Raw genomic sequence first — 56,024 nt, forward strand, 5'->3', positions numbered from 1 at the left:
GTTTTCTCGCCCCACCAGGGTGAAGATGATGGTCAGTCCAAGCAGCAGCAGGCTGCTCAAGGCGATAACGCGCCATGTCAGTCCAAGCTTGGGTCGGGTCTGCGGTGCACTGTCCATATGGGGGCAATGTTATCCTTGCGGCATCAGGCCACGATCACATGGAAGATGGTGCTAGAAGCGCAACGAAAGCTGCGTCAGGAGCATGTTCCAGTACCGATCAGTATCTGCGGGGTCAGGATTATCTTGAACAGGTAGCCACCCGGTGCCATCGACGTAGTGATATTCTGCGGATACCAGCACCCTTGGGTGGGGTTGCCACTGCAGACCCAGGGTCCAATCCTTGGCAAACTGTGAGTGGGCAGGCCCTGCCCCTCTGGTTTCGAAACCCTCGCCTGACGGGTCATCACGGTTGTTGATCAGACTGTCGTAGCGGACAAGCCACTGCCAGTCTTTCTGCAATCGGTAGAGGTACTGGATGTACCAGCTGGTGCCAGTAATCGAGAAATTTCTTGGTTCATTAAAGCCGCTGAGTTCGTTCTTTCTTATGGCGTACTCTCCGGTGAGACTCCAGTCTTCGGCATTGTATTGAAGCGAAAAGATCCATGGCTGGAAATCCAGCTTGCCGTTATCGAGGTTTTCGTCGGTCGAGTCGTAATTGGCCTTGGCACGACCGTAGCTGATCGCCGAGACGATGCGCCCTCCGTCATGCTCGTATCGGACCTGGGCGATCAGCGAAGACTCTGAATCGAATGTGCCCGGCCTGTCGCTAAAGCCCAGCGCCCTGTCGACATCCTCACCCGATTGAGCCTCGCCGAGCCCGAGCTGGGCTCTAATGCTTCCGCTACTGATGCGTTCTTCGGCGTAGACAGTGGCACCATCTCCGGCCAGGCCAAGCGTGCGCGTCCTGTCGAAGTAGATCGGTTGTGGTAGCAGGATACTGGGCCGCGTGAAGGCCACATCACGCGTCTGGTTGTAAAAACCAAAGGGGTTCTTGAAGCGGCCTAGCTGTAGGCCAATAGTTCTCTTCTGGTTCGAAAACGCCTGATAATCGATCACGCCATAGTCCAGCTCGGGCTGCGCCTCGCTGCCATCGCCACCGGCCCGACGGCTTAGCACCTGTGCGGCGACCAGCACATCCTCGTGGGGACGCACGGAGAAGTTCACGCCGACTTCGGTGAACTTGGTGCTGCCACCACTTTCGCTGCTGGGGCCGAAGAAATTGTTGTCATCGGTCACTATCAGGGCCTGGCTCAGGAAGCCATGCACCTGCAGCGTATCGCTCATGTCCTGAGCGGCGGCAGTAGTTGTGCCGAAGGCCCCTACCAAGCCTAAAAGGCCAAGGAACCGTGTCCCGGCTTCACTCCATTGATATGGCTTGGACACGATCATCCAGATACTCCCTGTCTAGATACCCCAAGCTCCCCGGGGTAGTGGCGATGCGTTCCAGCATTTCTGATTGTGTTCTGACGTTGATCGGTGCCTGGCCGGTACCTGAGAACACGACACGATCCCAGGAAAGTTGCAGCTGGTGTGGATAGACCGACAGGCTATGCTTGGCGAAGCGCTCATGCGCTGGGTGGTCATTAGGTAGTACGAAGACGCTGAGGGCCTGGCCATCCGGCCAGGTGCGCTGCCGCATGGCGAACATGGCACGGGCGGTATCGCGGTTCACTGAGGCTGTGCCGACACCATTATTGGCAATCATGACGATGTCGGACCGATCTTCCGCGGCCGAGGATAGTGTGGTCAACGTCATGACCAGTCCCGCTATCAGCCAGCGTATCGGGCGGAATAATGAGCCAAGCCCTATTCTTGGCATGGTCCACCTGCGATGCCGGCCCGGTCGCCAAAACCGCAGCCAATCATGGCAAGGGGCGTCGTGGCGTCGACGGCTGTGCCGCTATCGCACTGGCCACATCGTACGCCGAGAGGGAGGCACGAAAAGAACACGAGATTCAACGTCGAGCGTTTGATAAACCGTTCCTCCTCTTGCCTCGGTGATCAAACCAGGGTGACCCATTAATAGTTACAATGTGAAACATTAATGTATTTAGATATTTAGCTTATCGGAAGCACTCTAAAACAGGCTTTATGAATAAGCCACACTGGCTTTCGCCTAATTCCAAGAGTGTCAGCCGAGAGCAGGCCGGCATGAAAAACGCAGGGTGCAGCGGAGAGAGCAACGGAAGGAGCAGCAGCAAGTCAGCAGGCCGGCGGCGAAGGCCGCCGGCGCTGGTGAATATCAGTGGATGGCGAAGCTGTCGGCGTTCAGCCACAGGTGAACGAGGATGCTGGCGATGTAGCCCAGTAGAATGATGGGCGACCACTTGAGGTGCCCCATGAAGGTATAGGAGCCGCGGGCCTGCCCCATCAGGGCGACGCCTGCCGCCGACCCCACCGACAGCAGGCTGCCGCCGACACCCGCCGTCAGGGTGATCAGCAGCCAGTGGCCGTGGGACATGTCCGGCTCCATGGTCAGTACCGCGAACATCACCGGGATGTTGTCGACCACCGCAGAGATCAGCCCCAGCGCCACGTTGGCCCAGGTGGCATCCCACTGGGTGTAGAGCAGCTCGGAGAGCATTGCCAGATACCCCATGAAGCCGAGGCCACCCACGCACATCACCACGCCGTAGAAGAACAGCAGGGTATCCCACTCGGCACGGGCGATACGGTTGAACACATCGAAGGGCACCACGCTGCCCAGGCGTTCCAGGGCGCGCTGATCGCCTCGCTGCAGGTAATGATTGCGCTTGCGCTCAAGCACCCGTGGCAGGCTGCGACGCAGGTAATAGCCGAAGAACTGCAGGTAACCCAGCCCGGTCATCATGCCGAGTACCGGCGGCAGATGGAGCAGGGTGTGGCAGGCCACGGCCGTCGCCACGGTGAGCAGGAACAACAGCACGATGCGCCGCGCCCCGCGTTTCATCTCGATATGTTCGCCCTGAGCCTTGGGATGATGCTTCTTGACGAAGAAGCTCATCACCACGGCGGGTACCAGGAAGTTGACCAGTGACGGCCCCAGCAGCTCGAAGAACTCGTAGAACTGCACCAGCCCGGCCTGCCAGACCATCAGCGTGGTGATATCGCCAAAGGGGCTGAAGGCCCCCCCCGCATTGGCGGCCACCACGATATTCACGCAGCACAGGTTGATGAAACGGTGATCGCCTTCCGCCACCTTGGTGACCACGGCACACATCAGCAGGGCGGTGGTCAGGTTGTCGGCGACCGGTGAGATCACGAAGGCCAGGCCACCCGTCAACCAGAACAGGCTGCGGTAGCTGAAGCCACGCTCCAGCATCCAGCCGCGCAGGGCATCGAACACCCGTCGCTCGTCCATGGCATTGATGTAGGTCATCGCCACCAGCAGGAACAGCATCAGCTCGGTGAACTCGAGCAGGGTGGCCCTAAACGCATGCTCGGCGGCATCGGGCATGCCATTGCTGACATAGACCCAGCCGATCATGCCCCAGATGATGCCCGCGGCCACCAGCACCGGCTTCGACTTGCGCATGTGAATCTTTTCTTCAAGCATCACAAGCACATAGGCCAGGATGAAGATGGCAACGGTAAACAGCCCGACCGCCGACCCGGTCAGGTCGAGTTCACCGGACATGGCCAGTACCGAGGGACTGAAGGTGAGACCGAGCATGACGAGTGCCAGGCCCGAGAGGCGTGAGTGCCATGGTGAAAGCGATTTATTGTTCATGATTGTTATATCAGCTTTGATTTAATTGAAGGTTTTCCACGATGCTATCATGCCGCATTGTCGCGCCAATCCGAGACCTTCGACGCATGGCCGTAATTCGTTGTCGTGCGGATGTACATTATGCTTCTGGATGAGCTCTCCACAGCGCCGGAGATGCGCCCAATAGTTGAAGTCAGGGTAAGTGAGTCCCGAGCGTCAGAGATCGGCGAGCATCGAGCCGCCCGGGGGCAGGTGGTGCACAGAGGGCATCGCGGCGATAGGCGATTTTTGGACGACATGTTACGTTACCCCCCGTGAAGTCTAGGGTTCCACAGAAGGTGCTGGCTTCCGCGAAGCATGAGGACCAAGTGAGACAAGGGTGTCGCTCATCGCCGAAACAATTGACAGCCAATGGCGTCAGGAATACAGGATGTCCGCTGGCCTCGGACTGTCGTGACCGCACTCGCCCAGGAAGGGTGAGGCTAATCTTTTCTTGAGGTGCAATAAGACGACGCATGTTTCTCGACAACTTCCACCAGGTCCATGACGGCCGTATCAGCATCAGCGCGGAGCAGGCTAGCCATTTCGCCAAGCAGGTCGCGGGAGACTACAACCCCATCCACAACCCCGATGCGCGGCGGTTCTGTGTGCCGGGGGATCTGCTGTTTTCGCTGGTATTGTCGAAGTTTGGCCTGTCCCAGTGCATGACCTTCCATTTTCGCAGCATGGTGGGGGCCGAGGTCGCACTGGATTTTCAGGAGCATGACGATGGCGCTATCCGGGTCACCGACGAGGCCGGCAAGGTCTATCTCGAAGTCGAACGCAGCGGTGAGCTGACGCACGACGAGGACGTCATCGAGGCCTTCACCCGTCGCTATGTCGCGTTTTCCGGCAAGAACTTCCCGCACTACCTGAAGCCCCTGATGCAGACCCATGGCGTCATGTTCAACCCCCAGCGCCCGCTGGTGATCTACGACAGCATGGGCTTCTCGCTGGATCGGCTCGACGTCGAGGACCCGGCCCTCGAGCTCGAGGCCTCCTCCTTCGAGGTGCTCGGCAAGCGTGGCGAGGCCCTGCTCGAGTTTGGCCTCACCGCCTGCGGCCAGAACATCGGCCGTGGCTCGAAGAAGCTGGTGGTCAGTGGCCTGCGCGACTACGATGCCGCCGCGATGGACGAGATCGTCTGCGAGTTCTATCGTCTCAAGGCCGCCTACGAGGCAGCCGTCTAGGTCGGTTCGGTCATCCGTCGACCAATGATCGTACCGATCCCGAGGGCGCCCAAGTGGGCGCCCTCGGCATTTGCAAATGAGCCCGGGACAAGGTCGTGATCCACCCCATGGCCCGCCGGGCGCCATCAAGTAGGCGCAAGCTCCCCGACCTTTCGTTTCTTACCTGGCCGGCTTTCCCATCCCAGCGATCATCACCGGCTATCTGGTGTTACCCCACCGCTGTTCGTCTATTCGTCTGCCCTATTCCATGATTTTCAGCGACCGTAGGCTGTATTCACGGGGTCGCGCTCATGGCCCATGTCCTTTTCGTCCTGTTAGAGCGGAAAGTTGTCCTGGGATGCGATGGCAAAAGACATGGGCGAAAGGACGTTTCCCTTGTCACCATCCGGTCATTCTCTCGCTGCCTGCGCTCGGTCGCGCATTCGGCCCATGGAAAAATGATTGCGCCATGTTGCGAGAGTGTCTCATTAATGTTTAGTATTAATACAAAATAACTCTAAACAAGTAAAACTAAATATACGCAAGGGAAGAAACATGATTAGTGCACCACGGATGGTGTTAGTGGCCGTAATCGCGGCCACTGCATCCGGCTGTTCCTCGTTCAAGCATCGTAATCAGCTTGCCGATTTCAACTCCGCCTATCAGCAGGGGGATTACCTGGCGGCGGCCGAATCGATGACTCCCTCCGCGCCTATCGTTGGCGAAGAAAGCAGTGAAAACCAGACTCTGGAGCTTTTGCATCAGGCCGAGGCCTATCGACTGTCTGGCGACTATGACAACGCCGTAGCCGCCTATGACCAAGTTGAAGAGGGCATGAAGCTGCTGGATACCGCTGGCATGGTTGAGAAAGGCATGGAAAATGGCCTGGCGGTGCTGGTCAATGACAGTGAGCTTGATTATGAGCCGATGATGTCGGAAGCCGTGCTGGTCAACACCTACAAGGCGCTGTCCTTTCTGTACCTTGGGGAGGGTCAGAATGCGCGCATCGAGTTCAACCGAGCCAATGACCGCACACGCCGCGCCGTAAGCTTCTTCGGAGACGAGATCGCCGAACAGCGCAAGGCCCTTGAAGATGGGGAGGCGCAGGAAACTCAGGCCGTCAACGCCAGTCTTGATAGCGACGGCCTGACGCGGGCCGTCGAGCAGCATTATGGCCAGACGTCAGTCTGGAGCACTTACCCGGAATTCATTGTGCCCTCGGCGACTTACCTGCATGGCCTTTACTTCCTCGCCAGCGGTGAGTCCGGTGATCTCGCGCGAGCCGCCACCTCGCTTGGGCGTGTCGCCGACATGGCGCCAGACAACCCGACCCTGGCGCAAGACGCTAGCCTGGCAGACGATCTGGCTTCGGGCGTGAAACGTAAGAGCGACCTGGAGCCGCTGGTCTGGGTGGTCTATGAGAATGGCCTTGGGCCGGTGGTCGAGGAAACCCGCTTCGATGTGCCGCTGCTGCTGTTCCACGGTAACACCCAAGCCCCGGCCTATACCGGTATCGCCTTGCCCCGCTATGCCGATCGACAGGCGGTCGGCGATGATCTCAGCATTCTGCTGGATGGTGGCGAGGCCCATCACCCCGATGCCTTTTCTGACATGGGCAAGGTGGTGCGCACCGAGATGCAGACGCGTTTTCCGGCGGTGCTTTCTCGGGCGGTGGCCTCTGCCGTGGTCAAGGCTTTCCTGCAGAACGAAGCCAGCGAGCAAATGGGCGCGCTGGGCCAGCTGGGCAGCGCCTGGCTGACTGCCGCGACCACCCAAGCCGATCTGCGTAGCTGGCAGGCAACGCCCGACCATTGGGAAGTTGCGCGCTTCGACCGCCCGGCCTCTGGTCAGCTTTCGTTAGCGACCTCTGAAGGTACCTTGGGTGAGCTCGAGCTGCCCGACTGGCCCTTTACTCTGATCTACGTAAAGCGCCCCACCGCACTGAGTCCTGCTGAGGTCTCGCTGGTGGATCTTCAGGGCCAGGAGCCGGGTATTCACTCCAGCCTTGGAAGTCGGGCGCCAGCCAAGCCAGCCGCCGATTCCTCGGATGACGCTTCCAGGGACAACCTGTTCACCGCCGGTCTCGATGGCCTGCTGTAATCCCGCATCACTCACTCAGGAAGATATATCGATGAAGAAGTATTGCTTGTTCGCCCTCTGTCTCACGGTTCTGCTGGCTGGCTGTGCGGCGCCGACTCGTTATGTCGATCCGGCCAATGACCAGGGCGCCGTCACCATGACGCTGGATTATCGCGACTTCGAGAAGGCGGCCATGGAGTCTGTCGATTCGATGCTGTCGAGTGGTGCCGTCGAGAATCCGAACGGTGGCCGATACGTGATGGTGGTTAGTCGCATCGTCAACGACACCATGCAGCGCATCGATACCGACCGACTGGCCAAGAAGATTCGTGTCGAGCTGCTGCGCTCGGGTCGCGTCGTGACCACGACCGCAGTAGGCATCGATGGCCCCGAGGATGACATGAACATGCTTGCTCGAGATCTTCGGAATTCCGAGGAGTTCGATCAGCGCGGTGTACAGCGCAAGGGGACCTTGCAGGCTCCGGACCTGAGCCTGTCGGGCAAGATCCACCAGGCCAACCACGAGGTGGATGGTGAGCAACAGGTGGAATACTACGTGCAGCTGACCCTCACCGATCTCGCCAGTGGTCTGGCGTTCTGGGAGGGCGAGACGCCCATCATCAAGCGGGGCTCGGATGCCTCGGTGGCCTGGTAAGGAGACCCTCATGAGCTTGTGCAAGCCCCATGGAAGCAAGGCGCTTCCGCTCACGCCCCTCATCGCCGCATTAGGCCTGCTGGTGTCGCCTCTTGCCCTCGGCCAGGATGCCACCGAACAGGTGGCCGAGCAGGCCAGCGCCGCCGAGCGTGATGCCGCCCAGACACCACCGTCTCCGTTTCTGACGGTGGATGAGGTCGCGCCCAGCGAGCAATTGATCCGTGATTTTCTCGATGCACGCGGCTGGAAACAGGGCCAGTCCGACAGCAACCCGGGCAAGGGGTGGCTGGTGGTGGCGACCGAGAACATCCCCGCCGACCCCTCGAGCATCGATTTCAGTACGGCACGCTTGATTGCCACCGAGGAGGCCTTTCTCAAGGCGATGGGCACCCTGGTGTCCCAGGACTCGGTGCAGATCGGCAAGACCATGGCCGATCGTTTTATGAAGGACGACCTGCCGGAAGAGGTGAAGGACACCACCAGCCTGGCCGCCCTGGGTGACGCCGTGGCCGGGCGCCTCGCCGAAGCCTCGGTGCAGACCCTCAACAAGGTCATCGAGGAGCTGGGGGGCGATACCGCCGGCCTGCCGCAAATGAACGTGGCCGAGCGCAAGCAGCTGATCCGCGACGAGTTCGTGACCGATACCACCTGGCAGGCCATGGGTCAGCTGTCCGGCATCGGGGTGTTCGGCGTGATCGAGCAGACCGGCGGCGATGGCCCGGTCAACAACGGCAGCGTCAGTGTGGTCGTGGTCAAGTCGAACCGCTTCAGCGAGTTCGGCGATCAGCTCAAGCGCGGCGAGGCCATGGCCGGACGCGGCATCCCGGTGGACGACATCCATGCCCGTCTCGATCCCCAGCTGGAAGCCGGCGAGCCCATGCTGGGTTACTTCGGGGTGCAGCCGATCGTCGATGCCGAGGGGCGTTTCGGCCTGCTGTCGTTCGGCATGGACGGCCCGGCGCTGGTGCGCAGCATGGACGAGTTTGCAATCACTTCCGAGATGGAAGCCGCCCGGCGCAGTGCCCAGCTGATGGCCGACGGCTGGTTGGCCCAGTTCGCCACCATGACCGTGCAGGGCCAGAGCGAGGCCACCAAGCGCAAGCTGCGCGAGCAGGTGCGCGAGACTCGCGGCGACGGCAGCTCGCAGATCACCACTGCCAGCGGCGTGGGCAGCATGATCAATAGCCTGCTGCAGTCCGAATCCCGTGCCCGTCTGCAGGGCGTGCAGACCATCGGCCAGTGGGATGCAGTCGATCCCGCCACCGGGCATCCCTACCTCGGTTACGTGAAGTACTGGTCGCCGGGCACCGCCGCTCAGGCTCAGGACCGCCAGCGTCAAGAGGCGTCGCCTGATAGCCAGCGCCAGAGTTCCTCGTCGTCCGCCACCTCGGCCAGTTCCCGCTCCACCGGCGCCTTCGGAGAGTGGTGATGCGCATCCTGATGATCTCGCTGCTGTGGCTGGTGCTGCTGCCCGGCATGGCCATGGCGGGCGTTGAAACCCGCACCGTCCATGCCGAAGCCACCGGTATCGACCGTGAGGATGCCATCTTCAATGCCCTGGGCGACGCCGTGCGCCAGGTGCATGGCGCCAGCGTGGATGCCAGCCGCGAGCTGCGTACTTCCATGGAGCGTACCTCGACTCGCCAGGGCATGGAGAGTCAGCGCTCCACGACTCACCGTGCCAAGAGTGAGAGTCGCACCAGTGTCCAGAGTCAGGGGCTGATCAGCGGGTATCGCGTCCGCTCGGTGGTGCCCGCATCCGGTGGTGGCATGCTCGCCCGTCTGGCAGTCGATGTGCCGGTATACCGAGTCCCCGGCTCGGCCAGTCAGAGCAATCGGCAACGCATCGCCGTCTATCCGGTTGAGGCCAGTCGCTCGAGTTATCGGTTGCTGGGCGAGAGCATCGGAGCCGGACAGGTTTCCCGTCGGCTGACTCAGTCCATCGTTCAGGCATTGGTGCAGTCGCGGCGTTTCTCGGTACTGGATCGCGACATGCGCGCGGCCATCGATGCCGAAAAGCGTTTCGTCGCCCATGGCGATGTGCCTCTGCGGGAAAAGGCCATGCTCGGCAATAGTCTGGGGGCGGATTATCTGGTGGTGACGCGCCTGACCGAGATGAATCTCGACTGGCGCGAGGTGCGTAGCCAGATTACCGGCGAGCGCTCTCAGGAGCCCGTAGGCACCGCCAGCCTGGAAGCGCGCGTGGTCGTGCCGGCCACCGGTCAGGTGATGTGGAGCGAAACCCTTTCGGTGTCGCTCGAGGACCTGGGCCTAGAAGGAGAGCGACAAGCTGGGGTTCAGCCGATTCTAGATGGCCTGGGTAACGAACTGACCTTCCGCGCCCTGAACGTCATCTACCCGCTGCGGGTCGTCGAGAGTCGCGAGCGTCAGGTAGTGCTGAATCAGGGCGGTACCCTGCTAAAGGTCGGCCAGCGCTGGCAGGTCTTCGATATCGGCAAGGATTACACCGATCCCTATCATGGCGAAAGCCTGGGGCCGCGGGAGAGCTGGACCGCCGATGTCGAGATCATCCGCGTCGCCGACAAGGTGGCCTATGCCAAGGTCATCGACGGAGAGGTGGAGGGGAATGGTCAGGTGTTGCGCCGCCCTCAGAACGCGGCCGCGGCCCGCGAAGCTGAGTTCGAGCAGATCCGCGGCACCCGCGAGCGGGTCTGCCTGCCCATCGACCCCTGCTGATGACGCTCTAAAGGGAGGTCGCCAGTGCAACTCTTCGTGCTCTGACTTATCGTGGGGCCTTCGATTCATCACGCCAGGATGCGCCCCATGATTCGCACTCTATTGCTCGACACCGACGGCCAGTCCCACATCGGTGGCGAAGAGCTGATCGCCCGCTGGCATGAACAACCGGACAGCCGCATCTGGATCGACCTGCAGAGCAGCGCATCCGACGAGCAGCAGGCGCTGCTCGAGGCCTTCGACTGCCACCCGCTGGCGATTATCGATGCCCAGCGGGAGCGCCACCCCCCCAAGGTCGAGGAGTTCGAGACCCATACCCTGATCATCTACCGAGGGATCTCGTCCTTCGATGCGGAGCTCAACTATGCGCCGCAGCAGGTGGCCTTCTTCATCGGCGAGCGCTACCTGATCAGCCTGCACCCGAGCCTGGCCATGAGCATCGACCGGATGTGGGGACAGGATGGCAGCAAGCTGCTGGCGAAATCGCCCGGTCAGCTGGCACTCAAGATCATGCACCTCTCGGCGGGTTTCTATCTCGAGAGCCTGCTCGAGTTCGAGACCCAGCTCAGCGATCTCGAGGATGGGCTGATCGAGGCCGGCAACGACGGCCTGATGAAGCGGATCATCAGCTATAAGTCACGGCTGGTGAAGATGCGCCGGGTCTTCAATTACCACCAGGCGATCACTCAGGAGCTGATGGCCTACGACTACGATCATCTGCCCCGGGAAGAGGCCGACACCCTGCACGCCGTCAATGACGTACACGAGCGTTTCGAGCGCCTGCACAGCCTGACCCAGATGTACTACGACATCTGCGGTGACCTGGTGGATGGCTATATCTCCATCTCGTCGCACCAGCTCAACATCACCATGCGCGTGCTCACCGTGATCACCGCCATCTTCGTGCCTCTCGGCTTCCTGGCCGGGCTCTATGGCATGAACTTCGCCTATATTCCGGAACTCGGCTATCAATATGGCTACTTCGTCCTGCTTGGCGCGATGGCCGTGATTGCCACCAGCCTGATCTGGCTCTTCCGCCGCAAGGGCTGGATGTAGTCGCTTGACGGGCAGGACGCACACGCGAGAGCGCCAGGTCATTTGACCTGGCGCGAGGAAAAAGAGGCCGCCTGCTGAACCGGCCATCGCTCATGGCCGGTGCGGGATCATTGCAGGTAGATCTGGCCCTGTTCGTAGAGGCGCTGGCAGTCGGCGGCGTCGTGATAGCGATCTTCGGCGAGGTTATTCCCATTCACCCCGGGACCGGCGAAGCGCGGGTCGTCACACTCGCCGTCATTGGCCCACTGGCTGGTGTTGTCGCCCCATTGGATGTCGTTGGCGCTACTGACCATCTCGCCGCCTGAGGCCCGGGTGATCTGACCCTGCTCATAGAGCCGTCGGCAGTCGGCGGCGTCGTGGTAGCGGTCCTCGTCGAGGTTGAGGGAGTGCACGCCGGGGCCGGTGAAGCGCGGGTCGTCGCACTCGCCGTCGTTGGCCCACTGGCTGGTGTTGTCGCCCCACTCGATGTCATTGACGCTGCTGACCATGCCGCCGCTAGAGGCGCTGCCGCCTGACATGCCGGTCCACTCGGGATCGCGCTCGGAGACCTTGATGACCGCCTGTGGCGTCCCGCTGGACTCGTAGGTGCCGACCCAGACGTTGTAGTTGCCGGAGGTCGGTGAGCGCCACGTGAGGGCCGGGTTGCTGCCGCTGGTGGTCGAGTAGTCGTCGTTGCAGTGCCAGTTGCCGTCGGCATCGTAGACCACCAGGGTGGTATCCGCTGCGGATTCGACATAGATGGTCAGCGGGAACTGGCCGGCCTGGTAGTTGATGTCCACGTCGGGCTTGTCGCCGTTTACGTAGCCGCTGCAGTTGGGGCCCGCTTCGGCGGCCGCGGTGTCACCGCCCGCGCTGACGCTGAGCTGGTGCGGGTCGGGCTGGAAGCCGGATGCCAGCTCGATGGTTTCGTAGAGCGGTGCGGCCTGCCAGTTCAGCGCTTGGGCGGAGCTGGCCAGACACAGCAGCGGGACGGCGATCAGCGTGGCACAACGTGAAGGGGGCATCATGTGAGGGTTTCCTTGCGATGAGGGAGCAGTGGCAGTGGAGGCACATCGCTTAATAATATGGTCAGAAACGCTCAGAATGTCACGTTTTGTAAGCCTTTAGTCGATGATTTCCCTCATTCGGCAGACTGATCCGGCGGGACCTTCGGCGCGCGGACAGTCGGTTCCTCGGCCTTCCAGGGCAGCGGTGGGGGATCGAGGCGCGGCCCCTGAAAGCCGGGCACCGGGGGGAAGCGCTCGCTGCCGGATTCCCAGTCCTGCTGGGCGCGGATGATCTCGTCGCGGCTGCGGCCGACGAAGTTCCACCAGATCAGGATCTCCTCGTCATCGGGTTCGCCGCCCAGCAGCAACGCCCGGCTGCCGGGCGCAGTCTTGATCGTCAGGCGGTCGCGTCCCTGACCCAGATAGGCCAGCTCGTTGGGGGCGAAACGCTCGCCGCCACTTTTGTCTCCATCGTGCGCGTTCTTAGCGCTTTTATTCCCTTTGCTCTCGTTTTCACCGCTTTTGCTCTTGCCGATCTCCATCTCGCCCACCAGGACCAGCAGGCCGTATTCGAAGCGGGTGTCGAGGGACAGGGTCACCTCGCTGGCGACCGGGCTGTAGATCTCCAGTCCCATCAGCTCGGAGAAGGCCAGGGTCGGCGCCCGATGGCCGAGGAGCTCGCCGGCCAGCAGAGTCAGCGTCATGCCGGCATGATTCCAGCGCGGCAACACCGGGTAGTGATCGAAGCGTGGCGAGGTGCAGGCATCGACCCTTGGCAGGGCGATCCATAGCTGGGCCGCATGCAGACGCCGGGTGTCCTGCAGCGACTCCTCGGTGTGGGCGATGCCGCGCCCCGCGGTCATCAGGTTGACCTGGCCGGGGCGGATCGGCTGCGCCGAGCTCAGGCTGTCGCGATGCAACAGCTCGCCCTCGATCATCCAGGTGAAGGTCTGCAGGCCGATGTGCGGGTGCGGCCCCACCCGCAGGCCCGGCGCGCCCTCGGGGATCTCCACCGGGCCGATGTGATCGAGGAAACACCAGGCGCCGATGCGCCGGCGCTCCCGGGTCGGCAGGGCCCTTGCCACCGGAATGCCGCCGACATCGGTGCCCCGGGCCCTGATCCGCTGGCAGACCCGCTCGCCATGGACCAGCGGGCAGTCGCGGGAGTTGGAAGCGTCAGGGTGTTGGTCGGTGTTGCTCATGGAGAGATCCTCTTGACCCACTGGGCATAGCCGTTCAGGAAACGTTGCAGATAGTCGCGACAGCGCTCGGTGGGCTGGCCGTGCTCGTCGAACAGCTCCTGGACCCGGCTCAGATAGGTCTCCGGCTGGGGCATGCAGGCCACATCCAGGTTGACCAGCACCTGGCGCAGGTGATGGCTGGCGCCGAAGCCACCCATCAGCGAGGGCGAGCCGCTGATCACGGCGCCGGGCTTGCCGGCCCAGGCATTCTCCCTGGCCGGGCGGGAACCGATGTCCAGGGCGTTCTTCAGTGCCGCGGGCATCGAGCGGTTGTGCTCCGGAGTGACGAACACATAGCCCCCGGCCGCGCGGAGCTGGGCGCGAAACAGCTGGTAGGAGGCCGGCGAGTCGTCATCGAAGTCCTGGTTATAGAGCGGCAGGTTGCCGATCTCCACCATCGCCATGTTCAGCGAGGCGGGGGAGAGATCGATCAGGGCCTGGGCCGCCAGGCGATTGAACGATGCCTGGCGCAGGCTGCCGACGATGACGGCAATGGGCGTGGGCTCACTCATGGAACATTACTCCAGGCGGGCAAGGGCTCTCCGTCACTATAGGTGCTGGGTCGCCCGGCGGCCGGCCGGGGGAGCCACTATGCTGTGATCAGGCCCTTTGGGGTCGTCATGCCCCTTCATCATGCTTCGGGAGGTTCACATCATGGACAGTCATTACTACACGGGCGGGCCGGCACCTTCGCGGCTGTTCGCCACGGCCTTGCTCTCTAAGGCCTTGCTCTCCACGGCCATGCTCTCAATGACCTTGTTGGCCAGCGCGGCGCTGGCCGCCGATGGTCACGACCTCACCTTCCAGGGCGACGCCAGCTTCGGCGGCCCCCACGGTGGCCAGGCCATCCAGGCGGCGCTGGTGGATACCGACTCCGGCGAAGTGCTCGCGGTGGAGTCGGGCACCGTCTCCGCCGACGGCGCGCCGGCCTTCTCGTTCAGCTTCCCCGGTGCGCTCAAGGCCGGTGGTCGCTACGCGGTCGATTACTGGATCGATTCCAACTTCGGTGGCGGCACCGCCGGCACCTGCGATGGCATGCAGCATGACCACCAGTGGCATATCCCCATCCTGGCCGGCGAGATGGCCACCACGCATGTGGAACGCCACGATCCCTCGGCTCAGTCCGCCGTCTGCGCCAGCTTCGAGTAGCCGCTGGGGCGTCCGCCGAGGCCGCGGGAGTGCCCGCGTCGCAGGCGGCGCCAGGCGGAGCGCAGCAGGTTGTGCCAGCTCAGGGGAACCAGCACCACCAGGCCGATGCCCTGGCGATACCCCGGGTTGCGCTTGAGGAAGAAGCGCACCTCCGGGGCCTCGCTGGTCTCCCAGGCCTGGCGGTCATGCTCGCTGTCGCGGGTGATCCAGCCCACTCGGCGAAGCCCCTTGTCGCCCCAGGCCACGGGGCATTCTCCGAAGGCCTCGGCCATGCCCTGCATCAGTGCCCGGGTGTCTGGTGGTACGGGCCGGCCGGGCAGGGGAGACATCTCGGCGAAGCGGCCCGCCAGTAGGCGGTAGCTCGAGGGGTGCACCAGGGTGCAGAACAGGTCGAGGCGCCGGAACGGGTGCCGGAGCCGGCAGGTCAACGTCTGGCGAAGGCCGAAGCGAAGGGTGCAACCGCTGCCCCGGTAGGCCGGAAGGAGGCCCGCTTCGGAGCGCAGGATGAGCTGTTGCCGCCCGAGCACGCGCTTCTCGTACAGGTGTACCCCGCAGTAGCCGATCAGCGTGCCGCTGGCGTCGCGCAGCAGCTGCAGGCGCGTGCGTCGCGCTGGCGGCGTCAGCACCTCGGCCATGAGCTCCGCCCGACTGACGCCGATGAAGATCTGGTCACTCAGCGCCTTGAGCTCATCGGCGAGCTCCTCTCGTGCCGTCTCGTCGAGGGTCGCGGGGTTCATGACTTCCAGCCTGCACTCGCCGCTCATGGCCGCGCCTCGCCCGGGTGTCTGATTTCAAGCTAGCACCCATGGCGCACCACGGCACTCGCTCTTCGGCACTCACACCACGGCACTCACTTCACGGTACTCACAACACACATCAGGCCTCACATGCTGGCACCCTATTGGCGGTCGGGCGGCGACCGGGCCTGTCAGGGCGGCTACGCTGTAGTGTGATGTGAGGCGGGCATGTCATCTGCAGGCGAGCCGGGGGAGGGAAGATGCACATTCGCGAGGCTACCCGAGCTCAGCGCTTCTATCACCGGCGCGGCTTCCATGACGTCGCCTCGCTACCGGTGGTGAGCTACCCCGGCGGACACGGCGGCGCTTGTCTCCTATAGCCGAGCGCAGGCAGTGTTCCGGCCGCGCCCAAGAGCCATCCAAGCGAGATAATGACATGGACGTGCAACGCCACCAGCTGGAGAAGGCCGCCAAGGCCGGTGTGATCCGCGAGGAGCAGGCCGGGCCGCTCTGGGAGTTCCTCCTCGCGCAGGGGGAGGACACCCCGCGACTTCGCTTCACCCACATCCTCTATTACCTCGGTGGCCTGATCGCCATCGGCGCCATGAGCCTGTTCATGACACTGGGCTGGGAGCGCTTCGGCGGTGCCGGGCTGGTCGCGATCGCGCTGCTCTACGCCGTGGCCGGGCTTTGGCTCACCGAATCCTTCCTGCGTCGCCAGCTGCCGATTCCCGCCGGACTCGCCGCGGCCTTCGTGGTGGTGCTCACGCCGCTCGCCATTTACGGGCTTCAGGTCATGTTGGGCTGGTGGGCCGAGGGGCACGTCTATCGCGAGTATCACACCCACATCGACTGGCGCTGGCTGGTGATGGAGCTCGGCACCCTCGCCAGCGGCGCGGCGATGCTGTGGCGCTATCGCCTGCCCTTCCTGGTGATGCCCGTGGCGGTGACCCTCTGGTACCTGAGCATGGACCTGGCGCCCTTGCTGTTCGACGAGGACGGACTGACCTGGGCGCTGCGTCATCGGGTCTCGCTGTGGGTGGGGCTCGCCATCGTGGTGCTGGCCGTCTGGATCGACCTGCGGAGCCGTCTGGCTCAGGTGGCGCGGGGCGATGCCAGAAGCGAAGCCAAGGGCGGTGCCAGGGACGATGCTAAGGGCGATTTCAAGGACGATTCCAATGACTATGCCTTCTGGCTCTACCTGTTCGGGGTGGCGGCCTTCTGGGGCGGACTGTCGCTGCATTCCTCGGAGAGCGAGTGGCAGCGTGTCGGCTACCTGTGCATCAACCTGGTGATGATCGTCGTCGGCGCCGTCCTCCTGCGGCGAGTCTTCGTGGTCTTCGGTGGCCTGGGCACCGCGGGCTATCTGGGCCACCTGGCCTACGACGTCTTCGAGGACAGCCTGCTGTTTCCCATCGCGCTGACCCTGATTGGCCTCGGGGTGATCTGGCTGGGTATCCTCTGGCAACGCCATGAGGCGGCCCTTACCGAGAGGCTCTACGCTGCCCTGCCGCCGTCTCTGAGGGCACTGATCGACAGGAGGCCAGCATGAAGTATCTGTTCGAGGTGCGCATCAAGCCGGGCTACACCGCCGAGGACTACGCTGATGCCTGGGTGCGGGCCAGCGAGCTCATCCAGCAGGCGCCCGGAGCCCGCGGCACCGAGCTGCACCGCAAGATCGGCGACCCCGACACGCTGATCGCCATCGCCCGCTGGGACAGCAAGGCCAGCCGGGACGCCATGGAAGCCGAGCACCCGCCGGCCATCGACGCCATCATCCAAAGCGCCGCCCCCGGCTGCGAGGTGCGCATGATCGGCGAATTAGAGGAGCCCGAGTGGGTGGTGATGCCACCGGAAAAGACCTGAGGCGGACGGCTCAGCCGCGGCGGCGCAGCGGGTCGAGCAGTTCGCTCAGGCCGTTGTGGTCGATCTCCTGCATCAGCTGCAGGAGCCTTCCGATCTCGCCGTTGGGAAAGCCTTCCCGGGCGAACCAGTTGAGATAGCCGCCGGGCAGGTCGGCGATCAGGGTGCCCTGGTGCTTGCCGAAGGGCATCTTCAGGGTCACCAGGCGTTCCAGGTCTTCGGGGTTCACGGCACTCTCCTTGGGGCATCGACGGGGGACGGCGAGCTTACGCCAGCGGGCCTGCTCTCTCCAGTTCTGCCAGTTCTGCCAGTTCCGCCAGTTCCGCCAGTTCCGCCAGTTCCGCCAGCTCTGCCAACTCTTCCAGCTTAGGCCTGCCAGGCCGACGGTCGCGGCCCCATGCTACGCTTGGTGGCTTATCTCACCAGCTGACAAGGAGACGCGCATGACCACCTTGGTGATCGGTGCCAACGGCCAGATCGGCCACCAGTTCTGCGCCCTGGCCGCCCAGGCCGGCCTTCCCATCAAGGCGATGATCCGCAACGAAGACCAGCGGGCCTGGTTCGCCGAGCGCGGCATCGATGCCGTGATCGCCGATCTCGAGGGCGACTTCCGCCACGCCTTCGAAGGCTGCGACCAGGTGCTGTTCACCGCCGGGTCCGGCCCCCATACCGGCTCGGACAAGACCCTGCTGATCGATCTCTACGCCGCCACCCGCGCCATCGATGTCTCCCGCGAGCTCGGCATCAAGCGCTTCCTGATGGTCAGCGCCCTGCGCGCCGAGAATCCCCAGGAGGCCCCCGAGAAGCTGCGCCCCTACATGGCCGCCAAGTTCTCTGCCGATGCCTACCTGAGGGCCTCGAACGTGCCCTACCTGATCCTCAAGCCCGGGCGCCTGATCGATGAACCCGCCACCCAGCGCGTCGCCACTTCGCTTGCCGAGACCGGCGGCGAGAACACCGTCTCGCGAGCCAATGTCGCCCATGCGCTGGTGCATCTGGTGCAGGCAGAAGATCTCACCGGCCGCGAGTTCCACCTGCTCGACGGCGAGCGCGGCATCGCCGAGGCACTGCGCTAGGCGGGTTCGAAACGTCGGTGCGAGAGTCGATGAGCGCGCTCAGCGCGCCGGGTCCAGCTGGGCGCTGAGCCAGGGCAGCAGCACCCGGCGTGCCTCCTCGAGACGCGCCTCGGGGAAGACCAGATAGAAGCCCTCGTCGTCGTCGGGCAGGGCCGCGAGCACCGCCAGTTCCTCACGGGCGAGGTGTTGGGCCACCAGCAGGCGAGGGGCCAGCACGATGCCCTGGCCGGACAGGGCAGCGTCGATGGCCAGGCTGGTATGGCTGAAGCGCAGCCGGCGGGCCTGTGCCTGCCCGGGCAGCTGCGTGGTGAAGCGTTGCCAGAGGCCGTGCACGTCGTCGCTCAGGGTCTGCGCCGACAGGTCCGAGAGGTCGATCGCACCGCCTTGGCGCGCCAGGTAGGCCGGGCTGCACAGCACGCAAAGGTTCAGCCGGGTCAGCCGTTCATGGTGCAGGCCCTCGCCGAACGGTGGCCGCCCCTGGCGAATGGCGAAGTCGACCCCGTCGGTGACGAAGTCGGCCAGCCGCTCGCTGGCCTCGAGCTTCAGATCGAGCCCCGGATGCGCCTCGCGGAAGTCACCCAGGCGCGGCATCAGCCACTTGGCGGCGAAGGAGGGCGTCACGCTGAGAGTCAGGGGGCGATCCTGCCAGGCCACGCGGCGGGTGGCCTCGTCGATCATCGCCAGCGCCGGCTGAAGGTCGGTGAGATAGCGCCGACCCACCTCGGTCGGCGTGAGGCCGCGCGGCTCGCGCACGAACAGCGCGACGCCGAGCGTCGCTTCGAGCTGGCGGATGCGCTGGGCCACTGCGCTCTGGGTCAGGTGGAGCTCCTCGGCGGCGAGGCGGAAGTTGCCCCGCCGGGCCGCCACCTCGAACACGCGCAGGGAATCCAGTTTGGGCTTGCGGGTCATGAGCACCTTGCCTGTAGATTTTCTACACCCTGGGGCAAGGAGATAACGTTTTTGCGGGAGCGTCAATCCCGGCACGCTGCGCCTGTCCTTCAATGCGTTTCACGCCCAACGAGACAGGAGTCGCGTCATGAGCGATCGCAAGCTGGCCCTTTCTTCAGCCTCGGCCCCGGGCGCTGGCAGCGAGAGCAACAGCGGCCAACAGGCGGCCTATCTCGCCTTCCTGCTGCTGGGGATGATCTGGGGCAGTAACTTCCTGTTCATGAAGTGGGCCGCCGACTGGATCACCGCCTCCCAGGTGGCGCTGCTGCGGGTGATCTTCGGCTTCCTGCCGATCCTCGTCGTCGGCCTGGCGACCCGCTCGCTGCGGCTTGCCCACCTGCGCCATGCCCACCACTTCATCGTCATGGCCCTGCTGGCTACGGCGATCTACTACGTCGCCTTCGCCCAGGGCACGGCGCTGCTGCTCTCGAGCCTCGCCGGCATGCTCAGCGGCGCCATCCCGCTGTTCACCTTCGTCGCCGCCTGGGCCTTCCTGCGCAGCGAGCCGCTGAATGCCCGCTCCGTCGGCGGCACCCTGCTGGGCTTTCTCGGCGTGCTGCTGATCGCCCGCCCCTGGCAGGGGCCGGTCGGCGAGATCGCCCCGCTGGGCGTGCTGTACATGGTGATCGGTTCGCTGAGCGTGGGGCTGTCGTTCGTCTACGCGCGCAGGTTCGTGAGCCCCCTGGGCCTGCCGCCGCTGGCGCTGGCCACCTACCAGACCGGCTTCGCCCTGTTGTTGCTGCTGGCGATCACCGACCTTGAAGGCATGCAGGCCCTGTTCGCCCAACCCCGGGCCGCCTGGGGCCTGGTGATCGGCCTGGGGCTTCTCGGCACCGGGGTGGCCTACATCCTCTATTACTTCATCGTCGAAAGGCTGGGGGCCGTGGTTGCCTCAGGCGTCACCTACATTCCGCCGGTGGTGGCGTTGCTGATCGGCGTGCTGCTGGTCGACGAGCCGGTGCGGGCGATGGACCTCGTCGCCATGCTAGCGATCCTCGCCGGGGTCGGGCTGCTGCAGGCCGGCAGGCGGCGAGGGGGCTCCGACATTCGTGGTGGAAGATAATAAGCGGGCTAGGTATCTTGGCAGGAGACCGCTGCCGGGTCGGCCGCCGCCGCTATCCCGGTTAATCACCCGATTGCATCCCGCGAGGTCCCATGAACCCCACCATCGAGCTGCTGAAATCTCATCGTTCGATCCGCAAGTTCACCGAGCAGAAGATTCCCCATGACCTGCTGGTCGAGCTTGTCAGCGCCGGCCAGAGTGCCGCCACCTCCAGCCACGTGCAGGCGTACAGCGTCATCCACGTCAAGAACCCGACCAACCGCGAAAAGATCGCCGAACTGGCCGGCGGCCAGGCCTATGTGGCCAGCGCCTCCGACTTCCTGGTGTTCTGCGCCGACATGAAACGTCCCACCGAGGCCGCCGAGCGCACCGGGGCCAATGTGGTGCGGGGCATGACCGAGCAGCTGCTGGTGGCCAGCGTCGATACCGCCCTGATGGCTCAGAACGTGGCGATCGCCGCCGAATCCGAGGGCCTGGGCATCTGCTACATCGGCGGCATCCGCAACGATCCGCAGACGGTCAGCGAGCTGCTGCGCCTGCCCGAGCACGTCTATCCGGTGTTCGGCATGTGCCTCGGCTACCCGGCCCAGACTCCGGACATCAAGCCGCGCCTGCCGGTGGAGGCGATCCTCAAGGAGGATGTCTACACCGAGGATCGCGACGAGGTGACGACCTTCGACGCCTCCATGCAGCGCTACTACAGCGCGCGCAGCGGCGGCACCAAGGACACCGACTGGTCCCACAACCTCACCCCGCTGTTCGATACCAAGCTGCGTCCGCACATGCGCGACTTCCTGATCGAACGCGGCTTTACGATGAAGTAACGGTGGTGGCGGGGCCCGCTGGGGATTGCTTCGACCCCATGCTAGGCTGATCCATGCGAGGCCAAAGGGATCGATATCCTGGAGGTTAGATGCTGGGAGAGGTAGCGGAAGATGAACAGAACCAAGGCCATGCAACTGTTGCGAGACCACCTGTCGACCCTGGTCAGCGAGTATGGGGTCAGGTCATTGCGGCTCTTCGGCTCCATGTCCCGCGACGAGGCTCGAGACGACAGTGATATCGATATCCTGGTAAGTTTCGATGGCCCGGCGACCTCGGCCCGCTATTTTGGGGTGCAGTTCTACCTGGAGGATCTGCTGGGTCATCCCGTGGACCTGGTGACCGACAAGGCGCTTCGCTCCGAGCTCAGGCCCTATGTCGAGCGTGAGGCGCTGCGTGTCTGAGTCTCGCCCCCAGCGCGAATGGCGCTTCTATATCGATGACATGATCGGCTTCGCCGAGAAGGTCCTGTCCTACACGGAAGGCCTGGATCAGGATGGCTTCATTGCCCATGACCTCACCTACGACGCCACGCTGCGTAACCTCGAGCTGATCGGCGAAGCGGCAACTCGCATTCCTGATGCTGTCCGTCAGCGGTATTCGGAAATTCCCTGGCGGATGATCATTGCCACCCGGAATCGCCTGATCCATGCCTATCTGGGGATCGACGACGATACCGTGTGGAGCATCATCCAAGACAACATTCCGGAACTGCTGGAACAACTGAGTGAAATCAAAGGCCAGCAGACAAGCAAGTAGTCGCCTCAGCCATGGATGTAGCGCAGCCGGGCATCTCGCCGCAGGCGGAAGATGGTAATCACGTTGGTCACGAAGATCAGGCTTTCGGCGAGGGTGCCGCCGATCGAGCCGGCCAGCAGGTTGCTGATGACCCAGCACAGCGCGGCCACGGCCAGGGCGGCGCGCATGGCGATGCCGCGCAGCATGAACATTCCCCAGGTGCCCAGCAGCCCGGCCGTCAGGGCCGGGATGTCCCGCGGGCCGCTCCAGGTCAGCAGGGCCACCGCCAGGGTGGCCAGCAGCATCATCACCATCAGCCTGCGGTGACGCGGAAAGCGTCGCACCAGGGCGATGCGCAGCACGATCAGCGCCGAGATGCCGGCCGCCACCCAGCTCTCGAACAGCGCGAATTGCGCGGCGAAGGCCATGTTGGCGAACAGCAGCAGCACGAACAGCTTGTCGTCGCGCTTGCTGGCGAACCCCACCAGGCACAGGGCCAAGGCCACCAGGCTGACGCCCTGGCCCAGCAACCATCTCAATCCGATCTCTTCCATGAATAATCCGCTGTCCAGGTGAAGGTGGGGCAAGGCTAGCACGTTCGGCGTCCGGTCATGGGCGCTCCCGCCATTGTGTTGCTAGGGTGATGTAGGCTCTGCCCGACTTCTGGAAGCATGCTCATTCCAACCTTCAGGCCCATCCCAACCGCTATCTCAATACAGTCTGTCGCCGGTTGATGTCTGGACCGGGGCGGGAGTGAGTCTGATACCGTCGGGGATGGAACAGCAGCCTTTGCCCCATGCTGCTTCACTTGGCCGGTGAGGCGAGGAGAGCGTCGGCTGTGACCCTCTCGCCGTAGCTGCCGGGTCAAGGTGGCCGTCATTAAAGGCATTCAGGCTGTGAGGGGACAGGGTGATCAAGACATACCGTGATATGGCACATCATCGGGCGGTCGTGGCGCGCCAGGGGGGGCGCCCGGCACCGGCATGGGCCGCCGCTTGCCTTGAGGAGGACGCATGAAGACGACGCTTTCGAGCACCGGGTTCGCGCTCTTCGGTGCCGCGCTGATCGCGATCAGTTACGGGCTGGCGCGCTTCGCCTTCGGCCTGTTCGTGCCCCCCATTCGCGACGAGTTGGAACTCACGCCCTACGTGATCGGTATCATCGGCGCGCTGCCCCTGATCAGTTTCCTGTTGGCCACGCTGATCGCCCCGTTCACCGCCGATCATCTCGGTGCCCGCAACGCGGCGGTGCTGTCCGGTGCCTTCGGTGTCGGCGGCCTCTCGCTGATCAGCCAGGCTTCCGACGCGCTGACCCTCGGCGCTGGGGTCTTTGCCTGCGGCATCTGTACCGGCCTGATGATGCCGGCGCTCACCGCCGCCATGCAGGCGCTGGTGAGGCGCTCGCTGCACGGGCGTGTCAGCTCGGTGATGAACGCGGGCACCAGTATCGGCGTGGTCGTTGCCGTGCCGACGGTGCTATTCCTGGCCGGCGCCTGGCGTCTCGCCTATCTCTCCTTCGCTATCCTGGCCGGTATCGGCCTGATCGCCGCCTGGTTTTTCCTGCCCTCGGTATCACGGATCATGCCGGCGAACGCCGCGGCGCCGCCCCCGGTCAGCGAGCTGCCCTGGTCGCGCCTCGTTCGGCTCACGCTGTTTGCCTTCGTGATGGGCTTCGTATCGGCTGCCTACTGGATCTTCGCGCCTGATCTGGTGGTCACCCTGGGCGGCCTGCCGTCTAGCGCCACCGGGTGGCTGTGGCTCGCGGTGGGGATCGCCGGCCTAGGTGGGGCCGTGGTGGCCGATCTGGCCGATCGCAACAACCCGCCCATCACCCACGCCCTGATGCTGATGATGCTGGCGGCAAGCCTGGCCCTGCTCGCGGCGAGCCCCGGTCAGACGGCGCTGGCGGCTTTCTCCGCGCTGGTCTTCGGCCTGGCCTACATGAGCCTGACCGGCCTTTATCTGATGACCGGCATCCGCCTGTTGCCGGGCCGCCTGTCGATGGGCCCGGTGCTGCCCTTCATGGCGGTATCGGTGGGCCAGGCGACCGGCTCGCCGGTGGTCGGCATGCTGGTGAACAGCTTCGGCTACGCCAGTGCCTTTGCCATGTTCTCCGCCCTCGGCATCCTGGTGGCCATCCTCTCGCCGTTCTACCCGGGCTACATCGCCCAGGCCGAAGAGGAAGAAGCCGAGGAAGACTCCGGTCTCCAGGCGGCCTACGATCATCAGCTACAGGACGAGGAGGGCGAGCCGCTGCTGCCCGAGGCGGACATTATCGAGGAAGCCGAAGAGGCCGAAGCCAAAGCTGCAGAGGTTGCCGAAGCGGAGCAAGAGGCGAAAGCCGCTGACTCCGCGGACGATGTGAAAGCCGCCGAAGCAGAGGAAGACGTGAAAGGCGTCGAAGCAGGGCAGGAGGCTAAGGCCGATGAGGCCACCGATCCGCCCACGCCCACCCACAAGAGCAACGCCTGAGGCAGTTGGGCCGAGGTGGAGGCGTCCCGGCGTGCACCACCATCGGGCGCAACGGCCCTGCCCAGCATGACGACATGGCATGGGTGGCGTGAAGGGCAGGAAAAGGAAGGGCCACAAGGAAGGGCCACGAGGGCGCCGCCGATGGGCGCCACTCGTGAACTGCTGAGCCTGCAGGCGGGGGGTTACTTGAAGCGGTTACGCGCCTTCTCCAGGGAGTCGCTCAACGAGGCCCAGGCGCGTTCCGCGCCAGCCTTGATGTCGTCCCAGGCGCCGTCGCTGGAGTGGCGCAGTTCATCGAGCTTCTGGCGCATCTCTTCGCGTTTCGCTTCGAGCCGATCGATTTCCTGCTCCTTGTCTCGCTCGATTTGCGCATCGGCTTGAGCTCCCTGGGCGCGAGCCTTCAGTTTATCCATCTCGGCCTGCAGCTCATCCAGCTTGGCACGCAGCTTCTGCTCATAGGCATTCCGGTCGCTCATGAGAAGTCTCCTTTTTCTCTGGCGGTTTGTGGAACCTTGAAGATAGCCCGTGCAGGGCGACAAGGTGGTGTTTATTCAGGGTGACATATCGAGCCGGGGCGGTTTCAAGGCCGTGGACGCTTCCCCTGACATCTCGTGCCGCCTCACTGCGCCACCCGTGCATCCAGGGCCACCAGGAAGTCCTGGATGCGTTCGGCATTGGTGCCCAGGTCGCTCTGGCCGACCCTCGAGGCCGAGCGCATGTCGACCCGCACGCCGTCGCTCGTTTCCGTCAGGCGGATCACCACATCGTCCTTGAAGCCGAACCAGCGGGTAGTGGCAGTGGCCTCCAGCGTCGAGTCGGTGACGGCGGCGATCTCCCAGCCCTGCGCCTCTACCGTGGCCTTCGCCGCGATCATGGCGTCCTCCATCGGAAGCGGCAGTGTGATCGCATGTAGCCGGCCATAGGCGGCCCGCTGCTGAGCGGCGAAGCGCTGAGGGTAGGCCACCGCGTTAGGGGCGGCTTCCCGCGCCGCGGCCAGCGCCTCGAAGGCGGGCGGATACTCGAGGTCGGTGGTGATGTCATGGATCGGCGGCACCGATTGTGCCCGCTGCATCATCTGGGCGGGCAGGGCGACCATCGCCACCACCGCCGTGCTGGTGAGCAGCCCCACCAGCACCGGGCGCCAGCGGCGGCAGAAGGCCGCCACCAGCACCGTGACCAGCCCCACCGCCCCGGCACCCACCGCCAGGTGCGCGCCCTGGCGCAGCATCGAGAACGAGGTGCCCAGCGACACCCAATCCCACTTGTATGCCGTGCCGGCGCCCGCCATCAGCGCCGCAGCGGCCACCAGCAGGACGACTCCCAGCCAGGCGACCGCCACCGGCCAGGCACCGCCGCGCGGGCGCGGCCTGAAGATCGATGAAGCCATCTCGACTCCTTGTGGTTAGTTACCCGTCGTCTGTCGTTTGTTGGTCGGATATGCGTGATCTATGTCTCAATGCCTTCAGCATACGCCCAGCAGCGCCCGCCTGCCCATGCGGTGCCGGTGGGCAGATTGGGGCTTGCCTTGCGCTGTTCTCAACGAAGGCACTGTCGTAGCGAGAAGCAGGGAGCTCGATACGCCGCGGCCCCTTCACGCCAAGGGACAATCCAAGCGTTGGTGCGCTATCCTGCCCGGCAGCCCTTTATCCCCACGAGCCAAGCCCTACGCCATGACTGCCCATCCCGCGTTTTCTGACGCCACGCACGATGCCAAGTCCGGCGCCACGCCCGATACAAGTGCCAGTGCCCATGGCGACAGCGAGAACGTCAAAAGCGTTGCCGTGATCATGGCCGCCGGTGTTTCCAAGCGCTTCGGTGCTGCCGACAAGCGCCTGGCGGCTCTGCCGGATGGTCGCCGCCTGCTCGCCGCCAGCGTGGCCGCGGCGTCCTCCGCCTTTCCCGCCCTACGCGTGGTGCTGCGTGAAGGCGACGACCCCGATGCGCTTGGGCTCGCCCCCGATACCCCCATCATCCGAGCTCCCCGAGCCACTGAGGGGCTGGGCGCGAGCATCGGCGATGCCTTCACGGCACTGGCCGCCGACGCCGCGCTCGCCGACATAGAGGCCGCCGCCATCCTGCTCGGCGACATGCCCGCCCTGCGCCCGGCCACCCTGAACGCCCTCAAGCGCGAGGCTGGGCGCGAGCATATCGTGCGGCCGGTGCAAGCCGGTCGCCCCGGCCACCCGGTGCTGTTCGGCCGCGCCTTCTGGGCTGAGCTTGCGGCCCTGGGCGACAGCGAAGTTGATAAAGAGAGCCGCGATCAAGGCGCGAAAAGCGTGATCCGCGCTAATCGACAGCACTATCTCGAGCTTTCCGTCGACGACCCCGGCATCCACCTGGATATCGACCGGGCAGGCGATCTGGAACGCCTGTCCTGACAAAGCACGTTGAGGACAACTAGCCGATGGCGGGGTGACAGCCCGTTTCAGGCTGTTACTCTGGGTTGCAGATAAGGGATAACGCAAAGGAACTGCGCCATGTCCGATTCATCAAGTGATCCCCGCATCACCCTGCACCCGCACCCCTGCCGGGTACGCATCTATTCCAACGACAACCTGATCGCCAGCGCCATCGAACTGCGCGAGAGCGGCTATCCCCATTGGTCTGATCTTAAAAGAGAGCTCCCGAAAACGGATGTGGATATGGCGAAGCTTTCGATTTCCCCCACCGTGGCTCACTGCCCCTTTAAGGGCGATTCCGTTTATTACTCGCTTCCCAACATCAATGATATCGCCTTGAGCTATGAAAAGCTGATTGAGGAGATGAAGGCGATCGTCGGGCGGCTGGCATGTTCACTACATAAATCGCTAGAGATAACAGGTATATCGATTCCATTTTCGGCGCCTTAGATATAGATCTGAGAATGCGCTTTTCGGCAAGAAAATTTATTTATAAGGATTGATTTAATGGATTTTGTTTTTCCATATTCAGGCTTGGACTTCGAGTTTCTCCCTGAGCAGCCGCCCAAAGGAATACCCAAATCTATAATTAATGGCTGGGCCGTGCTGTGTACTTGGCCTGAGGATGTTCATATTGGTCATTCGAGTTTTCATTTTGATGATCCTGCATCTGATCGGCTTTACTCCGCGAAATATCACCACCAGTTGATACGGCGAGTAGATGATGAGTTGGTTAAACGAAACGAGCGGGATAAGGTAGAGTCGGGCGGGGCCATCCTTAAAATTGAACAAGGGGATGCTTATGTTAGTTGGGTTTCTAGGGAGGAGGCTGAGCACGTCAAAAGTATGCATCACCATGGTCAAGCTGTAGAAGATTTGAAGTCAGAGTATAACCAAATTTTGAGGCGGGAAGAGATTGGATCCCTTTTCTCCAGTTATCAAGAGCTCTCAGGTATTTTCCTTCCGTCTCCTTCACCAAGATACTTTTCAAGTCATCCTCGCGTATTCGTCGTAGGTCAAGAGCCCCGCGGTTGGAGAAATAAGGTTTGTGATATAAAGAATAAATTCTTGATTGATGAGGCTGGGCTCGATGCTTCCATGCAACTCTCCCAGCAATTTTCTGCATCAGGAGCTAAAACAAGCACTTTCTTGCAGTTTTATAGGAAGCTCTCCTCCAGAGTTAATCCTGGTTCTAAAGATGCGGCTCTTTGGTCTAATCAGTTTTGTCTAAGCTATAAGTCGGGTAGTTCAGAAAGGCTTCCCCCAGCGGCATTTGATGTTGTTAAAAGACTTTCTTTTAATCTTCTTCGAGCGCAGATTCAAATATTGAAGCCAAGTGTGGTCGTTTTTACGACCGGTCCGGGTCGCGATAAATATATCAAAGAGTGCTTTCCCGAGTATGAGACTGTCGAGGTGATTGAGCCTCGACGTCTGTGGCATTTTAAAGTGGGTAATGTGAACTGTATACGAACAAGTCACCCTCGATGGGTTCGAGGTAAAGAATACTTGGATCGTGCGATTAATATGGTGCAAGATCTTGCATGAATGGGTTTGATGTTGGTGGGAGTTGACGCATCACATCATCTTGCTCAAAAAAACATGCCTATTTCCTTGCTGCTATATGTTTGGTTTTCGTTGTAAGAAATAGGCTCAATCAGTGCTTAATGATCCGCATCATACAACTCTGACATACATCAATTAGCTCCCCGCGCCCGCCATAGCCGGCGCGGGTGATGCCCGAATCAGTTCTGTCTCAGTTCTGCATCGGAATGCCATCTTCCCACCGAAAGCCGATGCCGCCGCCTTGCCAGACGCCTTCATCCAACGGGCTGGGGCCGTGAATATCGACGTGAAGCGGCAGGCCAAAGCCGGGCGCGAGGTCCTGGGTGCCGCGCACGGTACTGCGATGCATGATCCGCAGGCCCTGCTCCTCGGCGGGCAGGTGGGCCCCGGGAGCCGCGCGGTGAGCGACGGCGAGGTTGTCGATGAACACGCAGTCGTTTTCCTGATACTCGAACTCGGCGGCGTAGCCGTTCTTAAGACCCGCATTCAGGATGTCGTTGTATTCATGGCAGAGCCGCTTCAGTTCATCCGCCGTCAGCAGGCGAAAGGCCTCTTCGTCGGGCAGCTTTTCGATCACCGCACCCGTCATGCCCAGGTGCAGCCAGATGCACTTGCGCTTGGAGATGGGGTGCTCGTGCACCACAGGATGCACGACGCCGGATGAGGAATTCACCGAGGAAAGGCGACGCCAGAATTCTTGCCGATCCTCCGGAAGGGCGTCATAGGCGGCACCCTGATGGGCGAAATAGGTGCCGCCGCCTTTCTCGGCCGGCCGGATGATGTGGTAGCCCGAATGCGAGAAGGTATCGGTGTTGAAGCTGCCATCGTTGTGCCATTGCGGCCCCACACCGGGAATGCCATGACGCTGATCGTTCGACAGGCGGAAAATATGCCGATGCCCTCCCGGTGTCGCCGGATGAACACCATGGGTGCTGTGCAATTCCTTGCCACCCCACCAGCAGCTGGCGCGCAGGAAGTCCTCGGGCTCCAGGGGCGTTTCGTTCTTGAATACTAGAAAGCCGCGATGGGCCATTTCCTGCTCGAGCGCATCAATCACCTCGGGCGGCGGCGCGTCCTTGGCCGACAAGTCGATGCCGCGCACCTCGGCGCCCAGCGGCTCCAGCGGGGTGATGGTGGCGCCGAATTGCTCGATGGTGGCGATGCGGGCGGGGTCGAGGGCAGGGACCAGTGGCTTGGTCGTCGCTGGGTTAGTCGTCATGGCTAACCTCCTGTCGCTGGTTCCCATGCTGGCCGAATGAAGGTGCCGCGGCAGGCGATATATTCGGGAAAGGGGCACGCCGGACCGCCATCATCCGTGCACGGGTTGGATGTGGCCCTCATTCTCGCAGAGAGAAAATACTGCTCCAAACGCCGGCCGCTCGCTCGGGGCCCGCCCACGGTCGCGCGACGTTTTCCCGGCGCGCTCAGTCGTACTTGTGCTGCCAGCCTTTGACCGCGATTTGTTCCTTGAGCAGCTCCAGCATGTCCACCAGCACCTGCTCGGTGATCTGTTCGGTCTGGGGATCGGTGCGCAGCCAGGCATCGAAGCCGCTCTCGGCCAGGTGCTCCACCAGGGCGGAGAACTCCGCCGAGCGCAGGCCTTCCAGGGCCTCGTCGACCAGGTGACAGGCCAGGTCGGAGAGCGAGGCCTCGAGCCCCCGGGCCAGCTGGCTGCCCAGCGGCAGGCGCCCCAGCCGCTTGAGTTCCGGGCTCTCCGACAGCGTGCGGCCGACCAGTCCGCGCACGTAGCGCAGGGTGTCGTCGCGGTTGTGGGCATAGGCATCGCCCGCCATGGCCCCCAGTCGCTGGCTGATCTCGCGTATCAGCGCCTGCTTGCGGGGCCGCACCACCCGCTCCATCAGCGGGGCGGAGAGGCCATCGCCGGCGCGCAGCTCCTGCTGGACGTTGTCGAGCATGCGGATGGCGATGCGGTCGGTGAGCTCCTCCAGCAGGATGTCGTAATACTTGGCGACCACGGTGTAGAGGTACCAGCGGCGCACGTCGATCAGGCCCATGCGCTGCAGGCGGTGCAGCAGCGAGATCACGCGTAGGATGCGCAGCAGCCTGAAGGCGCCCAGCGGGATGCAGCCGAGCACGTCGTACCAGTGCACGAAGGGGTAGAAGAACCAGCGGTGGTAGTGCCGCTCGGCGATGGCCACCGCCCAGCCCAGCAGCACGTCGAGCAGGAAGACGGCCACGAACGCCAGATCAATGGTGAGGAAGTTGGCATGGATGTGCCGGTCGTAAGCGCCGTGCAGGCCGGGAGCCACGGCCTCGAATGCAGCGTTCAGCGGCGGCATCAGGTAGAGGCTGTCGAACAGCAGCAGCGCCAGGTTGGCGATCACCAGCACGATGATGAGCAGGTCCCACACCAGGTGGACCCGCTCCAGAGCAGGCGAGGTCGTGCGGGTGGCGGGCATGCGTCCTCCTTGAGTGCTATGGATGCGTCCTTTCCCATCCAGCCTAGCGCTTTCCCCGCCCTGGCGGCTCGCCGAACTTCACGGCCGGGACGAAGAGGCCTGCTGAAAAAGTGTCGCTGTTCAGTGACATTCTGCAACCATCGCTTTAGGGTGAGAGATCAGCCAATAAGCAATGGAACTGCCAATGGCCGATAACACCGAATCCCGCATCACTCTGCATCCGCATTATCGGCGTGTGCGCATCCTTGATGGCGACACCCTGATAGCTGATACCCGCAACGCCATTGAGCTGCGCGAGCGTGGCTATCCCAGACGCCACTACATCCCGAAAGAGGATGTGGATATGGCGAAGCTTTCGATTTCCTCCACCGTGACGTATTGCCCTTTCAAGGGTGATAGCACCTATTACTCGCTTCCCGATATCGACGATGTAGCCTGGAGTTATGAACAGCCGATCGACGAGATGCAGGCGATTGCCGGGTGGTTGGCTTTTGATGCGAAAAAGGTGGCGGAGCTTGTGGAATGATGGCCGTTACCGACCCAAAGCGGCCCTCCCGGAAAAGGCGGCATGCGCGTTTATTGGTGTTATATCGCAGCCTCAGTGGGAATTTTTATAAAAATCAAAGGATTGATGTGGCGGTATAAGAACATTGAACGTGCACGCTAGTTCAAGTAGGAAAACGCGCTTGCTACCTAATACCTGTAAGGCATAGGAAACCATGGAAGAACTCAAGAGCCTCGACGAGCTAACCGAAATGGACGAAAAGCACCGTCTCATGGGTGCGGTTTGTGGTGGTGTTCCTAGCCTGGAAAAGATGCACGACTTCTTATCACAAGAGCGTCTAAATAGCCAGGTCCCGGAGGAGATTAAAGGGCAGTTCAATGTCGCAAGAAATATGGCGCTTTATAGCTACTATTTCTATGCGCTGGCTCCGGAAGTTCATTTGAAAACCTATACCCTGATCGAGCACGCTCTCAAGCTCAAAGTGAAGCCTGAAAAGCATATGATGCTAGGCAAACTACTCCGGGTCGCGCTTACTAATGGTTGGGTTTCTGACGCCGGATTTCGTCACATTGAGAACCCGTCACCAGACGACGAATGGTGTAAAGCGATGCTCAAGGGTATTCCCGATCTAAGAAACTCCCAAGCTCACGGTTCATCAATGTTGGTGAGCGACTGTCTGCATCACATAACAGTCTGTGCCGACTTTATTAATCAGCTCTTTCCTCAGGAGGAGAGCACGTAAAAAGCCGCGTAAGGCGGATGCCCTTGATGGGCCGCCGCTTCGCTCTGCGTTATGCATGAATAAAGGAACTGAGCGTACCGAAAGATGATAGCTAAGCATCGAACACCTGGCCCAGATCCACTAAGCTAGGGTGTTCAATCCGGAGAAACGACTGCCGTTGAGAGCCTAGGCTTTGTCCGAAAAGTTGGCGAGCGAGGACCAGACAAGGCAATAATCAGCGAAAAAGCGGAGTTTACGTGGTGTAAATGAGCATTTTAAGCTGATTTTTAACGCCGTATGGTCGAGCGCAGGCAGTTTTCAGACAGAGCCTAAACGAATAGACAGGTAGGTTGCCAAGCATGCAGGCTAGAGACGTATTTCTTACCCAGCTGATTCAGGGGCCCAAGCAGTTCCTGATTCCAATATTCCAGCGCAAATACAGTTGGCAGGAGCCACATTGCCAGCAGCTATTTCAAGATATCCTTCGTTCTGGAAAGTCCCAGCGTGTCGAGAGCCACTTCACAGGCTCTTTGGTACTGATACCCAACCATCAGACCATGGCGAGTATTCCCCAGTGGCAGGTGATCGACGGGCAGCAGCGCCTCACCACTGTTACTCTCCTCATGGCTGCCCTGGCCAAGCGTGCCGCTGATCTTGGTGTCGAGCAGGTCGGGATGACGCCGCTCAAGGCAATCCATGGGTATTTTCTTACCAATGAGTATGGTCAAGGTGAAGCTGCGTATAAGTTGCTGCTGACGAAAGGGGACTGTGAAGCTCTTTGTGCCGTGATAGAAGGGAAGCCCCCGCAGAGTACTCACAGCAAAAATGTTGTAGAAAACTTTCAGCTGTTCTGTGAATGGCTAGTTGATATCGAAACAGTCGAACGGGTTTTTCAGGGTTTTCAGAAGATAAAGGTTGTAGAGGTTGTTCTTCAACAGGGACAAGATGATCCGCAGGCAATTTTCGAGAGTTTGAACTCGACAGGTGTGGATCTAAGCCAGGCTGATCTGATCCGCAACTATGTTCTGATGCGTCAGAAGTACGAGACGCAGACTAGGCTGTATCTCGAATACTGGTACCCAATGGAGCAGCTTTTTGGAAGCGAGGGAAGCTACCGCTTCGATCGCTTCATGCAAGACTTCCTGACGCTGGAAACTGGAAGCAGTACCTTGCTTCGCTCTCAGGATGTCTACAGCACTTTCAAGGTTTGGTTCTCTGGTCGGCTGGATGACCAGGACGCCGAGGAGTCGCTGAAACGGTTGCTGAAACTGGCGCGCGCTCATGCTGCCTTCATGTTCGGGGAAGAGCAAGACAAGTCGCTGCTAGAGGCCTTCAAGCGTCTTCGCTCGCTGGCTGAGGTTGTGTCACCAACCATCATGCGCTTGTACGATGCCTACTCTCCGGGAAGCGGAGAGAGCTCTTTAAAGAAAGCAGAGTTTCTCCAGGCCGTTGACTGCTTGGAAAGCTACCTGCTGAGGCGTCAGGTATGCGGGATGCAGACCCGGTCTCTCGGTAATATTTTCGCCAACTTGGCGCAGCAAATTGAGCTGGAGAAACCGCTTGAAACCTTTAAGGTAGCACTGGCCAGGTTTAAGCGAAATAGTCGCTTCCCGTTGGATTCAGAGTTCGAGTATGCCTTGAAGAATCATGAACTGTATGGGCTTCGCATACTAAAGTTCTTGCTGGCTAATATTGAGAACAGAGGCAGTAAGGAGAAGATAGCTACGAGCAGCTTCTCGATCGAGCACATCATGCCCCAAAATGAAAATCTTCGTGCCGAGTGGCGGAAGATGCTGGGTAATAGCTGGAAGGAAGTTCAGCAGCAGTGGGTTCACCGGCTGGGCAACCTGACGCTTACGGGATACAACCCGGAGTACAGTGACAGAAGTTTTGAAGATAAAAAGTCTATCGACAATGGCTTCAATGACAGCCCGCTTCGCCTTAATCGCTATGTGAAGGAGCAGGACGAATGGAGCGAGCTTAAAATTCAGGAGCGTGGTGAGAAGCTCGCTGCAAAGGCGATCAATATCTGGTCTGCACTGGATGTAGATAGCAAGCTGGTTGCCGAGTACGAGCTAAGGGACCGTCAGGCACGTTCAACTCAGTATGACATCGAGAGCGTGCTTGGGAAGCGTAACGTGAAGCTGTATGACGCCTTGCAAGAGACGGTATTGGCAATGGGAGACGATATCACGCCCATTGTCAGCAAGAAGAACGTGACGTTTTACACTCTAAGCGGCTTTCTCCAGGTAGTGCCTAGGTCTGGTTATCTGGGGCTGATTATGGCAGTAGAGCAGGAAGAGCTCGACCCGGAGCTGGCACAAGAAGTGGATCCTACACACCAGTGGAATTATATCCGGCATGGCAACTTGAGTGGCGTCTACAGCTGGGTTGCCAATGGAGAGCATATCCAGGAGGTGCTGCCGATCATCCAGCAGGCCTACGAACAGGCACTGTCTTGAGGGGTAACACATGCTGCCAGCTACTACTGCTTGCCATGAAGGCCACTCAGCAGCAAAGCAGGCGATGGCCTAACCCTGTCGATTCTTAACAATCACTTACCTTGAAACTTGTAAATTGCAGGCGACAGCCGGAGTAAGGCTGATACGCTGGGTTACATATTAGGGATGACGCAAAGGGACTGCGGTATGTCCGAACCATCAAATGCTCGGTATCAACTTGCACCCGCATTCGTGTCGGGAACTCGTCTATGCGCTCGATACAACTATCCACGTAACTTGGGACTATCGGCAGCCACCCTGCGAGATGAAAGTGATTGCCGAGCTGTTGGCGCTCAATGCCCTCAAGGTAAGGTGGCGGTTCGAGTGACGTCTCCTACCGACCCAAAGCGGCCATGCCGACAAAGGCTGTCGGCACATTATTTTGCTCTATAAAGGAGCTTTAAAAAAGGTGTGACGGAAAAATCAGTGGGTTTAAGGTGCGATATAAGAACATTGAACGCGCGCTCGTTTAATAGGGAAAACGCGCTTACTACCAAATACTTGTTATCCACTTAGGAGACATATGAAGATTTTCAGAATTTTTTCTCTTCTTTCGTTGATGTTACTCCAAGCGTGTGCAAACCCATCAATCGTAAGCGTGCGTGAGAACATGTTGTCGGATATCCCACCTCAGGCAGTAATTTTTGTTCCAAGGTTTGAGGGTAATCCAAACTTTGTTGAAGAAAGCACCGATTTCTTCGTAGCCAATTTAGAACGCTCGGTAAAAAATCGCGTTGTTCAAGGCAGCGTCTTAAGGCAAGAGTCTACAGATATCATTTCGGGGGGGAATTTGGCTCCCGTTGAAATTGCGCTGAAAGTATCTCGCGAGCGTGACTACGACTTACTGATCATGGGGAAAGTATCAAGTCATAGCACAATGGGCACGCTGAACGGTTTCTCGACGATCAGAATTTACGATGTAACCACAGGAGAGAGAATCGCAAATTTCCACCGTCCTAGCGGTTTACTGATGGCCTACAGCGAGCATCAATGTGTAATGGCAGCGGTCGAAAGAACTGCGAAAGATTCTGCCTCAATTTTCAATCATTAAATATAGGCGCGGCCACGAATTTTTCGTTGTTGCTTCGTTTCAACTACAAATCCCAGCGTGCTGGCGGCGTTAGCTATGGGGAGTTGGCATGGATAGTGACCTAAAAGCGTTAAAGGCGCTTCTACATCAGTATGGCAATAAGGTTGATGCGAAAAAGGCGTTGATCGAGGTGACTAGCACCGAATGCATTGATGCTAATGTTCCGGATTATCCTGGCGTATATTGGGTCGAAACAACAATGCCAGTTGAGGACATGAAGAGTGCAATATCGAACGTATTAGGGAAAGAGAAAAAGGTCCGACGAACCCCTCCACCGGGAGTCAGTATAATAGAGCAGGAGGGAGATAGCTTGTATGTCGCCTATTCGGGAACGGAAGAGGATTGGAGGAAACGTCTCAAGCAACACCTGTTCAATCAAGGACACGCAAAGACAGTAAAGCTGTGTTGCGTGATCGATGAGAAACCGTTTTCGCAATATAGGTGGCGTGTCGGTTTTGCGGCCATTGATAGCTACGAAATTCGATACGCAGTCGAGGCTTGGTGGCGGTTGAACAAAGGGTGGCCGAAGTTTTGCCTGAGATAGCTAAGGACGCCCAACTGCGCTCCGTTGATCGCCTGTTACGGTTGTCGTTACATCAGAGCTCGATGAAAGACCGATCTTGGCCGAAAGCGGACCTGTACTCAGAGCTTGAGTAAGGGAGCCGAAGCCCATCAGCTCCCCAACCCACTCACCCGCATCACCCGCCTTTGCGCCGCGTCCATCAACTGGCCGCGGCCGGTTTCCACCAGCGTCAGCCAGTGGCGGGCGCGGGTGATGCTGGTGTAGGCCAGTTCCCGAGTGAGGGTGGGGTTCGGCGCGTCGGGCAGCACCCACTTGATGGGCTCGATGCCGTCGCCGGTGGGGAAGGCCTCCTGCAGTAGTCGCCGTGCTAGTATCGAGTCGCCAGGTTTCTAGCGAAGGGAACCCTGTTTCTATCTCGCGTAAACATAATGCTCACTGCGTCAGCATACATGTCATGTATTCCATAAGGCTAAGTGAATGAATATAAATATAAAAACCATGGTTATTGTTGTTCTCGCTGTTTCTTTTCTACAAGGATGCGCAGGGGTAAGGCACAGCTATGTCTCCAAGTTGGAGGAGTCAAGCGAAGCCCCCTTGCTGCGAGTCGAAAAAGGTGAGGTGGTCGAGGTCTTGTCAGTTGGGAATGGGTTTCCGGGGTGGTGGGGGTACTATCCATGGGTCAAGACATCGGCACCCAACGTGGCAAGCGTTGAGTGCAAGGAATCAAGGAGCCTGATCCCGTTTCGTGAGCCTGGTGTCGTGTTTGGTGGGGAGGTCTGCCACATGATCGCTAATGAAGTGGGTGAAGCGACTCTTTTCTTTGGTAATAAATTTGGCTATGTCCCCATTATGTGTTGAAAAGCTACCTTGATAGGTGAAGGCCCTCCGAGGTAGCTCCCATGGACACGCACACCTTTCGGCACTGGTTGAGTCAGCTGCCACGTCTCAATGCCCGACAGAAACGCCTGCTCCGACATCGACTTCATCAGCCGCCTCGACAGGATGCCCTCCACGATACCTTTCCGGCGCTACAGGCCTGTCCGCACTGTGCGGCGTCTGCCGCGCAGCTGGCCCCATGGGGCTGGAGTCGTGGCCTGCGCCGCTATCGGTGCCGGGCATGTCGTCGTACCTGCAACACGCTGACGGCTACCCCACTGGCTCGTCTCCGCCGGGTGGAATGCTGGCAGGATTACGCCCAGGCCTTGATCGAGGGACTCACAGTACGCGCGGCGGCGCAGCGTTGTGGTATCAGCAAGAATACCGCCTTCCGGTGGCGACACCGGTTTCTGACACGAATCGCCCAACACAGCGACACCCGCGAAACCGGCATCGTGGAAGCCGATGAGACCTTCTTTCTGGAATCCTTCAAGGGCCAACGCCACTTGCCACGACCACCGCGCAAGCGCGGTGGCGTTGGCGCAACACGCGGTACGGGGCCCGACCAGATTCCGGTGATGGTGGTGCGTGACCGGGAAGGGCACACGGCCGATTTCCTCCTGAGCAAGCTCGATGCCCGCCACGTCCATGAGGCGCTCGCGCCGCTGGTTGATCAGGAGTCTGTCCTTTGTACGGACGGGGCCAGTGTGTACTCAGCTTTCGCCAGCCGGTGTGGCATCACTCACCAGATAGTACATGCCAAGCCCGGGCAGCGTGTCCGTGCAGGCGCCTTTCACATCCAGAACGTCAATGCTTACCACAGCCGCTTGAAAGGCTGGATGCACCGTTTCCATGGCGTCGCCACCCGATATCTCGTCCACTATCTCGGATGGCGGCGCATGCTGGAGCGGTATTCAGCGACGATACGGCCCGTTCACTGCCTTCAAGAAGCCGTGGGTCGTCCCGTGCAACACGCAACGGGGACATAGCCATAAATTTACCCTTTCCGCGGAAAACCATGAAGAGAGAGTGAGGGTGGAGGTTTATGGTAACCAGGGTAGTGAGCGTTAGGTGCAAGATTCCGGCTGGTGATCATGCCTTCCCGGGCGCTCCCAACCCACTCACACGCATGACTCTTCTCTGGCTCGCATCCATCAGCTGCCCGCGGCCGGTTTCCACCAGCGTCAGCCAGTGGCGGGCGCGGGTGATGCCGGTGTAGACCAACTCCCGAGTGAGGATGGGGTTCGGTGCGTCGGGCAGCACCAGGGCGGCGTGGGTGAACTCCGAGCCCTGGGACTTGTGCACCGTCATTGCGAACACCGTCTCCACCGATTGCAGGCGGCTGGGCAGCACCCACTTGATGCGACCGGTGCCGTCGCCGGCGGGGAAGGCCACCCGCAGCAGGCGGCGGCTGCCGTCGCCAAGCGCATTGTTCGGGCGCTGTGAAGAGAGTGAAGCGTCCGGGCGAGGCATATCGAGCGTAATGCCGATATCGCCGTTCATCAGCCCCAGGCCGTAGTCGTTCTTGGTGACGAGCACCGGGCGGCCTGGGTACCAGTGCTGGCGGCCGTCCTGGCTGTCGATCAGCTTCTCTCGCTCCAGCGCCTGGCGCACCCGCTCGTTCAGGCCTTCCACGCCCCAAGGGCCACGGCGCAGCGCGCACAGCAGCTGGAAGTCGCCGTGCGCTTCTAGAACAGCGCGGGCCCAGCCATCGAACGCGGCCTGATCCGCGTCGTCCGCCGGGCGCCGCTCGGCCATCACGCTCAGGAAGTGGCGATAGCCCACCGGCGGCGCTTCGGCGTTGTTTGCTGCGGGAAAGCGCTCGGGACAGCCAGTCACGGCCAGGCGGGCCAGGCCGCGCTCGTCGTCGGCGGAAAGCCTCAAATGCGAGAGGTCCGCGAAGCCGTGGTTGAGTGCATCACCGATGGCGCAGCGCTTGGCGACGGGCTCGGCTTCCAGATTGATCGCCGCGGCGAGCTGGCCGATGCCGCTGTCGGCGGTAAAGCGGTGGCTGACGCGCAACATGGCGATGGCCTGGTCGAGGGGTTGGCCGTCGGCATCCAGCGTCTCCGTGGGCAGAGGCTGGCCGGTGGCATCAGTCAGCCACTCAGCGGTGGCCTGAGTGTAGTGGCCGCCCTCGGCCCGGGCACACAGGTCGCCGAGCACCGAACCGGCCTCCACCGAGGCGAGCTGATCCTTGTCACCCAGCAGCACCAGCCGCGCCCGGGGAGGCAGCGCCTCGAGCATCGCGGCCATCATGCCCACGTCCACCATCGAGGCCTCGTCCACCACCAGCACGTCAAGCGGCAGCGGGTTGTGGCGGTCGTGGCGGAAGCGGCGGGTGTCGGGCCGGGAGCCCAGCAGCCGGTGCAGCGTCGAGACCTCCTTGGGAATCACGTCGCGCAGCCGCTCGGGATCGTCGGCCAGGCCGTCGAGGTCGAGCTTCGCCACCTGGCCGGCGATGGATTCGTTGAGCCGGGAGGCGGCCTTGCCGGTGGGGGCGGCCAGGCGAATGCGCAGGGTCTGCTTTCCTTCCTCCTCGCCTTCCTCTTGGCCTTCACCGAGCGCCAGCGCCTGGAGCAGGGCGAGCAGGCGCACCACGGTGGTGGTCTTGCCGGTGCCGGGGCCGCCGGTGATCACTGCGAAGCGCGAGCGGCCGGCCAGGGCGCAGGCGGCCTTCTGCCAGTCGAGCCGACGGTCGACATCCTCACGGGGCGGGAAGAGGACATCCAGGATCGGGCGCAGGCGGGCCGCGTCCGGGGCGTCATCTGCGCTCTTGTCATCCGGGCTCTTGTTATCCGGGCTTTGATCGACGGTGAGCCGCTCATTGATCCGGGTGTGAATATCCTGCTCGTGCTGCCAGTAGCGGCGCAGGTAGAGCCGGGGGCGCTCGGCACTGCCGGCGAGCACCAGCGGAGTATTGCCGGGGCCGGTGGCGATAATCTCGGGCTGGTCGAGGGAGGCGCGCCAGGCGTCCAGGTCCAGCGCGACCATCACCCGGCTGGGCAGCGGCGGCGGGTCCTCCAGGCTGTCACCCTCCGGCGGCAGCGAGAGCGCCAGGTCCGGGGTGGAGAGCGTCTGGGCCAGGTCCAAGCACACATGGCCGCGACCGAGCTGGTGGCTGGCGAGCGCGGCGGCCAGCAGCAGCAGGGGAGAGGCCTCACTCACCTCATTTTCCTTGCTCGCCTCACGATGCAGGAAGACGGCGAAGGCGCGGTCCAGCGAGCGCAGCCAGCCGCGTGCCACCCAGCGATCGAGCAGGGCGAACAGCGCCTGGGCGTCATCCAGCGCATTTTCGGGCGCTTGAATCAGCGCCGCTTCCGGGGCGGCGTCGGTATCAAAGGAAATCGGCGTCGTCATGCGGCGGCCTCCTGGGCGGCGCGAAACAGGGCATCGAGGGCGAGGATCAGCTCGCTCGGCGGGCGTTCGGCATGCACCCCGCGGGAGGGCGCGCGCGTGCCGCGCAGGAAGACGTAGAGCGCGCCGCCCAGGTGTCGCTCGATGTCGTAGTCCGGTAGCCGGGCCTCGAGCAGCCGGTGCAGGGCCAGCAGGTAGAGGCAGTACTGCACGTCATAGCGCTTCTCGAGCACGGCATCCGCCATCGCCGCTTCGGTGTAGGCGGCATCGTCCGCGCCCAGGTGGTTGGACTTCCAATCGAGCACGTAGAAGCGCCCCTCGTGCTCCACCACCAGGTCTATGAACCCCTTGAGCATGCCGTTCAGGGTGTCGGGCTCGAGCGCCGGTCGCGGCTGCCCGCCGAGTGTGTGAGCGCTTACGAGGGCGTCAAGCCGACGGGTGTTCACCTTGTGGGCGGCGAACCAGAACTCCAGCTCGACCCGGTAGTGGTGCAAGGGATTCAGGGCATCCAGGCGCAGCGGTGCGGCATCAACAGGCACCGGCAGCGGCGTGGTTAGAAGCTCCGGCAGCCACTGCTCGAGTGCTGAGATCTGGCCTTCCCAGCCGCGGCGGTTGGCGCGCCGGGCCAGGGTGTCGGCACGCAGTTCGGCGTCCTCGGCGACTCGGCCGAAGCCTTCCTCGCCGGCCCATTCCAGCAGGCCGTGCAGGAAGGTGCCGGCAGACGGGCCGCGGGGGAAACGGTGAAGCGAGCCCTCGCTCACCGTGGCCGCGCCGGCATCGAAGGGCTCGTGGATCACCTCCATGGCGGTGGCTTCGTCGGCGGTGGTGGGCTCGGGGGACGGCTCGGCCTCGACGGCCGATTCCTCTTCGTTCGGTGTGGCGCCGGTGCGCAGCGCCGAGTAGCTGGCGATCCACCAGTGCTCGCGAATCGCCCGGGTGGGCGTGCGGGCCTCACCGAGCGGGGTGTCGTCGCTGATGAGCTCTACGGGCGTGGTATCGGCCTCGGGGGCGTCCAGCACCGCCACGGTCTTATCGCTATCGTTCAGATTACCGCTATCGCTACCGGGCTGATCGCCATTGCCGTTCGCCAGCGCCTCGAGGGCCGGGCGCAGGTTGTCGGGTGTCAGTGCCTCGCCCCCGGCGATCAGGTGACCGATGGCGCTGCGCTCAATGGCTTCCAGCGGCGCCAGGCCGAGCCAGGTGGCGTGGCGGGCGCGGGTCAAGGCAACGTAGAGCTTGCGCAGATCCTCCCCCAGGCGCTCGTGGTCGGCGCGGGCAAGCGTCGCCTCGTCGGCGCTTAGGGTCAGGTGCAGGTTCCCGTCGTCGTCGTGCCAGCGCAGCGGCAAATCGCCCTGCTTCACGGGGCGGAAGGCGGCGATGAAGGGCAGGAACACCAGCGGGTACTCCAGGCCCTTGGACTTGTGGATGGTCACCACCTGCACCAGGTCGGCGTCGCTCTCCAGGCGCAGGCGGTGGGTGTCAGACTGCGCCTGGGGATGCGCGCGGGACTCGGCGAGGAAGCGCAACAGGGCGTGCTCGCCGTCGATCTCGGCGCTGGCCTCCTGCAGGAGCTCGCCGAGATGCAGCAGGTCGGTGAGCCGTCGCTCGCCCTCGGGCACCGCCAGCAGCCGGCCGGGCACTTCAAAGTCGGCCAGCAGCCGATGCAGCATGGGCAGCACGCCGCGGCGCTGCCACTGGCGGTGGTAGTCGCGGAACTGCATCACCCGCGCCTCCCAGGCCAGCTCGTCCTGCTGGGGGCCGCCGTTCAGGGCGTCGAGCTCGGCGAGGCCGAGCCCCAGGCTCGGCGTGGCCAGTGCGGCGCGCAGGCAGCGCTCATCGTCCGGCGCGGCGCAGGCAGCAAGCCACACCTCCAGCTCGGCGGCGGCCTCGGTCTCGAACACGCCCTCCTTGTCGGAGAGGTAGACGCTGCGGATGCCGCGAGCCAGCAGGGCGCTTCGTATGGCGCGAGCCTCGCCGCCGTTGTTGACCAGCACGGCAAGGTCTGACGGCGCCAGCGGTCTTAATTCTCCATTCTGCTCGAAACCCGTCTGCCCGGCCTGGCCCTCGCGCAGGAGGCTGGCCATCTCGGTGGCGCAGCGCGCGGCCAGCTCCTTGAGGTAGGCGCCCTTGGCGAGCGTCTCGTCGGCGGGCAGGTGCCAGAGGGTCAGCGCCGGCGGTGTCGTGCCGTGGCGGACGAGGGCATCTTTACGGCCATTCGCGTCCACAGCATTAAAGGGAACGGGATTGTCGTCCCCGCGGCGGAACAGGAAGGCGCCGGAATCGCTCTGCTCGGCGTGGGCGAACACCCGGTTGACCGCCTCGACCATGGGCACGGCGGAGCGGAAGTTGGTGCCCAGCGTGACGTGGCGGCCGGCAGTGTCGCGCCGGGCCTGGAGGTAGGTGTGGATGTCGGCGCCGCGAAAGGCGTAGATCGCCTGCTTGGGGTCGCCGATCAGCAGCACGCCGCTTTTTTCAGCGCCCGGAGCCGCGCTCTTTTCAGCGCCCGAAGCCGCGCTCTTTCCAGCGTTCGACGCCGCGCTCTTTCCAGCGTTCGACGCCGCGCTTTCGTCATCCTGATTCGGCCCCTCGCCGAGGCGATAGACCCTCGAGAACAGCCGGTACTGCACCGGGTCGGTGTCCTGGAACTCGTCGACCAGCGCCACCGGGAACTGCGCGCGGATACGTGCGGCCAGGGTCTCGCCGGCCTCGCCCGCGAAGGCGGCGTCCAGCCGGTGCAGCAGGTCGTCGGGGCCGAGCTCGGCGCGGCGGCGTTGCACGGTCTCGCGGCGCGCGGCCATCCAGTGCACGGCGTGGGCGAGCAGGTCGGCGAAGGGGTCGGGCAGCTCGGCGAGCCGCTCGGGTAGTTCTTCCAGGGCCTCTAGCGCCGGCAGGTTCGGCGCGATATCTTTTTCCCAAGAGTCAGCCTTCCAGATCTCGGCGATGCCCTCGGGCGTCAGGCGCTTCCAGGCGGCGGGAGTGAGTGCCGGCTTGGCAAGCTCGGGGTCATTGGCCCATTCGCGCAGGGCGGTGAGCCAGTTGGCGCGGCTCTTGGCGTTGAGCTTCTGGCCGTTGAACGCCTTGCGCTTGGCGGCGGCCTCGAGCAGTTCCTCCAGCTCATCGAGCCAGGCCGGCCAGGGCGCCTTGAGCGCGGCCAGCGCCGCGGCACGCTGCTCGCGGTAGTTGGAAAGCGCCTCGAACGGCGGCGGGGCCACGGGCAGGGCGCTCGCGTGGGTGCGCAGCCGGGCGGCGGTGTCGTTCAGGTCGTCCGGCGTGGTCCAGTAGCGGGCGATGATCGCCAGCGCCTCGGGGTCGAGGTCGTAGTAGAAGCTGCGCCAGTAGTCCCGGGCGATCTCCAGGTCCATCTCCGACTGGTCCAGCGACATCTCCAGGGCGAACAGGCTGCCGCTGTCGAAGGCGTGCTCGCGCAGCATGCGGTGGCACCAGGAGTGGATGGTGGAGACCGCGGCCTCGTCCATCCACTCGGCGGCCAGCCGCAGCCGGCGGGCGCAGGTCGGCCAGCTCTCGCGGGGGTAGCTGTCGCGCAGCGCGATCAGCGGATCGCTGCTGGACGATACCTCTTCTTCAGGCTGTGAGTTATCCAACGCCGGTTCTGAAAAGAGATCGCCGGTTTCGTTCGGGGTCGGCTCGGGGTCAGATCGTCGCGGAGGCGCTGTGCATCCCTCCCTGGACGCTACATTCGACACCCCTGTCGAATGACCTCCGCTTTGACCTGCCCCCGGCGCCCCTTCGTGGTTATCGCTGCTTGCCACGGAGTCGAGGGCCAACCTTGATTCGGGCGCGTCGTCGGGCGCCTCCGTCGCGGCTTCGGGCGGCGTAGAAAGCGAAAAGGCCTCGGCGGCCTCGACCAGGCGGGCGCGGATGCGGTCACGCAGCTCTTGGGTGGCGGCGTTGGTAAAGGTGACCACCAGGATCTCCGGCGGCGTCAGCGGCCGCGGGAAGCTGGCTGTGTCTTCCTCGTGCTCTTCGTTCCCGAAGACTCTGGGTCCGAGCACCAGCCGCAGGTAAAGCAGGGCGATGGTGAAGGTCTTGCCGGTGCCGGCGCTGGCCTCGATCAGCCGGCTGCCGGTGAGCGGTAGGGCCACCGGGTCGAGGCGCGGCGTCTCGGCCACCTGCATGGTGTCCGCAGTGTTTCGAGCGGATTCGGGCGAGTTCATGAGCTGCGGCCTCCCTGGCCCTTGCCTCCGGTCTTCTTGCTTTTTACTTCATCGTGCAGTGGGGCGTAGAGCGTCGCGGTCAGCTCGGTGAAGCGCCGGCCGGCGGCCTGGTGGCGAACGAGGCTCTCGAGGTCGCGCCACTGGCGGGCGAGGTAGGGGTCGCGGCCCAGCTCGCCGTGGTCGCCGTTGAAGCCGCTGCCATGGAAGGCGGTGACGGCGGCCTTCCAGGCCTTGAGGTCGGCCTCCTCTGCTTTCGCCTCACCGCCGAAGACGCGAGCCAGGGCGCCGTCGTCGCCGCCCTTCTCGTGCCAGGCGAAGGCGGTGTCTCGCGCCAGTGGCAGCGGCGTGGTCATGCCGAGGCGCCAGGCGCGGGCGATGGCCTCCAGGTGGGCGCGGGCGGTGGCTTCATCCAGCGGCGCCAGGGTGCCGCCGCCGGCCCGTGAGAGCAGCACCGTGGTCATGGGGCCGATGGCGAGCTGACCGGCGAGATGGCTGACCCAAGGGCCGAGCCAGTGCTTCCAGTTGTACTTACCCTTGTTGACCAGGCTGCTGGTCATCAGCACCAGCCGGCAGCGCTCGCCCTCTGCGTTCTCGCGCAGGCCGTCCAGCCAGTCCTCGATGTGTAGCGGTTCACTCGACAGCGGGCTCTGGTCGGTGGCGAGCGTCAGCGACACGGCGGCCGGGGTCTCCCAGGCGTGGGGCCAGGCCTCGAGCTGGTCGGCGTAGTCGCTAAGCAGGCCGTCCAGCGGCTCGACCAAGTTATCGCGCATCAGCTCGGCGAAGCCGCCCATGGCGAGGCGCCCCTCGCGCTCCAGGCGCTCCAGGGTGTCGTGGATCGCGGGCGTCGGCGCCGCGCCCTCATCCACGGCGCGGCGCCCGGCCTCGATCAGCGCCTGCTGGAGCTGCCAGTGATCGAGGCCGTTCAGGGCGAAGGGCTCGTGGTCGGGGCTCTCCAGCGCCTCGCGCTCGAGATAGACGCCGAGCCGGGTGGTGAAGAAGGCCTTCACCGGCTCCTTGAGGAAGCCGGAGAGGCGCGAAAGCGTGAGGGCGGTATCGAGTTCGATCGGCGGCAGTTCGCCTTCGCTCGCGACCCCTTGTGCCGTTGGCTGGCCGGCGTGCACCGCCCGCCACTCCCGGGCGTAGGTAAACAGGCGCGGGTCTTCCGAGAAACCGTCTACCGTGCCCGACCCCGCACGGCTCTCTACCGTGCCCGACCCCGCACGGAAGTACTTTCTGCTGAACGGCTGCAGCGGATGCTCGGTGGTCAGGGCGTCGAGCAGTGCCTGGTCGTCATCTTCTTTTCCTTCCAGGCGCCAGCCGGCGGCCAGGTGGTCGCGAAGCTGGCCGAGCAGCACCGAGGGCGGCCGGGGCTCGTTGTCGTGGATGCTGCGGCCGACCCAGCTGATCATCAGGCTGTCCCGGGCCGAGAGCATCGCCTCGAGGAACAGGTAGCGGTCGTCCTCGCGGCGCGAGCGGTCGCCGGGGCGGTAGTCGTGGCCCATCAGGTCGATGTCCAGCGGGCGCTGGGTGCGCGGGTAGTCGCCGTCGTTCATGCCCAGCAAACAGACGTGGCGGAACGGGATGGCTCGCATCGGCATTAGGGTGGCGATGTTCACCGCGCCTGCCAGGAAGCGTTGGGAGAGGTTGGCCTCGTCGAGCTGGCCGAGCCAGTGCTCGCGCACCACCGAGAGCGGCAGGGCTTCAAGAAGGCCGGCGTCCTCGCTGGTCTCCTGCCACTCCTCCAGCAACTCGTCGAGGCGGCTCAGGGTGGCGAGGTCCGCCTCGTCCTCGGCTGAGAAGCACTCCCCGAGCAGTTCGCGCAGGCGGCGGCACCAGGTGGGTACGTCGGCGGGCTCCGAGAGCGCCCGCCACTGGGCCTCGAGGGTGTCGAGCAGGTCCATCAGCGGGCCGGCCAGCGCCGCCTCCAGGCCGCCGATATCGCCATAGGGCTCGATGTCGTGCCAGGGGCCCTCGGCGCCTTCGTTCTCTGTACTGTGACCCACGGCGTAGCCCAGCAGCAGCCGGCGCAGGCCGAAGGCCCAGGTGTTGGCGGTGAGCCCGCCTGGCAGGTCGAGCCGGGCGCGCTGCTCGGCGTCCAGCCCCCAGCGGATGCCGGCACCCTCGATCCAGCGGCGCAGCACCGGCAGGGCATCCAGGTCCAGCCCGAAGCGGGTGCGAAGGGCGGGAACCTCCAAGAGGTCCAACAGATCGCTCACCGTGAGCCGCGCCTCCGGCAGGTGCAGCAGGGCCTCCAGCGCTACCAGCAGCGGCTGGCGGTGACGGCTGGTCTGGTCGGAGAGCGTGAAGGGGATGTGGCGCGGGTCGTCCGGCGGCAGCCGGCCGAACACCGCCTGCACGGCGGCGGCGTAGGTGTCGATGTCCGGCACCATCACCAGCACGTCCCGCGGGCGCAGCGTCGGGTCGGCGTCGAAGGCGGCCAGCAGCTGGTCGTGGAGGATCTCCACTTCGCGCAGGGCGCTGTGAGCGACGTGGAAGCGCAGGCTGCGGTCGCGGGTCGGGTCTACGGCCGGCCAGGCGTCGCGAGTCTCCTGGGGCGGGCGCAGCTCGAGCACGTCGTCCTGCAGCTGTTGCAGCAAACCGGGGGCCTCGCCGTCGGCGGGCGAGTCGAACAGGTCGATGCGCATCGCCTCGGCGTCGAACAGCGACCGGTAGGCGTCCTGGTCGTCGAACTCGTCGAGCAGGCGCAGGTAGTCGCGGCCTTGCTTGCCCCAGGCGGCCAGCAGCGGCTGGGCGTGGAGGTGCAGCTGGGTGTCGTCGAGCTCGAGCGGCATGCCGGGGCGGTGGCGCTGGCGCCTTCGCGCGGCCCGCAGGAGATCCTTGTGCTCGATGATGTCCGCCCAGTAGTGGCGGCAGGGATTGTGCACGCAGAGCAGCACCTGGGTGACCCTGGATACCGCGGCCAGCGCCTCGAGGGTCTGGCGGGGCAGCGAGGAGATGCCGAACACCACCACCCGGCGTGGCAGGCCTTTAGGACGCGTCTCCTTGTTCAGGGCGTCGGGCGTCAGCTCGCGGCAGGCCTCGAGGAAGCGGGTGTGCACCCAGGCACGGCTGGTGGCGAGGCCGGCCTCCCCGATGTCATCACGAAGCCGCCGCCACAGCGCCGGCTGCCAGCGCTGGTCCTCGGCGAGCGGTTTGGCCTGGCCGCGGGCGTCGATCAGCACGTCGCGGCCCTCGGCCCAGGCGGCCAGCCAGTCGGCGCGATAGACCTGGTACTGGTCGAACAGATCGGCCAGGCGCTCGGCGAGCTGGTGGCGCTTGCGCAGGTCCTCGTCGTCGGCCAGGAAGCGCGCCAGGGGCGCGAAGGTGGCGTCATCCAGCAGTTCCGGTAGCAGGCGCATCAGTCGCCAGACGAGGCGCGGCTTGTCCAAGGGCGAGGCCGGCGGCACGGCGTCCTCGCCTTCACTTTGCGAAAGAACCGCGCGATAGGCCTGCCACAGGTAGCGCGCCGGCAGGGTGACGTCCATCGCCGCGGCGATGCCGGCGCCCTCGGGCGGGTCGGCGGCCAGCGCCAGCTTCAGCCACTGGCTGATGCCGTTGCTCTGCACCAGGATCACCTCGTCTTCGAGTGGCCCCAGTGGGTGGGTTCGCAGCCACTCCACCGCCAGGTCGCGCAGTGCCTCCAGGCGGTTGCCATGAATCACCATGAAGCCGGGAGTGAGCTCGGTTCCCTGGGAGAGACTGAGGGGCATGGCGATTCCTTCGCGTGATCGGGCAGAAGGGCCATGGTGCCGCAAATCGCCTTGGACTTGCATCCTTAGGAACCTGGAACCCGTCCCTGAGGCACCTCAGGCGCTGTTGTCGACGGGCTTCGGAGATTCGCCTGATTTTGCGGGCCGTCGCATTGACGCCGCCCGTTTCCCCGCCTAGGACATCGGTATCGCCTGGCGTTGCGGGGGCAGGATCGCGGCGGGTTGGTCAGCGATGGTCAGGCGCGTCCCGGCGAGCAGGCTGCATCGGCCCGGCCCGGATAAGCAAGAAAAGTAAAGAAAAGGAAAAAAAAAGAAAGGAGGACATCATGAAGACGACAGCGAGACACTGGTTACTGGGGGTTTGCCTGATCGGCGGCGCCGGCACGGCATCGGCCGCTGACCTGACCGGCGTCTATTGCGATGCCCAGGGGAACGACACCCTGATCGTCGATGATCAGGGGGACAGCGTCCGCTTCGAACTCAGCTCCTGGCAGGGTGGTGGGCATCACTGTGGCACCGGTCGGCAGACAGCGGTGCGCCGCGGTGATCATTTCGAGGTGACGGACGGTGCCTGTACCCTGACGCTGGCCGGCGACGACGCCTTCATCCTGCTCGAGGCATCCCCGTCCGATGGCTGCACGCGCCAGTATTGCGGCGCCCGGGCCAGCCTCACCAGCCTGCGCCTGCCGCTGTCGAGTCGCACCCCCTTGCCGATGGCCTTCGAGGACATCTCGCTGATGGAAACGCTGCTCTGTCAGTAGCTGCTCTGCCAGTCGGCAGCGATGCCCCGTTCCCGTCTAAGTCAGACAGCCTGATGGCCACACGATCGCCACCGTGGCGGGTGGTCGTTTGAAGGGCTTCTTCCAAGTCTAAGGGCTTATTCCAGCTCGAAGGGCTCATTCCAGTTCGAAGGGGATCTCGCCGGCCTCATGGGCGAGCAGCCATTGCTTGCGGCCGATGCCGCCGGCATAGCCGGTGAGGCGCCCGTCGCTGCCGATCACCCGGTGGCAGGGCACCACGATGGCTAGCGGATTCTTGCCATTGGCAGCGCCCACCGCGCGCTGGCCGCCGCGGCAGTGAAGCTGCTCGGCGATCTCGGCGTAGCAGCGGGTCTCGCCGAAGGGAATGGTGGCAAGCGCCTGCCAGACTCGCTGCTGGAAGTCGGTGCCACGGGGCGCCAGGGGCAGGTCGAAGGTCTGGCGCAGGCCGTCGAAGTATTCCTCGAGCTGGGCGCGGGCGCGGTCGGTCAGCGCGTTGGGACGGGGCGACTCGTCTGCCTCCCCTTCGGTGACGAAGACGATCTCGGTGAGGCCCGCGTCGCTGGCGCGCAGACGAATCAGGCCCAGGGCGTCGGTTTCCGGCGGCCGGTAATAGTCGAGGGCCTGATCGTCGAGCAGATCGGCCCGGGATTCACCGACATGATCGACGGGCCGATTCTCGCGATAGTCATCCAGAAGGGCATCCGGTTGATCAAAGAGGGAGCGGGAGACAGCGGGGGCAGAGGACATGGTGGTGGCTCCTGAGGCGGTCGTGCCTTAGCCGCGCGGAGGCAGATGCAGAGGAAGGCGCAGGGCGAGGCACGGGAAACGGCACTACCGAGACCATAGCGGAAATCGGCGTCCCTTGCTGACAGACATTCTGCTCCTGGTGGGCGGCGGCGGGGAATGTTGGCCGCGCGAACCTGTCCCTGTAGGGTAGGCGAGCCCGTTATTGAGGAGGCGTCATGTTCCCGAGCTTTTCCCTTCGCTATGCGCAGCTGCCCGCGCGCATGAGTGCCGAGTGTGACCCGACGCCGGTGGCGGCTCCGCGCCTGGTCGCCTTCAATCATGCCCTCGCAGGCGAGCTCGGTTTCGATGCGGCCGCCTTCGATGCCGGCGAGGCCGCCGAGGCGCTGTCCGGCAATGCACCACCCGCCGGGTCGGCACCGCTGGCGATGGCCTACGCCGGCCACCAGTTCGGCAACTTCGTGCCGAGGCTCGGCGATGGCCGGGCGCTGCTGCTTGGCGAGGTCATCGACCGCGGGGGGCAGCTGCGCGAACTGCAGCTCAAGGGTGCCGGGCGCACGCCCTTCTCCCGAGGCGGCGACGGCCGTGCGCCGCTGGGCCCGGTGCTGCGCGAGTACCTGGTCAGCGAGGCCATGCATGCGCTGGGGATTCCCACCACCCGGGCGCTGGCGGCGGTGACCACCGGCGAGCGCGTGCTGCGCCGCCTGCCCGAGCCTGGCGCGGTGCTGACTCGGGTGGCGGGAAGCCATCTGCGAGTGGGCACCTTCCAGTACTTCGCCGCCCGCCGCGACGTGGAGGCGATCCAGCTGCTGGCCGACATGGCCATCGAGCGCCACTATCCGCACCTTGAGCCGCTGAGCGGCGGCGGGCGCTACCTGGCCCTGCTCGAGGCGGTGATCGCGCGCCAGGCCGAACTGGTGGCGCGCTGGATGGGCGTGGGTTTCATCCATGGGGTGATGAACACCGACAACACGACGATCTCCGGCGAGACCCTGGATTACGGCCCCTGCGCCTTCATGGACGTCTTCGAGCCGCGCACCGTGTTCAGCTCCATCGACGAGCGGGGCCGCTACGCCTTCTCCAACCAGCCCCACAGCGCCCAGTGGAACCTGGCACGCTTCGCCGAGACGCTGCTGTCGCTGCTCGATGACGATCATGAGCGAGCCGTTGCGCTGGCTACCGACGCCATCGAGGCCTTCCCCGAGCACTTCGAGGCCAGCTGGGGGGCGGTCAAGCGCGCCAAGCTGGGGCTCAGTAAGGCCGAGGAGGGCGACGAGGCCCTGGCTCAGGAGCTGCTGGACGCCATGCAGGCCGGCCATGCCGACTACACCCTGACCTTCCGCCGCTTGGCCGACGTGCTGGATGTACGGGAAGGTGAGAGCGATGGGCGTGAGGGGCCTGTAAGTGACAGCGGTGAGGCGCGGCTCGTTGAGCTCTTCGACAGCCCCGAGGCCATTACCGCCTGGTTGTCCCGCTGGCGCGATCGCCTGGCCCGGGAGGATGCCGACGCCGAGGCCATCGCCGCGCGCCTGCGCGCCACCAACCCGGCGGTGATCCCCCGCAACCACCTCGTCGAGCAGGCCCTGACGGCTGCCATCGAGCACGACGATTTCGGCCCCTTCGAGGCGCTGCTGGCCGTGGTCACCCGACCGTTCGAGGCACCGGACGAGGGCGAGGTCGATTACACCCGGCCGCCCGAGGCCAACGAGCGGGTGCTACGCACCTTCTGCGGCACCTGAGGCGCGTCGCCTCTCATGAGGCGAGCAACAGAAAAGCCGCGCTGGCTCTAAGCCTGCGCGGCTTTTTTCGATTCGTACTGAGGTAGAACGGTGCCGGACACTATTCTGTAAACCGTGCCGGTGAACCGTGCGGCGGTTATCCGTCGTCGCGATCAGTGAAGCACCCTGCGGGCGCCGCCGGGTGGCAGCGCCCGAGGGGGCCGGATCAGGCCATCTCAGGCCATCTCAGGCCAGGTCGAAACGGTCGGCGTTCATCACCTTGGTCCAGGCCGCCACGAAGTCCTTCACGAACTTCTGCTGGGCATCGTCCTGGGCGTAGGCTTCGGCGAGGGCACGCAGCTGTGAGTTGGACCCGAATATCAGGTCGACCCGGGTGCCGGTCCACTTCACCTGCCCGGTCTTGCGGTCCCGGCCCTCGTAGACGTCTTCATCCGCCGCGGTCGGCGTCCACTCGGTCTCCAGATCGACCAGGTTGACGAAGAAGTCGTTGGTCAGGGTACCGGGCTTGTCGGTGAAGACACCGTGGCTGGTGTCGCCGTGGTTGGTGCCCAGCACCCGCAGGCCGCCGATCAGCACGGTCATCTCCGGAGCGCTGAGACCCAGCAGTTGGGCGCGGTCGACCAGCATCTCTTCGTCGGAGACCGTGAACCTGGCGCGACGATAGTTGCGGAAGCCGTCGGCCTCCGGCTCGAGCGGCTCGAAGGACTCGGCATCGGTCTGCGCGTCGGTCGCGTCACCGCGGCCGGGGGAGAAGGGCACGATGATATCGACGCCGGCGGCCTTGGCGGCCTGCTCGATGCCGACATTGCCGGCCAGCACGATCACGTCGGCGAGGCTGGCCTCGCTGTCGGCGGCGATGCCTTCCAGCACCTTGAGCACCTTGCCAAGGCGCGCGGGCTCGTTGGCGGCCCAGTCCTTCTGCGGGGCGAGACGGATGCGGGCGCCGTTGGCCCCACCGCGCAGGTCAGAGCCGCGGAAGGTGCGCGCGCTGTCCCAGGCGGTGGCGACCAGCTCGCCGATGGCGAGGCCACTGGCGGCGATCTTGTGCTTGACCGAATCCACGTTATAGCCGGTCTTGCCGGCCGGCACCGGGTCCTGCCAGATCAGCTCTTCCGCCGGCACTTCCGGGCCGAGGTAGCGCACCTTCGGGCCCATGTCGCGGTGGGTCAGCTTGAACCAGGCGCGGGCGAAGGCATCGGCGAACTCTTCCGGGTTCTTATGGAAGTGCTCGGAGATCTTGCGGTAATCGGGGTCTTCGCGCATGGCCATGTCGGCGGTGGACATCATGATCGGCACGCGTTTGCTGCCGTCTTCCGGGTCGGGGGCCATGTCGCTCTCGGTGAGCCCCTTCGGCTGCCACTGCTGGGCACCCGCCGGGCTCTTGGTCAGCTCCCACTCGTAGCCGAACAGCATGTCGAAGTAGCTCATGTCCCACTTCGTCGGGGTCGGTCCCCAGGCGCCTTCCAGGCCACTGGTGGTGGTGTCGCGGCCCTTGCCGCTGCCATGACGATTCTTCCAGCCGAAGCCCTGGGCCTCGATGGGCGCGGCTTCGGGTTCGGCCCCGACCAGGTCGGGATCGCCCGCGCCGTGGGTCTTGCCGAAGGTGTGACCGCCGGCGGTCAGGGCCACCGTCTCGTAGTCGTTCATCGCCATGCGGGCGAAGGTCTCGCGAATGTCCTTGGCCGAGGCGAGAGGGTCCGGGTCGCCGTCGGGCCCTTCCGGGTTCACGTAGATCAGGCCCATCTGCACGGCCGCCAGCGGGTTCTCGAGTTCGCGATCGCCGGAGTAGCGGCTGTTGGGCTTGTCACTGGTGGCCAGCCACTCCTTTTCTGCCCCCCAATAGATGTCTTCTTCCGGCGCCCAGATGTCTGCTCGCCCGCCGCCGAAGCCGAAGGTCTTGAAGCCCATGGATTCGAGCGCGACGTTGCCGGTCAGGATGTAGAGATCCGCCCAGGACAGCTTGTTGCCGTACTTCTGCTTGATGGGCCACAGCAGGCGGCGGGCCTTGTCCAGGTTGCCGTTGTCCGGCCAGCTGTTGATCGGTGCGAAACGCTGGTTGCCGGTGGAGGCGCCGCCGCGGCCGTCGGCGGTGCGGTAGGTGCCCGCGCTGTGCCAGGCCATGCGGATGAAGAAGGGCCCATAGTGCCCGTAGTCGGCCGGCCACCACTCCTTGGAATCGGTCATCAGGGTGGTCAGGTCCTGCTTGACCGCGGCGAGGTCGAGTGTCTTGAAGGCCTCGGCGTAGTCGAAATCCTCGCCCATCGGGTCAGCCTTGGGGCTGTGTTGATGAAGGATGCCCAGGTTCAGCTGGTTAGGCCACCAGTCCTTGTTCATGGAGCCCCGGCCGCTCATTCGCGTGTTGGACCCGTGCATGACCGGGCACTTGCCGGCGGTGTTGCCCTGTTGTCCGTTGCCCATCGCTTTGTTCTCCACTCGTCGTCGTGTTGATGGGGCTGACCCCCAATCCCCGTCCTCTTGCGTTGCGTGCCAATCGATTTGATTGCGATTCAGCCGGCTGGAGGGGCGCTTTTCATGCTGTTGTCTTCCTTGTCAGCTTAGTGCCGGGCCTCAGGGCTTCAATTTTTCTTTACTCAAGAAGCCGATAGCTAATTTTCATCGACGATCGTGCATGCAGGAGAGGTCGTCCGCCTCAGCGTTCGGGCCGGGCGGGTGGGCAAGCGAGGCTCTCGCCAGGCTCGCCCATCAGGAAGGCCCGGTTGGCCTCAATGGTCTCGCGCAGGTAATCCCAGGTCAGCCGGACCCGCGACAGGCGCCGCTGCTCCTGGCGGGCGGTGATCCAGAACTGGCGGGTGAGGTCGACGTCGTCTGTCAGCACCGCCTCCAGCGCCGGATGCTGCTCGGCCATGAAGCAGGGCAGCACCGCGAGCCCTGCCCCCTGCACGGTCGCGCTGTACTGGGTGGTGACGCTGGTACTGCGGATGCTGAACTGAGGCTCCCGGGAGGGCGCGAGAAGGGGGTCGAGGTAGTTGAGCTGGTCGCTGAAGATCAGGTCATCGATATAGCCGATCAGCCGATGCCGGCCGAGGTCACGCCGCGTGGCCGGCCGGCCATGGCGGGCCAGGTAGTCGCGGCTACCATAGAGTCGCAGCCGGTAGTCGCACAGCCGCGAGATCACCAGGCCCGCGCTGCTCGGGCGCTCCACGGTGATCGCCAGGTCGGCCTCGTGGCGACTCAGGTTGACCACCCGCGGCAGGGCCAGCAGGTCCAGCGTCAGCGCCGGATGACGCTCGCCGAAGGCGGAAAGCAGGGGCGCGATCACCCAGGTCCCGAAGCCCTCGGTGACGCCCAGGCGCACCTGGCCGCTGAGCTGTCGGTCCTGATCACTCAGGCCCTCGGCGGCTTCGGCGGCGTGGCGGGCCATCTCCTCGGCATGGGCCTGCAGGCGATGGCCCGCCTCGGTGAGCCGGTAGCCGTGGGTGCTGCGTTCGAAGAGCTGGGTGTTGAGCTTCTGCTCGAAGCGCCGGGTGCGCCGTGAAAGCGTCGAGTGATCGAGCCCCAGGCGCCGTGCGGCATCGGTCAGCCGCTCGCTGCGGGCGACCTCGAGAAAGACCTGAATGTCCTGCCAGTCGAGCATCGCAAGGGGCCTCCCGTGGGCCTTTCGAGAATGATGGGGTTTGTGTGTTTTTGCACAAGCAATGTGCTGCGCTGGCCGTTGTGTGTCAATTCATCCACTGCCTACACTCGAGCTAGCCGCTTCGTGCATCTTGGCCGTGTCGATATGCACAGAAAGTCGAAGCCTGGATCGCCATGGCTTGAAACGATGTAGCCTGCCGGTTCACCAACAATCACAAGAGGCTGTCCCGCGTGGCGTCGTGTCGCCATGGACCGAGGCCTGCCCAGGAGCCGCCATCATGTCAGTGCGTGAGATTACCCTTTATATCGACGGTCAGCCGGTGCCTTCCCAGAGCGGGGAATGGCGCGATGTGCTCAACCCGGCGACCCAGGAAGTGGTCGCCCGGGTGCCGTTCTGCACCCGCGAGGAGGTCGACCGCGCCGTGGCCAGCGCCCAGGCGGCCTTCAAGACCTGGCGCAAGGTGCCGCTGGCCAAGCGCATGCGCATCATGCTCGCCTTCCAGGCGCTGATCCGCGAGCATACCGGCGAGCTCGCCGCTCTGATCACCGAGGAACACGGCAAGACCCTGCCGGATGCCGAGGGGGAGGTGGGCCGCGGCCTGGAAGTGGTCGAGCATGCCTGCTCGATCCCCAGCCTGCAGCTCGGCGAGCTTGCCGAGAATGCCGCCAACGAGGTGGACGTCTATACCCTCAATCAGCCCCTCGGCGTGGGGGCGGGCATCACCGCCTTCAACTTCCCGATCATGCTGCCCTGCTTCATGTTCCCGCTGGCCATCGCCACCGGTAACACCTTTGTCCTCAAGCCCTCGGAGCAGGACCCGTCCTCGACCATGCGCCTGGTCGAATTGGCCCACCAGGCCGGGGTGCCG

General features: G+C 63.5%; 49 protein-coding genes (2 of these 49 running past the window's edge). 27 read left to right on the top strand and 22 right to left on the bottom strand.

All coding sequences use genetic code 11. The annotated features are described in order from the left end of the window. The 4 genes from IEJ03_RS02920 to nhaD all read right to left on the bottom strand — a co-directional run. Window positions 1-117 carry the beginning of an EAL domain-containing protein gene (locus IEJ03_RS02920; RefSeq protein WP_192036230.1) on the bottom strand. It extends 2,730 nt beyond the left edge of the window, so 117 of the gene's 2,847 nt are visible here — the first part of the coding sequence; its start codon is at window positions 115-117; its stop codon lies off the left edge, out of view. A gap of 54 nt (window positions 118-171) precedes the next feature. Next, window positions 172-1,389, bottom strand: coding sequence for a porin (locus tag IEJ03_RS02925; RefSeq protein WP_192036231.1), 1,218 nt, complete (start codon window positions 1,387-1,389; stop codon window positions 172-174). Beyond that, a complete protein-coding gene (locus IEJ03_RS02930; protein ID WP_192036232.1) occupies window positions 1,358-1,756 on the bottom strand; it encodes a hypothetical protein in 399 nt (132 codons plus the stop codon). Before IEJ03_RS02930 ends, IEJ03_RS02925 begins: the two co-directional genes overlap by 32 nt. 486 nt (window positions 1,757-2,242) lie before the next feature. After that, window positions 2,243-3,709, bottom strand: a complete 1,467-nt coding sequence (gene nhaD, locus IEJ03_RS02935) for a sodium:proton antiporter NhaD (RefSeq protein ID WP_192036233.1) — start codon at window positions 3,707-3,709, stop codon at window positions 2,243-2,245. A gap of 494 nt (window positions 3,710-4,203) precedes the next feature. Between nhaD and IEJ03_RS02940 the strand changes: the two genes are divergently transcribed. From IEJ03_RS02940 to IEJ03_RS02965, 6 genes are all read left to right on the top strand, one after another. Then, window positions 4,204-4,917, top strand: a complete 714-nt coding sequence (locus tag IEJ03_RS02940; RefSeq protein ID WP_192036234.1) for a DUF3581 domain-containing protein — start codon at window positions 4,204-4,206, stop codon at window positions 4,915-4,917. Window positions 4,918-5,478: 561 nt separating this feature from the next. Next, window positions 5,479-6,996, top strand: coding sequence for a hypothetical protein (locus IEJ03_RS02945; RefSeq protein ID WP_192036235.1), 1,518 nt, complete (start codon window positions 5,479-5,481; stop codon window positions 6,994-6,996). A gap of 31 nt (window positions 6,997-7,027) precedes the next feature. Continuing rightward, window positions 7,028-7,630: a penicillin-binding protein activator LpoB gene (lpoB, locus tag IEJ03_RS02950; RefSeq protein ID WP_192036236.1), complete on the top strand. Its 603-nt coding sequence runs from the start codon at window positions 7,028-7,030 to the stop codon at window positions 7,628-7,630. Between the two features lie 10 nt (window positions 7,631-7,640). Continuing rightward, window positions 7,641-9,059 carry a DUF6844 domain-containing protein gene (locus IEJ03_RS02955; RefSeq protein ID WP_192036237.1) on the top strand — a complete coding sequence of 473 codons (1,419 nt, stop codon included), beginning with the start codon at window positions 7,641-7,643 and terminating at the stop codon, window positions 9,057-9,059. Further along, window positions 9,059-10,327, top strand: coding sequence for a CsgG/HfaB family protein (locus IEJ03_RS02960; RefSeq protein WP_192036238.1), 1,269 nt, complete (start codon window positions 9,059-9,061; stop codon window positions 10,325-10,327). Before IEJ03_RS02955 ends, IEJ03_RS02960 begins: the two co-directional genes overlap by 1 nt. 87 nt (window positions 10,328-10,414) lie before the next feature. Further along, window positions 10,415-11,383, top strand: coding sequence for a magnesium transporter CorA family protein (locus IEJ03_RS02965; RefSeq protein ID WP_192036239.1), 969 nt, complete (start codon window positions 10,415-10,417; stop codon window positions 11,381-11,383). A 107-nt stretch (window positions 11,384-11,490) separates the two neighbouring features. Here the strand turns inward: IEJ03_RS02965 and IEJ03_RS02970 are convergent, their stop codons facing one another. The 3 genes from IEJ03_RS02970 to IEJ03_RS02980 form a co-directional block, all read right to left on the bottom strand. Continuing rightward, window positions 11,491-12,390 (bottom strand): hypothetical protein, encoded by a 900-nt coding sequence (locus IEJ03_RS02970; protein WP_192036240.1) that lies wholly within the window; start codon window positions 12,388-12,390, stop codon window positions 11,491-11,493. Between the two features lie 113 nt (window positions 12,391-12,503). Next, the gene (locus IEJ03_RS02975; protein ID WP_192036241.1) at window positions 12,504-13,571 is read right to left on the bottom strand and encodes a pirin family protein; all 1,068 of its coding nucleotides are present in this window, start codon (window positions 13,569-13,571) and stop codon (window positions 12,504-12,506) included. Then, the gene (locus tag IEJ03_RS02980) at window positions 13,568-14,122 is read right to left on the bottom strand and encodes an NAD(P)H-dependent oxidoreductase (protein ID WP_192036242.1); all 555 of its coding nucleotides are present in this window, start codon (window positions 14,120-14,122) and stop codon (window positions 13,568-13,570) included. Before IEJ03_RS02980 ends, IEJ03_RS02975 begins: the two co-directional genes overlap by 4 nt. A 142-nt stretch (window positions 14,123-14,264) precedes the next feature. Between IEJ03_RS02980 and IEJ03_RS02985 the strand changes: the two genes are divergently transcribed. After that, window positions 14,265-14,759: a hypothetical protein gene (locus tag IEJ03_RS02985; protein WP_242458030.1), complete on the top strand. Its 495-nt coding sequence runs from the start codon at window positions 14,265-14,267 to the stop codon at window positions 14,757-14,759. Here IEJ03_RS02985 and IEJ03_RS02990 read toward each other — a convergent pair. After that, a complete protein-coding gene (locus tag IEJ03_RS02990; protein WP_192036243.1) occupies window positions 14,729-15,523 on the bottom strand; it encodes a hypothetical protein in 795 nt (264 codons plus the stop codon). The genes IEJ03_RS02985 and IEJ03_RS02990 overlap by 31 nt on opposite strands. A 409-nt stretch (window positions 15,524-15,932) precedes the next feature. Between IEJ03_RS02990 and IEJ03_RS02995 the strand changes: the two genes are divergently transcribed. Further along, window positions 15,933-17,048 (top strand): DUF2157 domain-containing protein, encoded by a 1,116-nt coding sequence (locus tag IEJ03_RS02995; protein ID WP_192036244.1) that lies wholly within the window; start codon window positions 15,933-15,935, stop codon window positions 17,046-17,048. Further along, on the top strand, window positions 17,045-17,362 hold the full coding sequence (locus IEJ03_RS03000; RefSeq protein WP_192036245.1) for an antibiotic biosynthesis monooxygenase family protein: 318 nt from the start codon (window positions 17,045-17,047) through the stop codon (window positions 17,360-17,362). The genes IEJ03_RS02995 and IEJ03_RS03000 overlap by 4 nt, the downstream gene beginning before the upstream one ends. A 10-nt stretch (window positions 17,363-17,372) precedes the next feature. Here IEJ03_RS03000 and IEJ03_RS03005 read toward each other — a convergent pair whose 3' ends face one another. Further along, entirely contained in the window at window positions 17,373-17,588 is a 216-nt protein-coding gene (locus tag IEJ03_RS03005) for a DUF3820 family protein (RefSeq protein WP_136253969.1), read from the bottom strand. A 214-nt stretch (window positions 17,589-17,802) separates the two neighbouring features. Here IEJ03_RS03005 and IEJ03_RS03010 point away from each other — a divergent pair, with 214 nt between their 5' ends. After that, entirely contained in the window at window positions 17,803-18,435 is a 633-nt protein-coding gene (locus tag IEJ03_RS03010) for an SDR family oxidoreductase (RefSeq protein ID WP_192036246.1), read from the top strand. Between the two features lie 39 nt (window positions 18,436-18,474). On the opposite strand, the gene IEJ03_RS03015 is transcribed toward IEJ03_RS03010, so the two are convergent. After that, the gene (locus IEJ03_RS03015) at window positions 18,475-19,344 is read right to left on the bottom strand and encodes a LysR substrate-binding domain-containing protein (protein ID WP_192036247.1); all 870 of its coding nucleotides are present in this window, start codon (window positions 19,342-19,344) and stop codon (window positions 18,475-18,477) included. A 127-nt stretch (window positions 19,345-19,471) separates the two neighbouring features. Between IEJ03_RS03015 and IEJ03_RS03020 the strand changes: the two genes are divergently transcribed. From IEJ03_RS03020 to IEJ03_RS03035, 4 genes are all read left to right on the top strand, one after another. Further along, window positions 19,472-20,446: a DMT family transporter gene (locus IEJ03_RS03020; RefSeq protein WP_192036248.1), complete on the top strand. Its 975-nt coding sequence runs from the start codon at window positions 19,472-19,474 to the stop codon at window positions 20,444-20,446. Window positions 20,447-20,538: 92 nt separating this feature from the next. Next, window positions 20,539-21,270: an oxygen-insensitive NADPH nitroreductase gene (gene nfsA, locus IEJ03_RS03025; RefSeq protein ID WP_192036249.1), complete on the top strand. Its 732-nt coding sequence runs from the start codon at window positions 20,539-20,541 to the stop codon at window positions 21,268-21,270. A gap of 111 nt (window positions 21,271-21,381) precedes the next feature. Further along, window positions 21,382-21,672 carry a nucleotidyltransferase family protein gene (locus IEJ03_RS03030; RefSeq protein WP_202884391.1) on the top strand — a complete coding sequence of 97 codons (291 nt, stop codon included), beginning with the start codon at window positions 21,382-21,384 and terminating at the stop codon, window positions 21,670-21,672. Continuing rightward, window positions 21,665-22,027, top strand: coding sequence for a DUF86 domain-containing protein (locus IEJ03_RS03035; protein ID WP_242458031.1), 363 nt, complete (start codon window positions 21,665-21,667; stop codon window positions 22,025-22,027). Before IEJ03_RS03030 ends, IEJ03_RS03035 begins: the two co-directional genes overlap by 8 nt. Window positions 22,028-22,032: 5 nt before the next feature. On the opposite strand, the gene IEJ03_RS03040 is transcribed toward IEJ03_RS03035, so the two are convergent. Beyond that, the gene (locus IEJ03_RS03040) at window positions 22,033-22,560 is read right to left on the bottom strand and encodes a YgjV family protein (RefSeq protein ID WP_192036251.1); all 528 of its coding nucleotides are present in this window, start codon (window positions 22,558-22,560) and stop codon (window positions 22,033-22,035) included. 459 nt (window positions 22,561-23,019) lie between these two features. Here IEJ03_RS03040 and IEJ03_RS03045 point away from each other — a divergent pair, with 459 nt between their 5' ends. Further along, the gene (locus IEJ03_RS03045) at window positions 23,020-24,477 is read left to right on the top strand and encodes an MFS transporter (RefSeq protein WP_242458032.1); all 1,458 of its coding nucleotides are present in this window, start codon (window positions 23,020-23,022) and stop codon (window positions 24,475-24,477) included. 182 nt (window positions 24,478-24,659) lie between these two features. Here the strand turns inward: IEJ03_RS03045 and IEJ03_RS03050 are convergent, their stop codons facing one another. Both IEJ03_RS03050 and IEJ03_RS03055 read right to left on the bottom strand, forming a co-directional pair. Beyond that, window positions 24,660-24,953: a coiled coil domain-containing protein gene (locus IEJ03_RS03050; RefSeq protein ID WP_192036252.1), complete on the bottom strand. Its 294-nt coding sequence runs from the start codon at window positions 24,951-24,953 to the stop codon at window positions 24,660-24,662. Window positions 24,954-25,096: 143 nt separating this feature from the next. After that, entirely contained in the window at window positions 25,097-25,864 is a 768-nt protein-coding gene (locus tag IEJ03_RS03055; protein WP_192036253.1) for a DUF1499 domain-containing protein, read from the bottom strand. A gap of 283 nt (window positions 25,865-26,147) precedes the next feature. Here IEJ03_RS03055 and IEJ03_RS03060 point away from each other — a divergent pair, with 283 nt between their 5' ends. The 3 genes from IEJ03_RS03060 to IEJ03_RS03070 all read left to right on the top strand — a co-directional run bounded on the left by IEJ03_RS03060 (window position 26,148) and on the right by IEJ03_RS03070 (window position 28,421). Further along, window positions 26,148-26,855 carry an NTP transferase domain-containing protein gene (locus IEJ03_RS03060; RefSeq protein WP_192036254.1) on the top strand — a complete coding sequence of 236 codons (708 nt, stop codon included), beginning with the start codon at window positions 26,148-26,150 and terminating at the stop codon, window positions 26,853-26,855. Between the two features lie 99 nt (window positions 26,856-26,954). Continuing rightward, window positions 26,955-27,326 carry a DUF427 domain-containing protein gene (locus tag IEJ03_RS03065; RefSeq protein WP_192036255.1) on the top strand — a complete coding sequence of 124 codons (372 nt, stop codon included), beginning with the start codon at window positions 26,955-26,957 and terminating at the stop codon, window positions 27,324-27,326. Window positions 27,327-27,383: 57 nt separating this feature from the next. Beyond that, window positions 27,384-28,421: a hypothetical protein gene (locus tag IEJ03_RS03070; RefSeq protein ID WP_192036256.1), complete on the top strand. Its 1,038-nt coding sequence runs from the start codon at window positions 27,384-27,386 to the stop codon at window positions 28,419-28,421. Between the two features lie 208 nt (window positions 28,422-28,629). On the opposite strand, the gene IEJ03_RS03075 is transcribed toward IEJ03_RS03070, so the two are convergent. Together IEJ03_RS03075 and IEJ03_RS03080 are read right to left on the bottom strand one after the other, a co-directional pair. Then, complete coding sequence (locus IEJ03_RS03075) at window positions 28,630-29,658, bottom strand: TauD/TfdA family dioxygenase (RefSeq protein ID WP_192036257.1); 1,029 nt, start codon at window positions 29,656-29,658, stop codon at window positions 28,630-28,632. Between the two features lie 205 nt (window positions 29,659-29,863). After that, window positions 29,864-30,859 carry an ion transporter gene (locus IEJ03_RS03080; RefSeq protein WP_192036258.1) on the bottom strand — a complete coding sequence of 332 codons (996 nt, stop codon included), beginning with the start codon at window positions 30,857-30,859 and terminating at the stop codon, window positions 29,864-29,866. 184 nt (window positions 30,860-31,043) lie between these two features. Between IEJ03_RS03080 and IEJ03_RS03085 the strand changes: the two genes are divergently transcribed. From IEJ03_RS03085 to IEJ03_RS03105, 5 genes are all read left to right on the top strand, one after another. Continuing rightward, window positions 31,044-31,385, top strand: a complete 342-nt coding sequence (locus IEJ03_RS03085) for a DUF427 domain-containing protein (RefSeq protein WP_192036259.1) — start codon at window positions 31,044-31,046, stop codon at window positions 31,383-31,385. A gap of 193 nt (window positions 31,386-31,578) precedes the next feature. After that, window positions 31,579-32,106, top strand: a complete 528-nt coding sequence (locus IEJ03_RS03090) for a hypothetical protein (protein WP_192036260.1) — start codon at window positions 31,579-31,581, stop codon at window positions 32,104-32,106. Window positions 32,107-32,444: 338 nt separating this feature from the next. Beyond that, window positions 32,445-34,547 carry a DUF262 and DUF1524 domain-containing protein gene (locus tag IEJ03_RS03095; protein WP_192036261.1) on the top strand — a complete coding sequence of 701 codons (2,103 nt, stop codon included), beginning with the start codon at window positions 32,445-32,447 and terminating at the stop codon, window positions 34,545-34,547. A gap of 562 nt (window positions 34,548-35,109) precedes the next feature. After that, on the top strand, window positions 35,110-35,637 hold the full coding sequence (locus IEJ03_RS03100; protein WP_192036262.1) for a hypothetical protein: 528 nt from the start codon (window positions 35,110-35,112) through the stop codon (window positions 35,635-35,637). A gap of 88 nt (window positions 35,638-35,725) precedes the next feature. Continuing rightward, on the top strand, window positions 35,726-36,220 hold the full coding sequence (locus IEJ03_RS03105) for a hypothetical protein (protein WP_192036263.1): 495 nt from the start codon (window positions 35,726-35,728) through the stop codon (window positions 36,218-36,220). Window positions 36,221-36,348: 128 nt separating this feature from the next. On the opposite strand, the gene IEJ03_RS03110 is transcribed toward IEJ03_RS03105, so the two are convergent. Continuing rightward, a complete protein-coding gene (locus IEJ03_RS03110) occupies window positions 36,349-36,507 on the bottom strand; it encodes an ATP-binding domain-containing protein (RefSeq protein WP_192036264.1) in 159 nt (52 codons plus the stop codon). Window positions 36,508-37,098: 591 nt separating this feature from the next. On the opposite strand from IEJ03_RS03110, the gene IEJ03_RS03120 reads away from it, so the two are divergent. Then, complete coding sequence (locus tag IEJ03_RS03120; protein ID WP_192035574.1) at window positions 37,099-38,064, top strand: IS1595 family transposase; 966 nt, start codon at window positions 37,099-37,101, stop codon at window positions 38,062-38,064. A 103-nt stretch (window positions 38,065-38,167) separates the two neighbouring features. Here the strand turns inward: IEJ03_RS03120 and recD are convergent, their stop codons facing one another. Genes recD through recC form a run of 3 tightly spaced genes read right to left on the bottom strand, consistent with a single transcriptional unit; the run spans window position 38,168 to window position 48,317 of the window. After that, the gene (gene recD / locus IEJ03_RS03125; protein WP_192036265.1) at window positions 38,168-40,435 is read right to left on the bottom strand and encodes an exodeoxyribonuclease V subunit alpha; all 2,268 of its coding nucleotides are present in this window, start codon (window positions 40,433-40,435) and stop codon (window positions 38,168-38,170) included. Then, window positions 40,432-44,607 (bottom strand): exodeoxyribonuclease V subunit beta, encoded by a 4,176-nt coding sequence (gene recB, locus IEJ03_RS03130; protein WP_242458033.1) that lies wholly within the window; start codon window positions 44,605-44,607, stop codon window positions 40,432-40,434. The genes recD and recB overlap by 4 nt, the downstream gene beginning before the upstream one ends. Next, on the bottom strand, window positions 44,604-48,317 hold the full coding sequence (recC, locus tag IEJ03_RS03135; protein ID WP_192036266.1) for an exodeoxyribonuclease V subunit gamma: 3,714 nt from the start codon (window positions 48,315-48,317) through the stop codon (window positions 44,604-44,606). Before recC ends, recB begins: the two co-directional genes overlap by 4 nt. 326 nt (window positions 48,318-48,643) lie before the next feature. On the opposite strand from recC, the gene IEJ03_RS03140 reads away from it, so the two are divergent. Then, window positions 48,644-49,078 carry a hypothetical protein gene (locus IEJ03_RS03140; protein ID WP_192036267.1) on the top strand — a complete coding sequence of 145 codons (435 nt, stop codon included), beginning with the start codon at window positions 48,644-48,646 and terminating at the stop codon, window positions 49,076-49,078. 135 nt (window positions 49,079-49,213) lie between these two features. Here the strand turns inward: IEJ03_RS03140 and IEJ03_RS03145 are convergent, their stop codons facing one another. Continuing rightward, entirely contained in the window at window positions 49,214-49,825 is a 612-nt protein-coding gene (locus IEJ03_RS03145; RefSeq protein ID WP_192036268.1) for a methylated-DNA--[protein]-cysteine S-methyltransferase, read from the bottom strand. A 215-nt stretch (window positions 49,826-50,040) separates the two neighbouring features. Between IEJ03_RS03145 and IEJ03_RS03150 the strand changes: the two genes are divergently transcribed. Beyond that, on the top strand, window positions 50,041-51,561 hold the full coding sequence (locus IEJ03_RS03150; protein WP_192036269.1) for a protein adenylyltransferase SelO: 1,521 nt from the start codon (window positions 50,041-50,043) through the stop codon (window positions 51,559-51,561). A 225-nt stretch (window positions 51,562-51,786) separates the two neighbouring features. Here IEJ03_RS03150 and katG read toward each other — a convergent pair whose 3' ends face one another. Continuing rightward, complete coding sequence (katG, locus tag IEJ03_RS03155; RefSeq protein WP_192036270.1) at window positions 51,787-53,979, bottom strand: catalase/peroxidase HPI; 2,193 nt, start codon at window positions 53,977-53,979, stop codon at window positions 51,787-51,789. 232 nt (window positions 53,980-54,211) lie between these two features. After that, window positions 54,212-55,156: a LysR family transcriptional regulator gene (locus IEJ03_RS03160; protein ID WP_192036271.1), complete on the bottom strand. Its 945-nt coding sequence runs from the start codon at window positions 55,154-55,156 to the stop codon at window positions 54,212-54,214. A 277-nt stretch (window positions 55,157-55,433) separates the two neighbouring features. On the opposite strand from IEJ03_RS03160, the gene IEJ03_RS03165 reads away from it, so the two are divergent. After that, window positions 55,434-56,024, top strand: the 5' end (the start) of a protein-coding gene (locus IEJ03_RS03165; protein WP_192036272.1) for a CoA-acylating methylmalonate-semialdehyde dehydrogenase. 909 nt of this gene lie beyond the right edge of the window; the window shows 591 of its 1,500 coding nt (coding positions 1-591); the start codon lies at window positions 55,434-55,436; its stop codon lies beyond the right edge, outside the window.

The sequence above is a fragment of the Halomonas sp. YLGW01 genome (genome assembly GCF_014840935.1).
Lineage (GTDB): Bacteria > Pseudomonadota > Gammaproteobacteria > Pseudomonadales > Halomonadaceae > Onishia.

What these genes read in the sequence shown, in the direction of transcription:
- IEJ03_RS02925 (WP_192036231.1), bottom strand. Translation starts at nt 1,389, where the DNA reads ATGATCGTGTCCAAGCCATATCAATGGAGTGAAGCCGGGACACGGTTC.
- IEJ03_RS02930 (WP_192036232.1), bottom strand. Translation starts at nt 1,756, where the DNA reads ATGACGTTGACCACACTATCCTCGGCCGCGGAAGATCGGTCCGACATC.
- nhaD (WP_192036233.1), bottom strand. Translation starts at nt 3,709, where the DNA reads ATGAACAATAAATCGCTTTCACCATGGCACTCACGCCTCTCGGGCCTG.
- IEJ03_RS02940 (WP_192036234.1), top strand. Translation starts at nt 4,204, where the DNA reads ATGTTTCTCGACAACTTCCACCAGGTCCATGACGGCCGTATCAGCATC.
- lpoB (WP_192036236.1), top strand. Translation starts at nt 7,028, where the DNA reads ATGAAGAAGTATTGCTTGTTCGCCCTCTGTCTCACGGTTCTGCTGGCT.
- IEJ03_RS02955 (WP_192036237.1), top strand. Translation starts at nt 7,641, where the DNA reads ATGAGCTTGTGCAAGCCCCATGGAAGCAAGGCGCTTCCGCTCACGCCC.
- IEJ03_RS02960 (WP_192036238.1), top strand. Translation starts at nt 9,059, where the DNA reads ATGCGCATCCTGATGATCTCGCTGCTGTGGCTGGTGCTGCTGCCCGGC.
- IEJ03_RS02965 (WP_192036239.1), top strand. Translation starts at nt 10,415, where the DNA reads ATGATTCGCACTCTATTGCTCGACACCGACGGCCAGTCCCACATCGGT.
- IEJ03_RS02970 (WP_192036240.1), bottom strand. Translation starts at nt 12,390, where the DNA reads ATGATGCCCCCTTCACGTTGTGCCACGCTGATCGCCGTCCCGCTGCTG.
- IEJ03_RS02975 (WP_192036241.1), bottom strand. Translation starts at nt 13,571, where the DNA reads ATGAGCAACACCGACCAACACCCTGACGCTTCCAACTCCCGCGACTGC.
- IEJ03_RS02980 (WP_192036242.1), bottom strand. Translation starts at nt 14,122, where the DNA reads ATGAGTGAGCCCACGCCCATTGCCGTCATCGTCGGCAGCCTGCGCCAG.
- IEJ03_RS02985 (WP_242458030.1), top strand. Translation starts at nt 14,265, where the DNA reads ATGGACAGTCATTACTACACGGGCGGGCCGGCACCTTCGCGGCTGTTC.
- IEJ03_RS02990 (WP_192036243.1), bottom strand. Translation starts at nt 15,523, where the DNA reads ATGAGCGGCGAGTGCAGGCTGGAAGTCATGAACCCCGCGACCCTCGAC.
- IEJ03_RS02995 (WP_192036244.1), top strand. Translation starts at nt 15,933, where the DNA reads ATGGACGTGCAACGCCACCAGCTGGAGAAGGCCGCCAAGGCCGGTGTG.
- IEJ03_RS03000 (WP_192036245.1), top strand. Translation starts at nt 17,045, where the DNA reads ATGAAGTATCTGTTCGAGGTGCGCATCAAGCCGGGCTACACCGCCGAG.
- IEJ03_RS03010 (WP_192036246.1), top strand. Translation starts at nt 17,803, where the DNA reads ATGACCACCTTGGTGATCGGTGCCAACGGCCAGATCGGCCACCAGTTC.
- IEJ03_RS03015 (WP_192036247.1), bottom strand. Translation starts at nt 19,344, where the DNA reads ATGACCCGCAAGCCCAAACTGGATTCCCTGCGCGTGTTCGAGGTGGCG.
- IEJ03_RS03020 (WP_192036248.1), top strand. Translation starts at nt 19,472, where the DNA reads ATGAGCGATCGCAAGCTGGCCCTTTCTTCAGCCTCGGCCCCGGGCGCT.
- nfsA (WP_192036249.1), top strand. Translation starts at nt 20,539, where the DNA reads ATGAACCCCACCATCGAGCTGCTGAAATCTCATCGTTCGATCCGCAAG.
- IEJ03_RS03030 (WP_202884391.1), top strand. Translation starts at nt 21,382, where the DNA reads ATGAACAGAACCAAGGCCATGCAACTGTTGCGAGACCACCTGTCGACC.
- IEJ03_RS03040 (WP_192036251.1), bottom strand. Translation starts at nt 22,560, where the DNA reads ATGGAAGAGATCGGATTGAGATGGTTGCTGGGCCAGGGCGTCAGCCTG.
- IEJ03_RS03045 (WP_242458032.1), top strand. Translation starts at nt 23,020, where the DNA reads ATGAAGACGACGCTTTCGAGCACCGGGTTCGCGCTCTTCGGTGCCGCG.
- IEJ03_RS03050 (WP_192036252.1), bottom strand. Translation starts at nt 24,953, where the DNA reads ATGAGCGACCGGAATGCCTATGAGCAGAAGCTGCGTGCCAAGCTGGAT.
- IEJ03_RS03055 (WP_192036253.1), bottom strand. Translation starts at nt 25,864, where the DNA reads ATGGCTTCATCGATCTTCAGGCCGCGCCCGCGCGGCGGTGCCTGGCCG.
- IEJ03_RS03060 (WP_192036254.1), top strand. Translation starts at nt 26,148, where the DNA reads ATGACTGCCCATCCCGCGTTTTCTGACGCCACGCACGATGCCAAGTCC.
- IEJ03_RS03065 (WP_192036255.1), top strand. Translation starts at nt 26,955, where the DNA reads ATGTCCGATTCATCAAGTGATCCCCGCATCACCCTGCACCCGCACCCC.
- IEJ03_RS03070 (WP_192036256.1), top strand. Translation starts at nt 27,384, where the DNA reads ATGGATTTTGTTTTTCCATATTCAGGCTTGGACTTCGAGTTTCTCCCT.
- IEJ03_RS03075 (WP_192036257.1), bottom strand. Translation starts at nt 29,658, where the DNA reads ATGACGACTAACCCAGCGACGACCAAGCCACTGGTCCCTGCCCTCGAC.
- IEJ03_RS03080 (WP_192036258.1), bottom strand. Translation starts at nt 30,859, where the DNA reads ATGCCCGCCACCCGCACGACCTCGCCTGCTCTGGAGCGGGTCCACCTG.
- IEJ03_RS03085 (WP_192036259.1), top strand. Translation starts at nt 31,044, where the DNA reads ATGGCCGATAACACCGAATCCCGCATCACTCTGCATCCGCATTATCGG.
- IEJ03_RS03090 (WP_192036260.1), top strand. Translation starts at nt 31,579, where the DNA reads ATGGAAGAACTCAAGAGCCTCGACGAGCTAACCGAAATGGACGAAAAG.
- IEJ03_RS03095 (WP_192036261.1), top strand. Translation starts at nt 32,445, where the DNA reads ATGCAGGCTAGAGACGTATTTCTTACCCAGCTGATTCAGGGGCCCAAG.
- IEJ03_RS03100 (WP_192036262.1), top strand. Translation starts at nt 35,110, where the DNA reads ATGAAGATTTTCAGAATTTTTTCTCTTCTTTCGTTGATGTTACTCCAA.
- IEJ03_RS03105 (WP_192036263.1), top strand. Translation starts at nt 35,726, where the DNA reads ATGGATAGTGACCTAAAAGCGTTAAAGGCGCTTCTACATCAGTATGGC.
- IEJ03_RS03120 (WP_192035574.1), top strand. Translation starts at nt 37,099, where the DNA reads ATGGACACGCACACCTTTCGGCACTGGTTGAGTCAGCTGCCACGTCTC.
- recD (WP_192036265.1), bottom strand. Translation starts at nt 40,435, where the DNA reads ATGACGACGCCGATTTCCTTTGATACCGACGCCGCCCCGGAAGCGGCG.
- recB (WP_242458033.1), bottom strand. Translation starts at nt 44,607, where the DNA reads ATGAACTCGCCCGAATCCGCTCGAAACACTGCGGACACCATGCAGGTG.
- recC (WP_192036266.1), bottom strand. Translation starts at nt 48,317, where the DNA reads ATGCCCCTCAGTCTCTCCCAGGGAACCGAGCTCACTCCCGGCTTCATG.
- IEJ03_RS03140 (WP_192036267.1), top strand. Translation starts at nt 48,644, where the DNA reads ATGAAGACGACAGCGAGACACTGGTTACTGGGGGTTTGCCTGATCGGC.
- IEJ03_RS03145 (WP_192036268.1), bottom strand. Translation starts at nt 49,825, where the DNA reads ATGTCCTCTGCCCCCGCTGTCTCCCGCTCCCTCTTTGATCAACCGGAT.
- IEJ03_RS03150 (WP_192036269.1), top strand. Translation starts at nt 50,041, where the DNA reads ATGTTCCCGAGCTTTTCCCTTCGCTATGCGCAGCTGCCCGCGCGCATG.
- katG (WP_192036270.1), bottom strand. Translation starts at nt 53,979, where the DNA reads ATGGGCAACGGACAACAGGGCAACACCGCCGGCAAGTGCCCGGTCATG.
- IEJ03_RS03160 (WP_192036271.1), bottom strand. Translation starts at nt 55,156, where the DNA reads ATGCTCGACTGGCAGGACATTCAGGTCTTTCTCGAGGTCGCCCGCAGC.